Annotated in this window: 49 protein-coding genes, 3 pseudogenes and 1 riboswitch (2 of these 53 cut by a window edge); of the genes and pseudogenes, 39 read left to right on the plus strand and 13 right to left on the minus strand. The window is 72.8% G+C overall.

Annotated elements, in window-relative coordinates; all coding sequences use genetic code 11:
- A protein-coding gene (locus tag QQG74_RS07750; RefSeq protein WP_341719609.1) for a ferritin-like domain-containing protein crosses the window boundary here: on the minus strand, positions 1-421 show its 5' portion. It extends 23 nt beyond the left edge of the window; the window shows 421 of its 444 coding nt (coding positions 1-421); its start codon is at positions 419-421; the stop codon falls past the left edge of the window.
- Positions 418-860: pseudogene (locus tag QQG74_RS07755) on the minus strand (hypothetical protein). Before QQG74_RS07755 ends, QQG74_RS07750 begins: the two are co-directional and overlap by 4 nt.
- A gap of 222 nt (positions 861-1,082) precedes the next feature.
- Between QQG74_RS07755 and rimP the strand changes: the two are divergent.
- The 10 genes and pseudogenes from rimP (at position 1,083) to QQG74_RS07805 (ending at position 10,999) form a co-directional block, all read left to right on the plus strand.
- Positions 1,083-1,751 (plus strand): ribosome maturation factor RimP, encoded by a 669-nt coding sequence (gene rimP, locus QQG74_RS07760; RefSeq protein WP_341719610.1) that lies wholly within the window; start codon positions 1,083-1,085, stop codon positions 1,749-1,751.
- Positions 1,748-2,791, plus strand: coding sequence for a transcription termination factor NusA (nusA, locus tag QQG74_RS07765; protein WP_341719611.1), 1,044 nt, complete (start codon positions 1,748-1,750; stop codon positions 2,789-2,791). Before rimP ends, nusA begins: the two co-directional genes overlap by 4 nt.
- A gap of 16 nt (positions 2,792-2,807) precedes the next feature.
- A pseudogene (locus tag QQG74_RS07770) lies at positions 2,808-3,139 on the plus strand (YlxR family protein).
- A gap of 93 nt (positions 3,140-3,232) precedes the next feature.
- Complete coding sequence (gene infB / locus QQG74_RS07775; RefSeq protein WP_341719612.1) at positions 3,233-6,214, plus strand: translation initiation factor IF-2; 2,982 nt, start codon at positions 3,233-3,235, stop codon at positions 6,212-6,214.
- 91 nt (positions 6,215-6,305) lie between these two features.
- Positions 6,306-6,599: a DUF503 domain-containing protein gene (locus QQG74_RS07780; RefSeq protein ID WP_341719613.1), complete on the plus strand. Its 294-nt coding sequence runs from the start codon at positions 6,306-6,308 to the stop codon at positions 6,597-6,599.
- A gap of 168 nt (positions 6,600-6,767) precedes the next feature.
- The gene (rbfA, locus tag QQG74_RS07785) at positions 6,768-7,277 is read left to right on the plus strand and encodes a 30S ribosome-binding factor RbfA (protein WP_341719614.1); all 510 of its coding nucleotides are present in this window, start codon (positions 6,768-6,770) and stop codon (positions 7,275-7,277) included.
- 44 nt (positions 7,278-7,321) lie between these two features.
- A complete protein-coding gene (locus QQG74_RS07790) occupies positions 7,322-8,404 on the plus strand; it encodes a bifunctional oligoribonuclease/PAP phosphatase NrnA (protein WP_341721164.1) in 1,083 nt (360 codons plus the stop codon).
- Between the two features lie 64 nt (positions 8,405-8,468).
- On the plus strand, positions 8,469-8,876 hold the full coding sequence (locus QQG74_RS07795) for a hypothetical protein (RefSeq protein ID WP_341721165.1): 408 nt from the start codon (positions 8,469-8,471) through the stop codon (positions 8,874-8,876).
- Positions 8,876-9,085: a DUF6186 family protein gene (locus QQG74_RS07800; RefSeq protein WP_341721166.1), complete on the plus strand. Its 210-nt coding sequence runs from the start codon at positions 8,876-8,878 to the stop codon at positions 9,083-9,085. Before QQG74_RS07795 ends, QQG74_RS07800 begins: the two co-directional genes overlap by 1 nt.
- Before the next feature lie 561 nt (positions 9,086-9,646).
- The gene (locus QQG74_RS07805) at positions 9,647-10,999 is read left to right on the plus strand and encodes an MATE family efflux transporter (protein WP_341719615.1); all 1,353 of its coding nucleotides are present in this window, start codon (positions 9,647-9,649) and stop codon (positions 10,997-10,999) included.
- Here QQG74_RS07805 and QQG74_RS07810 read toward each other — a convergent pair whose 3' ends face one another.
- Complete coding sequence (locus tag QQG74_RS07810) at positions 11,000-11,374, minus strand: hypothetical protein (protein WP_341719616.1); 375 nt, start codon at positions 11,372-11,374, stop codon at positions 11,000-11,002. It abuts the gene before it with no gap.
- Positions 11,375-11,465: 91 nt separating this feature from the next.
- Here QQG74_RS07810 and truB point away from each other — a divergent pair, with 91 nt between their 5' ends.
- The 6 genes from truB (at position 11,466) to dapB (ending at position 18,657) form a co-directional block, all read left to right on the plus strand.
- Positions 11,466-12,350 carry a tRNA pseudouridine(55) synthase TruB gene (truB, locus tag QQG74_RS07815; RefSeq protein WP_341719617.1) on the plus strand — a complete coding sequence of 295 codons (885 nt, stop codon included), beginning with the start codon at positions 11,466-11,468 and terminating at the stop codon, positions 12,348-12,350.
- Between the two features lie 57 nt (positions 12,351-12,407).
- Positions 12,408-13,337, plus strand: a complete 930-nt coding sequence (locus QQG74_RS07820; protein WP_341719618.1) for a bifunctional riboflavin kinase/FAD synthetase — start codon at positions 12,408-12,410, stop codon at positions 13,335-13,337.
- A gap of 172 nt (positions 13,338-13,509) precedes the next feature.
- The gene (gene rpsO / locus QQG74_RS07825; RefSeq protein ID WP_111243763.1) at positions 13,510-13,779 is read left to right on the plus strand and encodes a 30S ribosomal protein S15; all 270 of its coding nucleotides are present in this window, start codon (positions 13,510-13,512) and stop codon (positions 13,777-13,779) included.
- Between the two features lie 221 nt (positions 13,780-14,000).
- A complete protein-coding gene (locus QQG74_RS07830) occupies positions 14,001-16,367 on the plus strand; it encodes a polyribonucleotide nucleotidyltransferase (protein WP_341719619.1) in 2,367 nt (788 codons plus the stop codon).
- 177 nt (positions 16,368-16,544) lie between these two features.
- Entirely contained in the window at positions 16,545-17,873 is a 1,329-nt protein-coding gene (locus QQG74_RS07835) for a pitrilysin family protein (protein WP_341721167.1), read from the plus strand.
- Between the two features lie 19 nt (positions 17,874-17,892).
- Positions 17,893-18,657: a 4-hydroxy-tetrahydrodipicolinate reductase gene (gene dapB, locus QQG74_RS07840; RefSeq protein WP_341719620.1), complete on the plus strand. Its 765-nt coding sequence runs from the start codon at positions 17,893-17,895 to the stop codon at positions 18,655-18,657.
- Between the two features lie 29 nt (positions 18,658-18,686).
- Here dapB and QQG74_RS07845 read toward each other — a convergent pair whose 3' ends face one another.
- Positions 18,687-19,268 (minus strand): GNAT family N-acetyltransferase, encoded by a 582-nt coding sequence (locus tag QQG74_RS07845; protein ID WP_341719621.1) that lies wholly within the window; start codon positions 19,266-19,268, stop codon positions 18,687-18,689.
- Positions 19,269-19,303: 35 nt separating this feature from the next.
- On the opposite strand from QQG74_RS07845, the gene QQG74_RS07850 reads away from it, so the two are divergent.
- From QQG74_RS07850 to QQG74_RS07880, 7 genes are all read left to right on the plus strand, one after another.
- Complete coding sequence (locus tag QQG74_RS07850; protein WP_341719622.1) at positions 19,304-20,587, plus strand: glycosyltransferase family 87 protein; 1,284 nt, start codon at positions 19,304-19,306, stop codon at positions 20,585-20,587.
- 11 nt (positions 20,588-20,598) lie between these two features.
- Positions 20,599-21,828, plus strand: coding sequence for a crosslink repair DNA glycosylase YcaQ family protein (locus tag QQG74_RS07855; protein WP_341719623.1), 1,230 nt, complete (start codon positions 20,599-20,601; stop codon positions 21,826-21,828).
- Between the two features lie 5 nt (positions 21,829-21,833).
- A complete protein-coding gene (locus tag QQG74_RS07860) occupies positions 21,834-22,454 on the plus strand; it encodes a DUF2752 domain-containing protein (RefSeq protein WP_341719624.1) in 621 nt (206 codons plus the stop codon).
- Between the two features lie 182 nt (positions 22,455-22,636).
- Positions 22,637-23,377, plus strand: a complete 741-nt coding sequence (thyX, locus tag QQG74_RS07865) for an FAD-dependent thymidylate synthase (RefSeq protein ID WP_341721168.1) — start codon at positions 22,637-22,639, stop codon at positions 23,375-23,377.
- Positions 23,378-23,489: 112 nt separating this feature from the next.
- Positions 23,490-24,416, plus strand: coding sequence for a 4-hydroxy-tetrahydrodipicolinate synthase (gene dapA, locus QQG74_RS07870; RefSeq protein WP_341719625.1), 927 nt, complete (start codon positions 23,490-23,492; stop codon positions 24,414-24,416).
- Positions 24,417-24,468: 52 nt separating this feature from the next.
- Entirely contained in the window at positions 24,469-26,160 is a 1,692-nt protein-coding gene (locus QQG74_RS07875) for a ribonuclease J (protein ID WP_341719626.1), read from the plus strand.
- 184 nt (positions 26,161-26,344) lie between these two features.
- Positions 26,345-27,529 carry a S1 family peptidase gene (locus QQG74_RS07880; RefSeq protein WP_341719627.1) on the plus strand — a complete coding sequence of 395 codons (1,185 nt, stop codon included), beginning with the start codon at positions 26,345-26,347 and terminating at the stop codon, positions 27,527-27,529.
- A gap of 74 nt (positions 27,530-27,603) precedes the next feature.
- Here the strand turns inward: QQG74_RS07880 and QQG74_RS07885 are convergent, their stop codons facing one another.
- Entirely contained in the window at positions 27,604-29,199 is a 1,596-nt protein-coding gene (locus QQG74_RS07885) for a YbjN domain-containing protein (protein WP_341721169.1), read from the minus strand.
- A 101-nt stretch (positions 29,200-29,300) separates the two neighbouring features.
- The gene (locus QQG74_RS07890; protein WP_341719628.1) at positions 29,301-29,777 is read right to left on the minus strand and encodes a YbjN domain-containing protein; all 477 of its coding nucleotides are present in this window, start codon (positions 29,775-29,777) and stop codon (positions 29,301-29,303) included.
- A 112-nt stretch (positions 29,778-29,889) separates the two neighbouring features.
- Here QQG74_RS07890 and QQG74_RS07895 point away from each other — a divergent pair, with 112 nt between their 5' ends.
- A complete protein-coding gene (locus tag QQG74_RS07895) occupies positions 29,890-32,316 on the plus strand; it encodes a DNA translocase FtsK (protein WP_341719629.1) in 2,427 nt (808 codons plus the stop codon).
- Positions 32,313-32,693: a VOC family protein gene (locus tag QQG74_RS07900; RefSeq protein ID WP_341719630.1), complete on the plus strand. Its 381-nt coding sequence runs from the start codon at positions 32,313-32,315 to the stop codon at positions 32,691-32,693. The genes QQG74_RS07895 and QQG74_RS07900 overlap by 4 nt, the downstream gene beginning before the upstream one ends.
- A gap of 77 nt (positions 32,694-32,770) precedes the next feature.
- On the opposite strand, the gene QQG74_RS07905 is transcribed toward QQG74_RS07900, so the two are convergent.
- Both QQG74_RS07905 and QQG74_RS07910 read right to left on the minus strand, forming a co-directional pair.
- Positions 32,771-33,010: a hypothetical protein gene (locus tag QQG74_RS07905; RefSeq protein WP_341719631.1), complete on the minus strand. Its 240-nt coding sequence runs from the start codon at positions 33,008-33,010 to the stop codon at positions 32,771-32,773.
- Between the two features lie 112 nt (positions 33,011-33,122).
- Entirely contained in the window at positions 33,123-33,437 is a 315-nt protein-coding gene (locus QQG74_RS07910) for an SMR family transporter (RefSeq protein ID WP_341719632.1), read from the minus strand.
- 57 nt (positions 33,438-33,494) lie between these two features.
- Positions 33,495-33,562, minus strand: a riboswitch (guanidine-III (ykkC-III) riboswitch).
- Between the two features lie 92 nt (positions 33,563-33,654).
- Here QQG74_RS07910 and QQG74_RS07915 point away from each other — a divergent pair.
- The 8 genes from QQG74_RS07915 (at position 33,655) to QQG74_RS07950 (ending at position 40,237) form a co-directional block, all read left to right on the plus strand.
- The gene (locus tag QQG74_RS07915) at positions 33,655-34,584 is read left to right on the plus strand and encodes an ornithine cyclodeaminase family protein (protein WP_341719633.1); all 930 of its coding nucleotides are present in this window, start codon (positions 33,655-33,657) and stop codon (positions 34,582-34,584) included.
- A gap of 50 nt (positions 34,585-34,634) precedes the next feature.
- Entirely contained in the window at positions 34,635-36,158 is a 1,524-nt protein-coding gene (rimO, locus tag QQG74_RS07920; RefSeq protein WP_341719634.1) for a 30S ribosomal protein S12 methylthiotransferase RimO, read from the plus strand.
- 56 nt (positions 36,159-36,214) lie between these two features.
- On the plus strand, positions 36,215-36,808 hold the full coding sequence (gene pgsA / locus QQG74_RS07925) for a CDP-diacylglycerol--glycerol-3-phosphate 3-phosphatidyltransferase (protein ID WP_341719635.1): 594 nt from the start codon (positions 36,215-36,217) through the stop codon (positions 36,806-36,808).
- A gap of 94 nt (positions 36,809-36,902) precedes the next feature.
- Positions 36,903-37,442 carry a CinA family protein gene (locus tag QQG74_RS07930; protein WP_341719636.1) on the plus strand — a complete coding sequence of 180 codons (540 nt, stop codon included), beginning with the start codon at positions 36,903-36,905 and terminating at the stop codon, positions 37,440-37,442.
- Between the two features lie 216 nt (positions 37,443-37,658).
- On the plus strand, positions 37,659-38,117 hold the full coding sequence (locus tag QQG74_RS07935; protein WP_341719637.1) for a helix-turn-helix transcriptional regulator: 459 nt from the start codon (positions 37,659-37,661) through the stop codon (positions 38,115-38,117).
- A 183-nt stretch (positions 38,118-38,300) separates the two neighbouring features.
- Complete coding sequence (locus QQG74_RS07940; RefSeq protein WP_341719638.1) at positions 38,301-39,167, plus strand: PspA/IM30 family protein; 867 nt, start codon at positions 38,301-38,303, stop codon at positions 39,165-39,167.
- A gap of 23 nt (positions 39,168-39,190) precedes the next feature.
- Complete coding sequence (locus QQG74_RS07945) at positions 39,191-39,964, plus strand: hypothetical protein (protein ID WP_341719639.1); 774 nt, start codon at positions 39,191-39,193, stop codon at positions 39,962-39,964.
- Between the two features lie 36 nt (positions 39,965-40,000).
- Positions 40,001-40,237 (plus strand): hypothetical protein, encoded by a 237-nt coding sequence (locus QQG74_RS07950; protein WP_341719640.1) that lies wholly within the window; start codon positions 40,001-40,003, stop codon positions 40,235-40,237.
- A 20-nt stretch (positions 40,238-40,257) separates the two neighbouring features.
- Here QQG74_RS07950 and QQG74_RS07955 read toward each other — a convergent pair whose 3' ends face one another.
- On the minus strand, positions 40,258-43,923 hold the full coding sequence (locus QQG74_RS07955) for a hypothetical protein (protein WP_341719641.1): 3,666 nt from the start codon (positions 43,921-43,923) through the stop codon (positions 40,258-40,260).
- A gap of 201 nt (positions 43,924-44,124) precedes the next feature.
- Positions 44,125-44,913, minus strand: a complete 789-nt coding sequence (locus QQG74_RS07960) for a zinc finger domain-containing protein (RefSeq protein WP_341719642.1) — start codon at positions 44,911-44,913, stop codon at positions 44,125-44,127.
- A gap of 202 nt (positions 44,914-45,115) precedes the next feature.
- Here QQG74_RS07960 and QQG74_RS07965 point away from each other — a divergent pair.
- Positions 45,116-45,817 (plus strand): annotated as a pseudogene (locus tag QQG74_RS07965) (hypothetical protein); the annotation flags it as partial.
- A 69-nt stretch (positions 45,818-45,886) separates the two neighbouring features.
- Here QQG74_RS07965 and QQG74_RS07970 read toward each other — a convergent pair.
- The 3 genes from QQG74_RS07970 to QQG74_RS07980 all read right to left on the minus strand — a co-directional run bounded on the left by QQG74_RS07970 (position 45,887) and on the right by QQG74_RS07980 (position 51,689).
- Positions 45,887-46,129 (minus strand): CPCC family cysteine-rich protein, encoded by a 243-nt coding sequence (locus QQG74_RS07970; RefSeq protein ID WP_341719643.1) that lies wholly within the window; start codon positions 46,127-46,129, stop codon positions 45,887-45,889.
- 26 nt (positions 46,130-46,155) lie between these two features.
- Positions 46,156-47,019: an SAM-dependent chlorinase/fluorinase gene (locus QQG74_RS07975; protein WP_341719644.1), complete on the minus strand. Its 864-nt coding sequence runs from the start codon at positions 47,017-47,019 to the stop codon at positions 46,156-46,158.
- A 74-nt stretch (positions 47,020-47,093) separates the two neighbouring features.
- The gene (locus QQG74_RS07980) at positions 47,094-51,689 is read right to left on the minus strand and encodes an ATP-dependent helicase (RefSeq protein WP_341719645.1); all 4,596 of its coding nucleotides are present in this window, start codon (positions 51,687-51,689) and stop codon (positions 47,094-47,096) included.
- Between the two features lie 176 nt (positions 51,690-51,865).
- Between QQG74_RS07980 and QQG74_RS07985 the strand changes: the two genes are divergently transcribed.
- The 5 genes from QQG74_RS07985 to QQG74_RS08005 all read left to right on the plus strand — a co-directional run.
- Positions 51,866-52,258 (plus strand): hypothetical protein, encoded by a 393-nt coding sequence (locus tag QQG74_RS07985; RefSeq protein WP_341719646.1) that lies wholly within the window; start codon positions 51,866-51,868, stop codon positions 52,256-52,258.
- Positions 52,259-52,413: 155 nt separating this feature from the next.
- A complete protein-coding gene (locus tag QQG74_RS07990) occupies positions 52,414-55,245 on the plus strand; it encodes a Na+/H+ antiporter subunit A (protein WP_341719647.1) in 2,832 nt (943 codons plus the stop codon).
- Complete coding sequence (locus tag QQG74_RS07995; protein ID WP_341721170.1) at positions 55,245-55,733, plus strand: Na(+)/H(+) antiporter subunit C; 489 nt, start codon at positions 55,245-55,247, stop codon at positions 55,731-55,733. Before QQG74_RS07990 ends, QQG74_RS07995 begins: the two co-directional genes overlap by 1 nt.
- On the plus strand, positions 55,730-57,232 hold the full coding sequence (locus tag QQG74_RS08000) for a Na+/H+ antiporter subunit D (RefSeq protein WP_341719648.1): 1,503 nt from the start codon (positions 55,730-55,732) through the stop codon (positions 57,230-57,232). The genes QQG74_RS07995 and QQG74_RS08000 overlap by 4 nt, the downstream gene beginning before the upstream one ends.
- Positions 57,229-57,671: the 5' portion of a Na+/H+ antiporter subunit E gene (locus tag QQG74_RS08005; RefSeq protein ID WP_341719649.1), read on the plus strand. It continues 175 nt past the right edge of the window; only the first 443 of its 618 coding nucleotides appear in the window; the start codon lies at positions 57,229-57,231; its stop codon lies off the right edge, out of view. The genes QQG74_RS08000 and QQG74_RS08005 overlap by 4 nt, the downstream gene beginning before the upstream one ends.

Consider the following 57,671-nt stretch of genomic DNA (forward strand, 5'->3'; position numbering starts at 1 on the left):
CCACGGTGAGCGGGGCGATCCCGGCGCTGCGCCGCCAGCGGGTGGCCCGCACCGCGTACTCGACCAGAGCGGCCAGGGCCCGGTCGCGCTCGGCGCCGGTGCTGGTCGGCAGCACCGCCCGCCAGAACGCCGCCGCGCGCTCCTCCACCTGCACGGCGAGCCGCAGCGCACTGGCCCGGTCGGTCACCGGGAAGGGCAGCGCGTAACCGGCCCGGTCCGGCGGGACGCTGCCACCACCTGTGCTCAACTGCACCACCAGGGCGTCCCGCCGGCTCCGGTGCGCCGCCTCCGCCGCGACCGCGGCCTTACGGTCGGCGCCGGAGAGGCGTACCCCGATCGGGCCGTAGGCCCAGATGGCGGCGTACTCGGCGGTCAGCGCCCCGGCGAGCGCCTCGCCGGCTTCGGTCGGTGCGGTCCTCACTTGAGCGCCTCCAGGTGGCTGGCGCGTGCGGCGGTGATCGAGCCGAGCAGTGCGGCCCGCTCGGCGGGCGCCTCGGCGCAGGCCTTCGACGCCGACTCCCGGCCGGCCCGTTCGGCCTGCCGCAGCGCGGTGAGCGTGGCGGTCGGATCGGTGGCGGGCGAGCTGCCGGGGCGGCCGGCCCGGACGGCGGCGCGGTGCCGGTCACCCGGGCGAGTTCCGCGGCGTGCGCCTCGTGCGCCTCGGCCAGTGGGGTGAACCGGCCGGCCAGGTCGGGGTGGGCCGCGGCGGCCGCCCGCAGCCCGGCCGCGAGCCGCAACGCCTCGTCGATCATCGGCGCGAGCGGGTCGGGTCTCGGGGGTTCCTCGCGGTCGAGGAGACCGCAGCCGGTCAGCGGCGCGGTGGCGCCCCCGAGCGCCAGCAGCGCACCGGCCCCCAGCACCACGCGTCGGGAAAGCTCCGTTGTCCCGTTCCGGCGAGTCGTTCTGCCCATCACCACCGGACAAGTCAACACCATCGCCACGGCCCGTGTCCGGCGGTGGCGTCGGTGCGCCGCCGGGGCCGTCCCCGGGCGGGCGCGTTACGCTCTGCGCAGCCACCGGCGCGCCCGCACCGGTGGCGTGCCGGCATGGCGGCCGGCGACCAGCGGAAGGGTCTGACGGAGATGACGCAGCGTGGCCGTGTCACCAGAACGACGGGGCGATCCCGCGGCGGCCCGGCTCCGCGAGGTCAGGTTTCCGGTGGCCAGGCGCCGCGCGGTGAGCTCAACGCCCGTCGCGAGCGGCTGCGCGCGGTGATCACCCCGGTGGTGGACGGCGCCGGTTACGACCTGGAGGACTTCTCCGTGTCCCGTGCCGGTCGCCGGCACGTGGTACGCGTGATCGTCGATGCCGACGGCGGGATCAACCTGGACGCGGTGGCCGAGGTCTCGCGGGCGGTGTCGGCGGCGCTGGACGCCGCCGAGGCCAGCGGCGGCGACATCGTCGCGGGGGAGTACCAGTTGGAGGTCAGCTCCCCGGGGGTGGACCGGCCGCTGACCCTGCCCCGACACTGGCGCCGCAACGTCGGCCGACTGGTCCGGGTGACGGTTCGTGGTGCGGGCGCACCGGCCGGGGGACAGGATGCGCGACCGGCGGGCGACCGGCAGGTCACCGGGCGGGTGGTCGCCGCCGATGACGAGCGCGTGGTGTTGGAGACCGATGCCGAGCGTACGGAGCTGAGCTACGCGGATCTCGGTCCGGGTCGGGTGCAGGTCGAATTCAGCCGCCTCGACGAACTGCCCGATTCAGAAGACGTCGACGACGATGACGATGTGGAGGACGAGGAGAGGTGAACATCGACCTCGCGGCGCTGCGCGCACTGGAGCGCGAGCGGGAGATCCCGTTCGACACGATCCTCGCGGCGATCGAGACCGCGCTGCTGACCGCGTACCGGCACACCGAGGGTGCCCAGCCGCACGCCCGGGTGGAGATCGACCGCAAGACCGGCGGGGCGCTGGTCTACGCCCAGGAGGTGGATGCCGAAGGCACCGTCGTGCGGGAGTGGGACGACACTCCGCACGACTTCGGCCGGATCGCGGCCATGACCGCCAAGCAGGTGATCCTCCAGCGGTTGCGGGAGGCCACCGACGAGGTGCACTTCGGTGAGTACGTCGGCCGCGACGGCGACCTGGTGACCGGGGTGGTCCAGGCGCACGAGGCGCGGGCGGAGAAGGGCATCGTCACCGTCGACCTCGGCAAGCTGGAGGGTGTGCTGCCGCAGTCCGAGCAGGTGCCCGGCGAGCGGTACAACCACGGTGAGCGGATCCGCTGCGTGGTGGTGCACGTGGCCAAGGGAATGCGCGGTCCGCAGATCACGTTGTCCCGGACGCATCCCAACCTGGTGAAGAAGCTTTTCGCCCTGGAGGTGCCGGAGATCGCCGACGGCACGGTCGAGATCAGTGCGATCGCGCGTGAGGCAGGTCACCGTACGAAGATCGCGGTGCGTTCCGCCGCACCCGGCGTCAACGCAAAGGGTGCCTGTATCGGTCCCATGGGACAGCGGGTCCGGGCGGTGATGAGCGAGTTGCACGGGGAGAAAATCGACATCATCGACTGGTCGGACGATCCGGCGACCTTCGTCGGAAACGCCCTCTCGCCAGCCAAGGCGCTGCGGGTGGAGGTGGTCGACCTGGCCGCTCGGGCGGCTCGGGTGACGGTCCCGGATTTCCAGTTGTCGCTGGCAATCGGGCGGGAAGGGCAGAATGCTCGGCTTGCCGCCCGACTGACCGGTTGGCGGATCGACATCCGGTCGGATGCGGAACAGTCCGCCCCCGCCACCCGGTCGGGACCTGATCAAGTCCGGGAACCGGGCGGCGCGGTGTCGGGCACCTAGGGGTAGACTTCCACCAGTGGCACGACGCGCGCGGCCGGAGCGCACCTGTGTGGGTTGCCGACTGCGTGCGCCGGCCAGTGAACTACTGCGGATCGTCGCGGTCGAGGACGAGGCTGGCTTCAGCCTCCGACCCGATCCGACCCGCAGACTGCCGGGTCGGGGAGCGAACATGCACCCGGATCCGGCCTGCTTCGCGCAGGCGGTGCGGCGTCGTGCCTTCGGGCGCGCGTTGCGCCTCGCCGGAGCTCCGGATGACGGGGTTCTCGCGGAATACCTGACGCGCCAACCAACCACCTCCGGTCAACCGACCGGGTGTGGGTCGCTAGCAAGGTAGGACGACCGACATGAGCACACGATGAAGTCCCAGAAATGACCAGGCTTCAAGTGCACGAGTGAGGTCGCTGCGGGTGCTGCCCGCACGACCTCGGAGTGAGGAGTGCAGTGGCAGGCAAGGCCCGCGTACACGAGCTTGCGAAAGAGCTCGGGGTCGAAAGCAAGACCGTTCTCGCCAAGCTGAAGGAAATGGGCGAGTTCGTGAAGTCCGCGTCGAGCACCGTCGAGGCGCCGGTCGCCCGGCGGCTGCGCAGCGCGTTCGTCGCCTCCGGCGGCTCGGGTGCACCGTCGGCTGCGCCGTCGGCCGCGCCGGCTCCGTCGGCAGTGTCGACCCCACCGCCGACCCCGGGCGAGCCCCGGGTCACCGCCAAGCCGACGCCGCCCCGGCGTCCGGCGGTGCCCGGACCGAAACCAAAGGCCCCGGTGCCCGGTCCGCCGCCCTCGGCGGCCCCGGTCGCCAAGCCGGCGAGTGCCCACGACATCGAGGTGGCCGCCGCCGAGGCGCGTGCCGCCGCGCTGAAGGCTGAGCAGGAGGCCGCGGTCAAGGCCGCCCAGGCCGCCCGCCAGCAGCAGCGCGAGAACGTCCGCCGGGAGCCGCCGGCCGAGGGTGGTGCCCGTCCGGGTCCCCGCCCGGGGCCCGGCACCATGCCGCCCCGCCCGGGTTCCCCGGCCGCGGGTCGGTCCGGCGGACCCAACCCCGGTCCGGGTGGCCGGCAGGGCCGTCCGCCGGCGCGGGGCGCCGGTAACAACCCGTTCGGCATCCAGGGCAGCCAGCAGCAGCGACCGCCGGCCGCCGGTGCCGGCGGTCCCCGACCGAGCCCGGCCTCGATGCCGCCTCGGCCCAGTCCCGCCTCGATGCCGCCGCGGCCGAGCCCGGCTTCGATGCCGAGCCAGCGGCCCGGCCGCCCCGGTGGTCCGGGTGCCGGTCGTCCCGGTGGCGGCGCCGGTCGTCCCGGTGGCGGTGGCGGTGGCGGCGGTTACCGTGGCGGCCCCGGTGGTGGCGGCGGTGGCGGTGGCTACCGTGGCGGCCCCGGTGGTGGCGGCGGTGGCGGTGGCTACCGTGGCGGCCCCGGTGGCGGCGGCGGTGGCGGCGGTTTCCGTCCGGGTGCGCCGGCCGGTGGCGGTGGGCGTCCGGGTGGCGGCGGCCGTGGCCGTGGCGGCGGTGCCGCCGGTGCCTTCGGGCGTCCGGGTGGCAAGCCGACCCGTGGTCGCAAGTCCAAGAAGCAGCGCAGACAGGAGTTCGACAACCTGTCGGCCCCGACCATGAGCTCGGGTGCCCCCCGGGGTCAGGGGCAGACGGTCCGGCTCTCCCGGGGCGCCTCGCTGTCGGACTTCGCCGACAAGATCAACGCCAACCCGGGTTCGCTGGTCCAGGAGATGTTCAACCTGGGCGAGATGGTCACCGCGACCCAGTCCTGCTCCGACGACACCCTGCTGCTGCTGGGTGAGCACCTTGGCTTCAACGTGCAGATCGTCAGCCCGGAGGACGAGGACCGCGAGCTGCTCGCGCAGTTCAACATCGACCTCGACGCCGAGGTGGCCGAGGACCGCCTGGTCAGCCGGGCACCGGTGGTGACCGTGATGGGTCACGTCGACCACGGTAAGACCAAGCTGCTCGACGCGATCCGCAAGGCGAACGTCGTGGCCGGCGAGGCCGGCGGCATCACCCAGCACATCGGTGCCTACCAGGTCCACGTCCCGCACGAGGGCGAGGACCGGGCGGTGACCTTCATCGACACCCCGGGTCACGAGGCGTTCACCGCCATGCGTGCCCGTGGTGCCCAGGTCACCGACATCGTGATCCTGGTGGTGGCGGCCGACGACGGCGTGATGCCGCAGACCATCGAGGCGCTCAACCACGCCAAGGCGGCGGAAGTGCCGATCGTGGTGGCGGTCAACAAGGTCGACAAGCCGGAGGCCAACCCGGACAAGGTCCGCCAGCAGCTGACCGAGTACGGCCTGGTCGCCGAGGAGTACGGCGGCGACACCATGTTCGTCAACGTGGCCGCGAAGCCCGGCATCGGCATCGAGGATCTCCTCGAAGCGGTGCTGCTCACCGCCGACGCGTCGCTGGAGCTGACCGCTCCGATCGACGGGCCGGCGCAGGGTGTGGCCATCGAGGCGCACCTGGACAAGGGCCGTGGTGCGGTGGCGACCGTGCTGGTGCAGAAGGGCACCCTGCGGGCGGGCGACTCGATCGTCGCCGGTGGGGCGCACGGCCGGGTCCGGGCGATGCTCGACGAGAACGGCAACCAGGTCACCGAGGCCGGTCCGGCGCGTCCGGTCATGGTTCTCGGTCTGACCGCGGTGCCGGGTGCGGGTGACACCTTCCTGGCTGCGGCGGACGACCGCACGGTGCGGCAGATCGCCGAGCAGCGCCAGGCGCGGCGGCGGGCGGCGGCATTCGCCAACTCCCGTGGCCGGGCCACCCTTGAGACGCTCATGGAGCAGCTCAAGGAGGGCGAGAAGACGTCGCTCAACCTCATCCTCAAGGGCGATGTCTCCGGTTCGGTGGAGGCCCTGGAGGACGCGCTGTTCAACCTCGACATTCCCGAGGAGGTCCAGCTCAAGGTCCTCGACCGGGGCGTGGGCGCGATCACCGAGAGCAACGTCATGCTCGCCAGCGCCTCGTCCGAGCCGGTCACGATCATCGGCTTCAACGTGCGGGCCTCGAACAAGGTCCGCGAGATGGCCGACCGCGAGGGCGTGGAGATCCGGTACTACACGGTCATCTACCAGGCCATCGAGGAGATCGAGGCGGCGCTCAAGGGCCTGCTCAAGCCGGAGTACGAAGAGGTCGAGCTGGGCAGCGCGGAGGTCCGCGAGGTCTTCCGTTCGTCCAAGATCGGCAACATCTCCGGTTGCATCGTCCGGTCGGGCATCATCCGGCGCAACGCGAAGGCGCGCCTGCTGCGCGACGGCACGGTCGTGGCGGACAACCTCACGATCAGCTCGCTCAAGCGGTTCAAGGACGACGCGACGGAGGTCCGGGAGGGCTTCGAGTGTGGTCTGACCCTGGGTGGTTACAACAACGTCCAGGTCGGCGACATCATCGAGACCTTCGAGATGCGGGAGAAGGTTCGCGCCTGATCCGGTGCTGAAGTAGGTGATCAAGGGGTTTACGCCGACCGGCGTAAACCCCTTGATCGCCTGGGGCGGGTTGCGGGTAGTGTCCGCAGCGATGTACACCGCAACCGCAGTATTCGACCTGCTGCTGCCGGGCGACTCCCGGTCGCTGAAGGCCAAGAGATCATATGTTCGGCCGATCGTGGCGGCACTGCGCCGCTTCGAGGTTTCGGCCGCCGAGGTGGGCGCGCTCGACCTGCACGGGCGGGCGGAGCTGGGCGTGGCCGTGGTGGCCGCCGAGGCGGCGCACGCCCGCGAGGTGCTCGACTCGTGCGAGCGTCTGGTGGCCGGGCGGCCGGAGATCGAACTGCTCTCGGTGCGTCGCCGGCTGTACGGCGGGGACGACTGATCGCGACCACGTCGGCACTGTGCGGTCGGGGCCTGCGGGTGCACCGGCCGCCCGCGCGCGGCGAGGTCCGGCGCGGGTAGGGTTCGAGGTGTTGGGGCCCGGCCGGCTCCGGTGACGTCGCCGTCGCCGGTCCCGGCGGGTGGCGGGACGCCCGTGGAGGTGACGGAGATGACGGATCCGGCCAAGGTACGCCGGCACGCGGAGCGGGTGCGGGAACTGGTGGCCTCGGTGGTGCGTAGCCAGATCAAGGATCCTCGGCTCGGCATGATCACCATCACCGACGCCCGGATCACCGCCGACCTGCGCGACGCCACGGTGTTCTACACCGTGCTCGGCGACGCGGCGGCCCAGGCGAGCACGGCCGCCGCGCTGGACAGCGCCAAGGGCATGCTGCGCAGCACCGTCGGCAAGGCCCTCGGCCTACGTCACTCGCCGACCCTGACCTTCGTCCTGGACGACGTGCAGGATCAGGTCAAGCACATCGACGACCTGCTCGCCGCAGCCCGCACGGCCGACGCCGAGGTGCAGCGACTCGCCGCCAAGGCCGAGTACGCCGGGGAGGCCCAGCCGTACCGGCTGGAGGAGGAGGGCGACGAGGCGGCGGAGGGCGACGAGGCAGTGGACGCTGGCCGGGCAGATGCCGATGCCGAGGATGGCCGGGGCGGGGAGCGGCGGTGACCGCCTCCTCCGGCGGTGCCCTGACCGAGGCTGATTCGACCGCGATGCTGCCCGGCCCGACCAGGGGCGGCGCCCCTGGCCCGGCGGGCCCGATCACGAGTGGGCCCAGCGAGGACGACTGGGCCGCCGCGGTGGCGGCCGTGCGCCGGCTGCCGCCCGACGGCCGGGTGCTGCTGATCTGCCACATCAACCCCGACGGGGACGCGCTTGGCAGCATGCTCGGCTTCGGGCTCGGGCTGCGCCGGCTCGGCGTACGCCAACTCCAGGCGACCTTCCCCGGCCCACCGGAGGTACCCGAGCCGTTCCGTGGCCTGCCCGGTCTGGAGTTGCTGGTGCCGGCGGCCGAGGCCGACCCGGCGCCGGACCTGGTCATCTGCTTCGACGCGGCGAGTGATTCGCGGCTCGGTGAGTTGGCCGACCGGCTGACCGGCCCCGGGGCCGCGCTGGTGCTTGACCATCACGCTTCCAACACCGGCTTCGGCGACGTCCACCTGGTCGATCCGGCTGCGGCGGCGACCTCGGTGGTGGCCGAGGAGCTGCTGGCCCGGCTCGGGGTGACGCTTGACGCCGGCATCGCCGAATGCCTGTACGTGGCCCTGAGCACGGACACCGGCTCGTTCCGGTTCGACGCGACCACCCCGGCGGTGCACGAGATGGCGGCTCGCCTGCTGGCCACCGGGATCCGCCCGGGTGACATCTCCCGGCGGGTCTTCGACAGCCGCCCGTTCGGGGCGGTCCGCCTCTTCGGCGAGGTGCTCGGCCGGGCCCGGTTGGAGCCCGAGGCCGCTGGCGGGCAGGGCCTGGTGTGGACGTACGCGACGCTTGACGACCTGGCCCGGCACGAGCAGCGGCCGTACGTGCTGGAGGCCCTGATCGACCCGGTGCGGTGCACCGCGGAGGCCGATGTGAGCTGTGTCGTCAAGCAGACCGGGCCGCAGGAGTGGGCGGTTTCCCTGCGCAGCAAGGGTGCGACGGACGTCAGCCGGGTGGCCGTCGCGTTGGGTGGTGGCGGGCATCGACTCGCCGCCGGATTCACCGGTCGGGGCAGCGTCGAGGAGGTCGTCGAGCGGATCCGGGCCGAGTTGGCGGTATTCGCGTCGGAGGGCGGCACCGATCGACCGGGCTGATTTCAGGGTCGGCTCCGGGCATGTTGGCATTTCAGTGCCGGGACAGGACAGGGACAATCGGATGATGGAGCAGCCCCACGACCTTGCCGTCGAGGCACCCCGCACCTGGGAGCGTCCGGTTGTCTGCGTACCGATTCTCGTCGCCCTGTCCCTGGTCGGCGGACGCTTTTCGTCTTTCTCCACCGAGGCGAATCTCTACGTCTTCGGCGCCGGTGGGGTGCTGATCTGGCTCGGCCTGAGCAATCGGGTGCCGCGCCGCCCGGCACCCAGACGGCTGAGTTCGGGTGCGGTGTGGTGGACGGTGCCGGTGCTGGTCTTCGGGATCTTCGAGGGGGCCACCTTCATGGCGGCGGCCGGTGACGACTTCCCCACCTTCTCGCGGCTGGCTGACCCGTTGCTGGAGGACCGGCTGGTCCGCTCTGCCGCCTGGCTGGTGTGGCTGTCGGCGTTCTGGGGGCTGGTGCGGCGATGATGCGGGCACTGGCGATCGGCGGTTTTCTGGTCGGGCTGGCGCTGTTCGGTGTGGTCGAGTGGCTGGCCCGGCGGGAGGGGTCGCGGATTCCGACCCTCGGCGAGGTCTGCGCCTACGTGATGCGGTACGAGGTGGGCCCGGTGCCGGTCGGGCGGATCGGCCTGTTCGGCTTCTGGTGGTGGGTCGGCTGGCACTTCCTGGCCCGGTGACCGCTATCTGACCCTCCGGCGACCGGTACCCGAGTTGTCCAGATGGCGGGAACAGCGCGCACCATGTGGACCTGAACGATAACTTGGGAATCGGCCGGCGTTGCTTTGACGCAGGTCAGAGGTGGCGGAGCCATACCCGGCGCCGCCTCTCTCCAGGGTCGACCGACCCCGGGCCACCACGCCGCCCAGCCATCGCTCCGGTGACCCCAGAGCAGGTTCCGGGTGTCTGTCGAAACACCGCCGTGACGCAGCAGCGCGCCCTGGAAAGGGGTCCACCATGCCCGCCAAGCCCAAGCCAGAGACCACTGACGAAGCCCGGGAGCAGGCCCGCCGCGCCCTCCAGACCTCCATGGACACCCGTCAGTGACCGCACTCGACCGGCGGTGACGCCGAGCCGTCGAAGTGCGTACGGCGTCACTGCCGGTTCGCACCGGTCGTCCGAACCACCGGTCCGCGCCGCCGGCCCGTGTTTCCGTCCCCCGAGCGAGCGACGGAAGCCCGTTTAGGTAAGTAGCGCACAAGCTTGCCCCCCTTACGGCTCACATGCCACGATCGGCGACGATGAGCCAGTCCACCCGTGCCGCCGACCGGGTCGCCGCACCCCGTCGGATCGCCGCGCTCGCCCTGCCGGCCCTCGTGGTCCTCGCCGCCGAGCCGCTCTACGTCCTGGTCGACACCGCGGTCGTCGGTCATCTGGGTCGGGTCCCGCTGGCCGCCGTGGCCGTCGGCGGCACGGTGATGACCCTGACCGCCTGGCTGGGCACGGTGGTGGCGTACGGCACGACCGGGCGCGCGGCCCGCCGCTTCGGCGCGGGCGACCGCGCCGCCGCCGTGGCCGAGGGCGTCCAGTCGTCCTGGCTGGCCCTTGCCGCCGGTCTGCTGGTCGTGGTCGGCATGCAGTTCGGCGGCGGTGCCCTGGCCAGTGCCCTGGCCGGAGGTGGCGAGGTCGGCGTCGCCGCCGGCGAGTGGCTGCGGATCGCCTCGTTCGGCGCTCCCGGGCTGCTGCTCGCCGCCGCCGGGAACGGCTGGCTGCGCGGGGTGCAGGACACCCGCCGTCCGCTGCTCTTCGTGGTCGGCCCGAACCTGCTCTCCGCGGTGTTGTGCCCGGTGCTGGTCTATCCGGTGGGGATGGGGCTGATCGGCTCCGCGGTGGCGAACGTCATCGCGCAGACCCTCTGCGGAGCGCTGTTCGTGGCCGCGCTGGTGTCCGAACGGGTGTCGTTGCGTCCCCGTCCCCGGATCATCGGTCAGCAACTGGTGCTCGGCCGGGACCTGCTGATCCGGGGCCTGGCCTTCCAGGCCAGTTTCCTCTCCGCCACGGCGGTGGCCGCGCGCTTCGGTGCGGCGGTGGTCGGCGCCCACCAGATCGCCGTGCAACTCTGGTTCTTCGCGGCGCTGGTGCTCGACGCGCTGGCGATCGCCGCGCAGGCACTTGTCGGTGCCGCGCTCGGCGCCGGGGACGCCGCGGTGGCCCGGGCGCTGGCCCGGCGGATCGCGTGGTTCGGCGCGGTCTGCGGTACGGCGTTCGCCGGGTTGGCGTTGGCCGGTGCGGGTGTGGTGCCGACCTGGTTCACCTCGGAGCGGGCCGTGCACGAGCAGGCGCTGGTGGCCTGGCCCTGGTTCGTCGCGATGCTGCCGCTTGCCGGTGTGGTGTTCGCTCTCGACGGGGTGCTCATCGGTGCGGGCGACATTCGCTATCTGCGCAATCTGACCGTGGCCGGGGCGATGGGCGGATTCCTGCCGGCGATCTGGCTCGCCTACGCCTTCGACCTGGGCCTGGGCGGCATCTGGGCCGGGCTGATGCTGTTCGTGGTGATTCGTCTGATCGGTCTGCTGCTGCGGCTGCGTACCGGCGCCTGGGCGGTGACCGGGGCGGTCCGCAGCGAGCCCCGGTCGGACCCGGCACCCGCCTGATCAGGACCGACCGTAGAGGGCGTGGACGGACAGCACCAGGAGCAGGATCACGGTCCAGGAGACCACCATGGCGACGATCTTGACGGTGTTGGGGTGCCGCTGGTAGAGCCGCTCCCGTCGCTGCCAGGCCCACCAGCGCCGCCGTAGCCGCGCGGCGCCGGGCAGCGCGGCGACCCGCTCCTTGAACCGGACGCCGAGGGTGCGCCGCGGCGGAGGCGGGTCGAGCATCCAGTCGGGCAACGTGGTCGAGCGGGTCGGCGTACGCAGGCGGATCGGATCCGCGCTGTCCTGCCGGTCCCCGCCGGTCGTGCGGTCCATGGACATGGTGACCTCCCCGTTGGCCATCGGCGCATCCGCCCACGCCAATGCCCTCATCGTGACAGCAGAGGGCGAGCAGCGGCATCCCGTTTTGCCTCGACCGTGGCGGTGCTCGGCCGCCCGGAAGGGTCTGGCAGGCTTGCACGTCGTGAGCGCAGACGGTCTGATCGTGGTGGACAAGCCAGGCGGCATGACGTCGCACGACGTGGTGGCGCGGATCCGTCGGCTCGCGCGTACCCGCCGTGTCGGGCACGGCGGCACCCTCGATCCGATGGCGACTGGGGTGCTGGTGATCGGGGTGGGCCGGGCCACCCGGCTGCTGACGTACGTGATCGGCGCGGGCAAGAGCTACACCGCCACCATCCGGCTCGGTCAGGCCACCGTCACCGACGACGCCGAGGGCGACGTGATCGCCACCACGCCCGCCGGCCGGCTCACCGACGAGGCGGTCCGGTCGGCGCTGGCCGCGTTGACCGGTGAGATCGACCAGGTGCCGAGCGCGGTGAGCGCGATCAAGATCAATGGACAGCGGGCGTACAAGCGGGTCCGGGAGGGGGAGGACGTCGCCCTGCCGGCCCGCCGGGTCACCATCTCCCGGCTGGAGGTGCTGGCGATCCGGCGCGCTGCGCCCGACGTGGTGGACGTCGACGTCGAGGTGACCTGTTCCACCGGCACGTACATCCGGGCCATCGCCCGGGACGCGGGCCTGGCGCTGGGCGTGGGCGGGCATCTGACCGCGTTGCGGCGTACCGCGGTGGGTGGCTTCCACCTGGCGGAGGCCGCCACCCTCGACGAGTTGGAGCGGCGGGCGCCCGACGTGGTCGACCTGCCCCTGGCGGTCGCGGCGCAACGGTTCTTCCCGCGCCGGGACGCCAGCGCGGAGGAGGCGAAGGTGCTGTCCCACGGCGGGCCACTGGAGGCGGTCGGCCGCACCGGGCCGTACGCGGTCTTCGACCCCGCCGGTGGGCTGATCGCTATCGTCAGCGAGCGGGCCGGCCGGGCCCGCGCGGAGATCGTGCTGGCCCCGGCCTGACGGCGGATCCCCGACCCGGTGCGCCGACGGCCGGCGGGAGGACAGGAGAGGAAGAGCATGCAGCGGTGGCGGGGGTACGACGCGGCGCCCGGCGGTTGGGGGAGGTCGGTCGTCACCATCGGCGTCTTCGACGGCGTGCACAAGGGGCACCAGGCCACCATCGGGCACACCGTGGCCCGCGCCCGCGAACTGGGCGTTCAGTCGGTGGTGGTCACCTTCGACCCGCACCCGGCCGAGGTGGTCCGGCCCGGTTCGCATCCGACGGTGCTCACCGAACCGGCCCGCAAGGCTGAGTTGATCGAGGCCCTCGGGGTGGACGTGCTCTGCGTGGTGCCGTTCACCGCCGAGTTCTCCCGGCTGCCCGCCGAGGCGTTCGTGCACGACGTCCTGGTCGAGCACCTGCACGCCACGCTCGTGGTGGTGGGCGACAACTTCCGGTTCGGGCACCGGGCGGCCGGCGACGTGGCGCTGTTGGCGCGGCTGGGGCGCACGTTCGGCTTCACCGTCGAGGGCGCCCCGCTGGTGGCCGAGGCCGGCACCGTCTTCTCCTCCACCTACATCCGCTCCTGCGTCGACGCCGGTGACGTGACGGCGGCGGCTGCCGCGCTGGGCCGCCCGCACCGGCTGGAGGGGGTGGTCGTCCGGGGTGACCAGCGCGGCCGTGAGCTGGGCTTCCCAACCGCCAACCTGCTCTGTCACCGGTACGCGGCGGTCCCCGCCGACGGCATCTACGCCGCCCGGATGGTCCGCCGGGGGCAGCGGCAGACCCTCGCCGCCGCCGTCTCGATCGGCACCAACCCGACCTTCTCCGGCCGGGAGCGCCGGGTCGAGGCGTACGCCCTGGACTTCGACGGCGACCTGTACGGCGAGCGGCTCGCCCTGGATTTCGTGGCGCACCTGCGCGGCCAGATCCGGTTCGACGCGATCGAGCCGCTGGTGGCGCAGATCACCGAGGACGTGGAGCGGACCCGCGAAGCGCTGGCCTGACCGGCCTTGACCGGAAGATCCGCCCGAGGTGGTGTACGGTGGAGAGGACGTCGGCTGACCGACGTAGGGCCTCGCATGCCTGCTCGACGCCGCGGGTGCGAGGACCGTTCGTCGCCGGTGCCCGAGCCCGGCCCGACGGACAGCATCGACAACCCACTGAAACAGGGAGAACATGGCGCTCGACCAGCAGTCCAAGGCCAAGATCCGCGAGGAGTACGCGACCGTCGAGGGCGACACCGGTTCGCCCGAGGTGCAGGTTGCGGTCCTCACCAAGCGGATCGCCGACCTCACCGAGCACCTGAAGGTGCACAAGCACGACCACCACAGCCGCCGTGGGCTGCTGCTGCTGGTCGGCCGTCGCCGTCGGTTGCTCAACTACGTCCAGAAGAAGGACATCAACCGCTACCGGTCGCTCATCGAGCGGCTCGGCCTGCGCCGGTGACTCGGACGGGGGAGTGGCCCAACCTGGCCGCTCCCCCGTCGGCGTCCCCACCCGAGACACGGGCCGCGACCCCCAAGAGGAGCCGTCGGCGTACCGGTCTCCGGTAGTGGCCTCCGGGCATCGCGGCATCCCGCCGGCGGTCCCGGGCGCTTCGATCGAAGACCGGCCGTCCGCACAGCTCCCGCGTCGTGGCCCCCGATGCGAAGGAGCACGACAACACCATGACCGAGACCAGACTCGGCACCGAATCCCGCACCGCCGTGATCGACAACGGGTCGTTCGGCACCCGTGAGATCACCTTCTCCACCGGCCGGCTGGCCCGCCAGGCCGCCGGCTCCGTCATCGCCCAGCTGGCCGAGACGGTCGTCCTCTCCGCCACCACCGTCGGCAAGCAGCCGAAGGAGCAGTTCGACTTCTTCCCGCTGACCGTCGACGTCGAGGAGCGGATGTACGCCGCCGGGCGCATCCCCGGCTCGTTCTTCCGTCGCGAGGGCCGGCCCAGCGAGGACGCCATCCTCACCTGCCGCCTGATCGACCGGCCGCTGCGCCCGTCGTTCGTCAAGGGCCTGCGCAACGAGGTCCAGGTCGTCGAGACCATCCTCTCGCTGGACCCGCAGCACCCGTACGACGTGGTCGCGATCAACGCCGCCTCGATGTCGACCAAGCTCTCCGGCCTGCCGTTCTCCGGCCCGATCGGGGCCACCCGGATGGCCCACGTCGACGGCCAGTGGGTCGCCTTCCCGACCCACGAGGAGCTGGCGCGGGCCACCTTCGACATGGTCGTGGCCGGCCGCGCCCTGGCCGACGGCGACGTCGCGATCATGATGGTCGAGGCGGAGGCCACCGAGCACACCGTCAAGCTGGTCGCCGGCGGTGCCGCCGCGCCGACCGAGGAGATCGTGGCCAGCGGCCTGGAGGCCGCCAAGCCGGCCATCCGCGAGCTGTGCCGGGCGCAGAGCGAGCTGGCCGAGGTGGCCGCCAAGCCGGTCGCGGAGTTCCCGGTCTTCCTCGATTACCAGGACGACGTGTACGACGCGGTCGCCGACCTGGCCCGCGCCGACGTCGCCGAGGCGCTCCAGATCGCCGGCAAGGCGGACCGCGAGGGCGCCCTGGACGCGATCAAGGCTCGCCTGCTGGAGGAGCTGGGTCCGCGCTTCGAGGGCCGGGAGAAGGAGCTCTCCGCCGCCTTCCGCTCGCTTACCAAGTCCGAGGTACGCAGCCGGGTGCTGCGCGAGCAGGTCCGCATCGACGGTCGGGGGCCGCGCGAGATCCGGCCGCTGAGCGCCGAGGTCGGCGTGCTGCCCCGGGTGCACGGATCGGCGCTGTTCGAGCGTGGCGAGACCCAGATCCTCGGCGTCACCACGCTCAACATGCTGCGCATGGAGCAGGCGCTGGACACCCTCTCCCCGGAGAAGTCCAAGCGTTACATGCACAACTACAACTTCCCGCCGTACTCCACCGGTGAGACCGGCCGGGTCGGCTCGCCGAAGCGTCGCGAGATCGGGCACGGCGCCCTCGCGGAGCGGGCGCTGATCCCGGTGCTGCCCTCGCGCGAGGAGTTCCCGTACGCGATCCGGCAGGTCTCCGAGGCGCTCAGCTCCAACGGCTCCACCTCGATGGGCTCGGTCTGCGCCTCGACGCTGGGCCTGCTGTCGGCAGGTGTGCCGCTGAAGGCACCGGTGGCCGGCATCGCCATGGGCCTGATCTCCGACGAGGTCGACGGCAAGACCCAGTACGTGACGCTCACCGACATCCTCGGCGCGGAGGACGCCTTCGGCGACATGGACTTCAAGGTCGCCGGCACCCGGGACTTCGTCACCGCGCTTCAGCTCGACACCAAGCTCGACGGCATCCCGTCCGACGTGCTGGCCGCCGCGCTCCAGCAGGCCCACGAGGCCCGGCAGACCATCCTCGACGTGATGCAGCGGGCGATCGAAGCGCCGGCCGAGATGTCCGACTACGCGCCCCGGGTCACCACCGTGAAGATCCCGGTCGACAAGATCGGCATGGTGATCGGCCCGAAGGGCCAGACCATCAACGCCATCCAGGACGAGACCGGCGCCGAGATCTCCATCGAGGACGACGGCACGATCTACGTCGGTGCCACAAACGGCCCGTCGGCGCAGGCCGCGGTCGAGCGGATCAACGCGATCGCCAACCCGACCCTGCCCAAGACCGGCGACCGCTTCCTCGGCACCGTGGTCAAGACCGCGCCGTTCGGTGCGTTCATCTCGCTGCTGCCGGGCCGCGACGGCCTGCTGCACATCTCCAAGGTGGGCGACGGCAAGCGGGTCGAGAAGGTCGAGGACTTCCTCAACGTCGGCGACCGGGTCGAGGTCGAGATCGCGGACATCGACCAGCGCGGCAAGATCTACCTGGACAAGGTCCGCCCGGAGGGTGCCGAGGCGCCGGCTCCGGCCGAGGCCGGCGACGAGCGTCCGGCCAGCCGGGACCGGGGTGACCGGGCCCCGCGCGACCGGGGCGACCGGGAGCGCGGTGGCGACCGTGGCGGCCGTGGTCCGGAGCGGGGCGAGGGCGGCGAGGGCGGCGGCGAGTCCCGCCCGCGGCGTCGCACCCGGCACAGCTGATCTCCGAGCAGCCGTACTGATCCGCTGACCGGCCGGGCGACGATGTCGCCCGGCCGGTTCGTGACCCACCACTCTTCGTCGCACTGGAAGCAGGTTGCCGTGAGTCGCACCCGGCGTTCGTCCCGTCCCGTGGCCGTACCGGGGGTGTCGCCGCCCGGCACCGATCGACACGCCACCGTGACCGGTCGGGCCGTCGGTGCTCCCACCCGAGCGGTGACCAGGACGCTCAGCGACGACCCCCTGGGCGGTACGGTGCGGCGCACGGTGCTGCCCAGCGGGCTGCGCGTACTCACCGAGGCGATCCCGGCGATGCGCAGCGTCTCCTTCGGCATCTGGGTGGCGGTCGGCTCACGGGACGAGACCGGACCGCAGGCCGGTGCCGCGCACTTCCTGGAGCACCTGCTCTTCAAGGGCACCCACAAGCGGGGCGCGCTGGAGATCTCCTCGTCGATCGAGGCGGTCGGCGGGGAGACCAACGCCTTCACCACGAAGGAATACACCTGCTACTACGCCCGGGTGCTGGACGAGGACCTGCCGCTGGCCATCGACGTGATGTGCGACCTGGTCGCCGACTCGGTGCTGGAACCGGCCGACGTCGAGACCGAGCGCGGCGTGATCCTCGAAGAGATCGCCATGCACGACGACGAGCCCGGCGACGAGGTGCACGACCTGTTCGCGCGGGCCGTTTACGGTGACCACCCGCTGGGCCGGTTGATCTCCGGCACCGCGGAGACGGTCACCCCGATGACCCGCCGGCAGATCCAGGGCTTCTACCGCCGCCGCTACGTGGCGCCGCAGATCGTCATCGCCGCGGCCGGCAACCTCGACCACACGACAGTGGTCCGGCTGGTCCGCCAGGCGTTGCAGGGCAGCCCGCTGGACTCCGACCCGGCCGCACCGGCACCGTACCGGCCCACCAGCCCGGCGGTACGCACCCGGGCCGCCAGCACGGTGGTGGAGGCGAAGGAGACCGAGCAGGCGCACGTGGTGCTCGGCTGCCCCGGCATCGACCGGCTCGACGAGCGCCGCTTCGCCCTCGGCGTGCTGAACAACGTGCTCGGCGGCGGGATGTCGAGCCGACTGTTCCAGGAGATCCGCGAGCGCCGTGGGCTGGCCTACTCGGTCTACTCCTACGCCAGCCAGTACGCCGACAGCGGCCTGTTCGGCGTCTACGCCGGCTGCGCGCCGACCCGGGTCAACGAGGTGCTCGACCTGACCCGAGCCGAGCTGGCCCGGACCGCCGAACACGGCATCACCGAGGGCGAACTCGCCCGGGGCAAGGGGATGAGCAAGGGCTCGTTCGTGCTCGGTCTGGAGGACACCGGCTCGCGGATGAGCCGGTTGGCCAAGGGTGAGCTGCTCTACGGCGACCTGATGCCGGTGAACGAGCTGCTCGACCGGGTCGACGCGGTAAGTCTCGACGAGGTCAACACGCTCGCCGCCGACCTGCTCGCCCGGCCGATGTCCCTGGCGGTGGTCGGTCCGTTCGGCGAGTCCGACTTCTGATTGGGATAGGTTGTGCCCCGTGACTGAGGAGCAGGAGCAGGGCGCGATCCGGGTGGCTGTGCTGGGTGCCCGTGGCCGGATGGGTGCCGAGGTGTGCCGGGCCGTCGACGGCGCCACCGACATGAAGCTGGTGGCCGCGGTGGATCAGGACGACGATCTGGCCGCCGTCGCGGACGCCGGTGCGCAGGTGGTCGTCGACTTCACCACCCCCGGTGTGGTCATGGACAACCTGCGCTGGTGCATCGAGCAGGGCATCCACGCGGTGGTCGGCACCACCGGCTTCACCGAGCAGCGCCTCGACCAGGTCCGCGACTGGGTGACCGGCAGACCCGGCGTGGGTGTGGTGATCGCCCCCAACTTCGGCATCGGTGCCGTACTGATGATGCAGTTCGCCGCCCGCGCCGCCCGGCACTTCGAGTCCGTCGAGATCATCGAGCAGCACCACCCGCGCAAGCTCGACGCGCCCAGCGGCACCGCCACCCACACCGCCCGCCTGATCGCGGCGGCCCGCGCCGAGGCCGGGCTCGACCCGGCACCCGACGCCACCAAGGACGAGGTCGCGGGCGCCCGGGGTGCCGACATCGACGGGGTACGCGTGCACGCGGTACGGGCCACCGGGCTGGTCGCCCACCAGGAGGTGCTCTTCGGCACCACCGGTGAGACGCTCACCATCCGGCACGACTCGTACGACCGGGTCTCGTTCATGCCCGGCGTGCTGGTCGCGGTCCGCGCGGTCGGGGACCGTCCGGGCCTCACCGTCGGCCTGGATCCGCTGCTCGACTGAACGCACCCCGCCGAGCGGGCCGGGCCCGGTCAGCTGGACTCGGCCGGCTCGCCGGGTACCGCGACGTGCAGGCGGATCTGGGGTACCAGCATGTCGTCCACGTCCAGCGCCCGGCCCGCCCCGTCGGGCTGCCAGCCGGCGGCGGTGAGGAACTTGCGGGACGCCTGGTCGCCCTCGAAGACCCAGGCCACCGCCGTGTCGAAGCCGGACTCGCGCCACAGGTCGACGCTTGCGGCGAGCAGCCGGCTGCCGTGTCCACGCCGGCCCCAGCGCGGTTCGACCAACAGGTCGGTCACCGCGACCACGCCCGCGCCGAGCGCGTCGGCGGGCTCGTTGGGGGCGAGCGCCTCGGCGTCGACCGGACCGGAAGCGGCGAAACCCACCAGATACGATTGCTCGGCCTGCTCGACGGCGACCAGCACCCGGTGGGTGTCACCTGGTGGTTGGCGCACCGCGGCGTCCCAGCGTGTGGCGAGCCACGCCTCGTCGAGGTTCTCCAGCACGTGCCGGGGTAGCAGCCGCCGGTAGGCGGCCCGCCAGGTGGCGAGCTGGATGCGGGCGATCTCGGCGACGTCCTCCGGACGCGCCGGGCGGACAAACCCGAGAGCCATGGGACAACAGCCTACGCAGGGCGAGGGAGACGACGTTGGCGCAGGGTGCCAGGCGGACGCTCGGGCAGGTCGTCGCGGTGGTGCTGCTCGCCGTCGCGGTGGCCGCTTTCCTGTCCGTGGCGGCGGTCCGGCACGGCTTCTTCGACCTTCAGGTCTATCGGGGCGCGCTGGTCTGGTGGGTGCACGACGGCGGGGAGATCTACGACTACCTGCGGCCCGGCACCCAGTACGGCTTCACCTATCCGCCCTTCGCGGCGCTGTTGATGCTGCCGATGGCGTACCTGTCGTGGCATCTGGCGATCGTGGTGAGCGTCGCGGCCGGGGTGGTCTCCAGCGCGGTGCTGATCTGGTGGCTGCTGGATCCGGTGTCGCGGCGAGCCGGGTGGACCCGCTGGTTCGCCTTCGCGGTGGCGCTCTGCCTCGCCGCGGCCTTCGAGCCGATGCGCGAGACCATCAACTTCGGCCAGGTCAACACGCTGCTGCTGTTCCTGGTCGCGGTGGACCTGCTGCGGTTGCTGCCGGGCGGCAGCCGGTGGGCCGGGATCGGCATCGGTCTGGCCACCGCGATCAAGCTCACCCCGGGCATCTTCATCGTCTACCTGCTGGTCACCGGGCGGATTCGGGCGGCGGTCACCGCGATCGGTGCCGCCGCTGGCGCGACACTGCTCGCGGCCGGGCTGTTTCCGGACGCCTCGCGGGAGTTCTGGACCACCGCGCTGTGGAACACCGGCCGGGTCGGTGAACTCGCCTTCGTCTCGAACCAGTCGCTGCGCGGCGTGGTGGCTCGGCTCGACCCGACCAGTCCCAGCACGGTGGCCTGGCTGGCGCTGGTCGCCGCGACGGTGGCGCTCTGGGTGTGGCGGTCCCGCGCCGCCGCTGCCGCCGGTGACGAGGCCACCGGCCTGGCGCTGACCGGCACGGTGATGTGCCTGGTCAGCCCGGTCACCTGGGTGCACCACCTGGTCTGGCTGCTGCCCGGGTTGATCCTGCTTGTCGACAACGGCATGGCCGCGCCGTCGCGCAGCCGCCGGCGCCGCGTCCTGCTGGTCGCCGCGACCGTCGGGTACGCCTTCCTGATCAGCCGGATCGTCTGGGCGTGGGAGAAGGACTTCAGCGGGGTGGACGGTTTCCTGTTCAGCAACACGTACGTCTGGATCAGTCTGGCCTTGTTGGCCTTCCTCCCGGTGCGGCAGCCGCCCCGGCCCACCCGGCCGCCCGCCGCACCCGTCCAGCCGGCCACCGCCTCTGCCCAGCCGGGGGACGTGGCGCGAGCCGACCAGCCCGGCCGGCAGCCCACCGATGTCGTACCGCTGACGTAGCCTGCCGGGCCATGGTCGCACCGGAATCGCTCTCGCTCAGCCAGGCCAGGCGGATCGCGCTTGCCGCACAGGGGTTCGCGGATCCCGCGCCGACCGGTGCACCCACCCGTCGACACCTGCGCCGGGTGCTCGACCGGGTCGGCCTGATCCAGATGGATTCGGTGAACGTGCTGCAACGCGCGCACTACCTGCCGCTCTACAGCCGGCTCGGGCCCTATCCGACCGGGCTGCTCGACTCGGCCGCCTACCGCCGCCCCCGCGAGCTGTTCGAATACTGGGGCCACGAGGCGTCGCTGGTGCCGGTGCGCCTGCATCCGATGCTGCGCTGGCGGATGGCCCGGGCACACACCGATGCCTGGGGCGGCATGCGTCGCATCGTGCAGGAGCAGCCCAAGCTGGTGGCCTGGGTGCGCGACGAGGTGGCCGCCCGTGGCCCGCTGACGGTGGCCGAGATCGAGCACGACGCACCCCGGCAGACCGGCAACTGGGGGTGGAACTGGTCGGCGGTGAAACAGGCGCTGGAATATCTCTTCTGGGCCGGCGAGGTGTGCGCTGCGGAGCGCACCACCTCGTTCGCCCGCCGCTACGACCTGCCCGAGCGGGTGCTGCCGGCCACGGTGCTGGACGCGCCCACGCCCACCGACGCCGAGGCGTACCGCACCCTGGTCGGCATCGCCGCGCGGTCGCTCGGGGTGGCCGCGGAGCCGGAGCTGCGCGACTACTTCCGGCTGCCGGTGGCCGGAGCCCGGCAGGCCATCGCCGAGCTGGTCGAGGCGGGGGAGTTGCGACCGGTGACGGTGCCGGGCTGGCGGCAGCCGACCTGGCTGCACGGGCTGGCCCGGCTGCCCCGCTGGGTCCGGGGCAACACGCTGGTCAGCCCCTTCGACCCGCTGGTCTGGGAACGGGGACGCACCGAGCGGCTGTTCGGCTTCAGCTACCGGATCGAGATCTACGTGCCCGCTCCGAAGCGGGTCTACGGCTACTACGTGCTGCCCTTCCGGCAGGGCGAGCGGTTCACCGCCCGGGTCGACCTGAAGGCCGACCGCAAGGCCGGCGTGCTGCTGGTGCCGGCCGCCTGGGTGGAGCCGGGCGCCGACCCGGGCGAGACCGCGGTGGCGCTCGCCGCCGAGCTGTACCGGCTGGCCGGCTGGCTCGGCCTGGAGGCGGTGGCACCGCCGCTCGCCGGTGACCTCGCGGCCCCGCTGGCCGCCGCGCTGACCGGCGTGGCCGGTGTACGGTGAGCGTCGTGAGCAGCGTTGACCGATCGCCCGCCCAGCCGCAGTCGCCCACTGGGGAGCCGGCCGGCGCGGCGGTCGCGCCCGAGGGGTGGCCGGCGGCACCCGTCGAAGGCCCTGGCTTCCCGGCGCATCACCCCGGCGGTCAGCCGGGCGGCTATCCGGTCGGTTATCAGGTGGCCGAGCCGGACCGGCTCACCCGGCTCGTGACGCGGCTGCACGCGCGTACGCCGCGCTGGGTGGTTCCGCTTGCCGCGCTGGGCTGTGTCGCCGCCGGCATCGGCTACACGCTGCTCAGTGACCCGACCCGCTCGGCGCCGGACGCACTGCCGTCCTGCCTGCTCAAGCTCACCACCGGGCTGGACTGTCCGGGCTGCGGCGGCACCCGTGCCCTCTGGTACGTGCTGCACGCCGACCTGCCGGCCGCCGCCCGGCACCACTTCCTCTTCGTCTTCGCGCTGCCCTTCCTGGCCTACTTCTTCGTCGCCTGGGCCGGTCGGCAGGCGTTCGGCTGGCGGCTGCCCGAGCTTCGGGTCAGCCCCAAGCTGATCGGCGGCTTCCTGGCCGCCTGGCTGGCCTTCTCCGTGGTCCGCAACCTCCCCTGGCCGCCCTTCACCGCCCTCTACGTCTGACCCCACCGCCACCCAGCGCCCCCGATGTCGGCGCCGATCTTGCACTTCCTGTCCCGGCAAAACGGGCCAAGGGTGTGTTTCGCCGACCAAAGGTGCAAGATCGGCGAGTCGGGTGCGGGGGGTGCGGGGGGGTGCGGGGCGGGGTGGGGGAGCCGGGTGGTTAGAGTCGCGGCATGGCGGAGATGGTGCAGCCCCAGGTGAGGTTGATCGCGTGGACCCAGTTCGATCCGCCGGAGGACGTGGCCTGGTCGACTGATGCGGAGGGCGGTCAGGCGCTCGCCGAGTTCGCCGGTCGGGCCTGCTACCAGAGCTGGAAGAAGCCGAACCCGGCCACCGCGACCAACGCGGGTTACCTGGCGCACATCCTGGAGGTCGGGCACCTCTCCGTGCTTGAGCACGGCTCGGTGAGCTTCTACTTCACCGGGGTGTCCCGCTCGTTCACCCACGAGCTGATCCGGCACCGGCACTTCTCCTACTCCCAGCTCTCCCAGCGCTACGTCCCGGAGCGGGACGCGGCAATGGTCGAGCCGCGGGTCATCGCCGAGGACCCGGAGCTGCACAAGCGGTTCGTCGAGGCGGCCGAGGCGAGCGTGCGGGCGTACAACGAGTTGCTTGAGGGCCTGGAACGGCGGTTCGCCGACGAACCCAACCCGACCCTGCGCCGCAAGCAGGCCCGTCAGGCGGCCCGTGCGGTGCTGCCGAACGCGACCGAGACCCGGATCGTGGTGACCGGCAACTACCGGGCCTGGCGGCACTTCATCGCGATGCGGGCCACCGAGCACGCCGACGTGGAGATCCGCGAGCTGGCGGTGGAGTGCCTGCGGCAGTTGCAGCGGGTCGCGCCGAACGTCTTCGCCGACTTCGTGATCTCGACCCGGCCGGACGGCACCGAGGTCGCGGCCAGCCCGCACGCCCCGTCCTGACCGAGGCGGGAGTCGGCACGTCCGATGCCGATCGGGCGGGAGCCCGTACGCCCCTTCGGGTCCTGAGCCCTTCCCCGGCGGGCCTCCGCCGGCAGTCCGCTAGGTTGTCTTCATGACGCACGACCACCTTGACACCCCGGTCCGGGCCGCGTCCCGCCCCTTTGGTCGGGTGCTCACCGCCATGGTGACCCCGTTCACCGCTGACGGCGCGCTCGACCTCGACGGTGCCACGCGCCTGGCCGACCACCTGGTCACGGCGCAGGGCAACGACGCGCTGGTGGTCAACGGCACCACCGGTGAGTCGCCGACCACCACCGGCGCGGAGAAGGAACGCCTGATCCGGGCCGTGGTGGAGGCGGTCGGCGACCGGGCCCGGGTGGTGGCCGGCGTCGGCACCAACGACACCCGGCACACCATCGAACTGGCCGCGGCGGCGGAGAAGGCCGGCGCGCACGGGCTGCTGGTGGTCACCCCGTACTACAACAAGCCGCCGCAGGCCGGGCTGTTGCGGCACTTCACCGCCGTGGCCGACGCGACCGGCCTGCCGGTGATGCTCTACGACATTCCGCACCGATCCGGCGTGCCGATCGAGACCGAGACGCTGGTCCGGCTCGCCGAACACGGCCGCATCGTCGCGGTCAAGGACGCCAAGGGCGACCTGACCGCCACCAGTTGGGTGACCAGCCGCACCGAGTTGGCGTACTACAGCGGCGAGGACTCGCTCACCCTGCCCGCGCTTGCCGTCGGCGCGGTCGGCGTGGTCGGCACCTCGACCCATTTCACCGGCGCGGACACCAAGCGGATGATCGAGGCGTACGACGCCGGTGACGCGGCGACCGCGCTCGCCCTGCATCGCCGGCTGCTACCGCTGTATACCGGGATCTTCCGTACCCAGGGCACGATCCTGGTCAAGGCCGGCCTGACCGCGCAGGGGCTGCCGGCCGGCCCGGTCCGGTCTCCGCTTGTGGACGCCACCGAAGACCAGCTGGCCCAGCTGCGCGCCGACTGCGCGGCAGCGGGCCTGCCGCTCCCCGAATGATCGAACGACACGACGGACGCCGGGTGACGGCGTCACAGAATGAGGTGAAAGCGTGACCGCGGCGCACAACGAGGAGGCTCCACTTCCACCGCCGTTGCCGGAGGGCGGGCTGCGGATCATCCCGCTCGGCGGGCTTGGTGCCATCGGTCGGAACATGACCGTCTTCGAGTACGACGGAAAGCTGCTGGTCGTCGACTGCGGCGTGCTCTTCCCGGACGTGGAGCAGCCCGGCGTCGACCTGATCCTGCCCGACTTCGGCCCGATCCTGGACCGGCTCAGCGACATCCAGGCGATCGTGCTGACCCACGGTCACGAGGACCACATCGGCGCGGTGCCCTACCTGCTCGCCCACAAGCCCGACATCCCGCTTGTCGGCTCGCAGTTCACCCTGGCGCTTGTCGAGGCGAAGCTGGCCGAGCGGCGGATCCAGCCGTACACGCTGACCGTGCGGGAGGGTGGCCGGGAACGGCTCGGCCCGTTCGAGTGCGAGTTCTTCGCCGTCAACCACTCGATCCCGGACGCCCTCGCGGTGGCCATCCGCACCCCGGCCGGGCTGGTGCTGCACACCGGCGACTTCAAGATGGACCAGCTTCCGCTGGACGGTCGGATCACCGACCTGGCGGGTTTCGCGCGCCTCGGTGCCGAGGGCGTGGACCTGCTGCTGTCGGACTCCACGAACGCGGAGATCCCCGGCTTCGTCACCCCGGAGCGGGAGATCGGCCCGGTCCTCGACTCGATCTTCGCGAAGGCGCGTGGCCGGATCATCGTGGCCTCCTTCGCCTCGCACGTGCACCGGGTGCAGCAGGTCTTCGACTCGGCCCTGGAGCACGGCCGCAAGGTCGCGCTGATCGGCCGGTCCATGGTCCGCAACATGGGCATCGCCCGTGACCTGGGGCTGCTGAACATCCCGGCCGGGCTGGTCGTCGGGCTGGACGAGGCGACGTCGATGCCGCCGGAGCAGATCGTGCTGATGTCCACCGGTTCGCAGGGTGAGCCGATGAGCGCCCTGGGCCGGATGGCCAGCGGAGACCACCGGCACATCACCATCGCCCCCGGCGACACCGTGGTGCTGGCCTCCTCGCTGGTGCCCGGCAACGAGACCTCGGTCTACCGCGTGATCAACCGGTTGGCCCGGGCCGGCGCGGTGGTGGTGCACAAGGACGTGGCAAAGGTGCACGTCTCCGGGCACGCGCCCGCCGGCGAACTGCTCTACCTGCTCAACGTCGTACGGCCCAGCAACCTGATGCCGGTGCACGGCGAGTGGCGGCACCTGCGCGCACACGCCCGGCTCGGCATCGAGTCCGGGGTGGCACCGGACCGGGTGGTGCTCTGCGAGGACGGCGACGTGGTCGACCTCGTGGAGGGGCGGGCCAGCCTGGTCGGCCACGTCAAGAGCCGGTACGTCTACGTCGACGGTCTGGCCGTCGGTGACGTCAGCGAGTCGCTGCTCACCGAGCGACGCATCCTCGGCGACGGCGGCTTCATCGCCACGACCGTGGTGGTCGACTCGGTCACCGGCAAGGTGGTGGCCGGCCCGACGGTCTCCGCCAAGGGCTTCTCCGAGGATCCGGCGGCATTCAACGCGGTGATACCGCTTGTCACCGAGGCGCTGAACCGGGCGGCGACGGACGGCATCACCGATCCGCACCAGCTCCAGCAGATCGTCCGGCGGACCGTGGGCCGGTGGGTCAACGACGCCTACCGCCGCCGTCCGATGATCGTCCCCACGGTCGTCGAGGTCTGACCCGTCCGGTGCGGTCCGGCGGCGGCCCAGGCCGACTGGGTGCCGACGGACCGCCCGAGCGCCGCGCAGCGCACATCGGCGGGTACGGATCGAAACCGATCGCCGGTTTGTTCAACCGTTCGGCCCTTTTGCCCGTACTCCGGTCCGGCAGGCGTACCCACGCCGGCCGGGAGGAGCATGGCGGATGGACCGGAGACGATTGACAGCCATCGGTGTCGTGGTGGCGGCGGTGGGCGCGGCGGCGGCGGTGACCCTACCGTCGTTCGCCGGCGACGGCGGCGCGCCGAGCACCGCGCCGACCAGTCAGGCGGTGGCGGGAGTCGACCCGGAGGTGGTCGAGGCGATGCGCCGCGACCTGGGGCTGAACCAGTCGCAGGTGGCCGCTCGGCTGAAGACCGAACGCTGGGCGACCGGCGTGGTCGACCAGCTCCGGACGGAACTCGGCGCGGCCTACGGCGGCAGCTGGCTCAGCGCCGACGGCAGCCAGCTCAACGTGGCCGTCGCCGACCAGGCGCAGGCGCGGCGGGTCCAGGCCGCCGGTGCGGTGCCGAAGGTGGTCGAGCGCGGGGTCGGTCAGCTCGACGCGCTCAAGACCCGGATGGACCGTACGGCCGCCGCCGCCCGACAGGTCTCCGGCTGGTACGTCGACGTGGCGTCGAACACCGTCGTGGTGCTCGCCCAGCCGGGCGCGGAAGAGGCCGGCTGGCGCTTCGTGGCCCGCGCCGGGGTGCCCCGCCAGGCGGTCCGGATGGCCACCGAGGAGCAGCCCCGCCTCTTCGCCGACCTGCGTGGTGGCGAGGCGTTCCTGAACGGCCCCGGACGCTGTTCGGTCGGTTTCGCGGTGGTCGGCGGCTTCGTCACGGCCGGGCACTGTGGTCAGGTCGGTGATCCGGTGCGCAACTTCGACGGTTCCTCGCTGGGTGCCTTCCGGGCCTCCTCCTTCCCCGGCGACGACTGGGCCTTCGTCCAGATCAGCGGCAACAACACGGTGCTGCCCGAGGTGACCGACTTCCGCGGCGGCGTCGCCCGGGTCGCCGGCTCGCAGGAGGTGCCGGCCGGCGCGTCGATCTGCCGTTCCGGCTCCACCACCGGGGTGCGCTGCGGCACCGTCCAGGCGCGCAACGCCACCGTGCGCTACCCGGAGGGGCTGGTCGGCGGGCTGGTCCGGACCAACGTCTGCGCCGAACCGGGCGACTCGGGCGGCTCGTGGATCTCAGGCAACCAGGCCCAGGGCGTCACCTCCGGCGGCTCGGGTGACTGCCGGGTCGGCGGCACCACGTTCTACCAGCCGGTCAACGAGATCCTCCAGCGCAACAACCTGACCCTGATCACCACTCAGAACTTCCGCGCGCTTGGCGGCCGGCGCTGACCTTGCCGGGCCCGGCCGAGCGGATCACCCGCCTCGGCCGGGCCCACGGCTTTCCGGCCACGCGGCCCCGGGCGTCAGGGCAGGGCGGCGACCGCCTGCGCGTACGCGACGCCGGTGCGTACCGCCGCGTCCACAAGCACGTTGACCTGGGCCGGGGCCACTCCGTACGCCAGGTCGGTGGTGACCTCGCCGGCCAGCACGAGTGCACCGTCACCGGGATCGTGCACGTACGCCTTGGGCAGCAACCGGTCGCGGTTCCAACCGTTGCAGAACGCGTACGCCTCGGCCCGCCGGTCCGCCGGTAGTCGACGATCGGCGACCACCCGGGCGTGCAGGATCTCGCCGCGTTCGCCGGCCCGCCGGAACTGGATCATCGCGTCGCCCCACCGGGCCAGCACGGTGCCGGCGGCATCCAGGGCATATCCGTCGCCGCGCCGATCCAGCGCGGCCGTGATCATCCGTACCGTCAACGCCGCCAGTTCGTCCGCGCGCGGTCCCTCGTCCGATCCGTCACCGGCCACCGGCTCGTCGGGCTCGCCCGGATCGTCGTCCGGCTCGTCGGCGGGCAGCGGTACCGGCTCGGCCAGCGATGCCGGCTCGGCCAGCGACATCGGCCCGACCAGCGGACGCTCGGCCAACCAGGCGCCCATCCGGCCGGACTGGTGCCCGGTGCCGTTGCGGGCGTCGAAGCTGCCGGCCAGCCCGGTGGCGACGGCGAGCAGTTCGGCGCCGAGCGCCGCCACCGTGACCTCGGCGGCCGGCCGCCCACGGTACGCCGGTCGGCGTACCGTCCGCTGACCTGACTCCTGCGCGGCCAGCGTGCAGACCAGCGCGCCCGCGGCGGCAATCTCCATCACGGACAGGTCGTCGTGTGGCTCGTCGAGCCGGGGCAGCTGCTCGACGAGGATCTCCAGACCCCGGTCGAGGTACCCGCCGAGCGCGCAGAAGCGCAGGTGCGTGGCGAGGTACCCGAAGCCGTCCGGTGCCACCCGGTGCCGGCGGTACGCCCGCACGTGCGCCCCGGCGGCCCGCCGGGCCTGCCCCGTCCGCAGCCAGGGCAACAGCGCCCCGACCAGGGCCGCCTCGGGCTGCGCGGTGCAGTGGACCGACGGCTGGGCGCTGCGGTGGGCCGAGCCGTCGAGCACGGACTCCACGGTGGCCAGCGCCTCGGCCTGGTCGCCCCAGCCGGCGAGCAACTCGGCCTGCCGCACCGGTAGGCAGTCCGGACAGCCGGCGGCCGGGTCACCGGCAGCGGCCCGCCACCGGTCCAGCCAACGCCGGGCGGCGGGTTCGTCGCCGACGTGGTCGGCGATCCGGCAGTGCAGCTGGGCGCTGAGCGCCTCGTCGCCGCAGGCCCCGCCGGTGAGCCCGTCCAGCAGGCTACGAGCCTGGTCGAGGCCGATGCGTGGGGTGCCGAGCAGCGCCTCGACGGCGTACCGCCGGTAGCGGCGCAACGTCACCTGGTCAGGCTCACCCGCCGGCGCGACGGGCCGCTCGGCCGCGTCCAGGCAGCGACGGACAGGCTCGAAGAGCCGCCACCGTTCGCCCCCGCGCAGGTGCATCTCGACCAGCTCGGACCAGGCGTCGAGCGCGGACCGCCGGTCGCCGCCCGCCTCGGCGAGGGCGGCGACCCGTTCCAGAGCTGCGACGCGCGCCTCGCCGTCGGGCAGGTCCCGGGCGTCGGCGAGCGCGTCGGCGGGCCGCGACTCGACCCGCCCACCGCCGCCGGTGTTCGCCCGTGGGCGCCGCCGGCCGCCGGGGCCCCAGCCGGTCACGGACGTGCTCCCGCGAGCCGGCCGACCTCGGCGGCCAACCGGCAGCCGGTCGTGATGCCCCGGTCGAGCAACCGGTCCAGCTGGTGTGGTGTGACCCCCCGTTCCAGGTCGGTGATGACCTCGCCGCAGATCCGGGCCCGGCCGGCGTCGTCGACGTGCACGAACGCCTTGGGCCAGAACCGGTCCCGGTTCCAGGTGTTGCAGAACTCGTGCAGCAGCGGCACCAGATCGACCGGGAAGGTGTCGGCGGCCACCGTACGCACCTGGAGCAGTTCCCCGGCGCTGCCCGAGCGCAGGAACCAGATGTGGCCACCGGCCCAGCGTCCGACCAGGTCACCACCGGCGTCGGTGGTGACCGGATGCCCCCGCTGCGCCAGTACCGCGGCGAGCAGGTCGTGCGTCAACGGCCGCAGCGTCGAGGGATGCCCGGCCAGTGCAGGGTCCGGATCGTCCTCGAACTCCGGCGACGCCATCGGCACTCCTTCGCCAGGCGAATATCACGACAGCCGGCGGGGACCGCGTTGCGACACGCGGACGCCACCAGGAAGACCGGCGGATCGTGGGGGCCGCCGTTACGGTGATGCTATGGCGGGCCGTACCTCTCAGGCGAGCCGCCGACGCGGCGCGTCGCCGCGCGGTGGAACGAACAGTCGTGCCCGCCAGCCGGCCAAGAAGACAAGCGCGTCGGCGCGACGCCGCACCACCACGCGCGGACCCGGCCCCGCCGCGTACGTCGGTCGGGGGATCCGGGCACTGTGGATGGGCCTGGCGCACGGGGTCGGGTGGGCGGTGCGGGCCGCCTCGGGTCGAGACCTCGACCCGGAGCACCGGCGGGACGGCGCCGGTCTGTTGGTGATCGGCCTGGCCCTGCTCAGCGCCGGGGCGATCTGGTTCTCGGCGGCCGGACCGGTGGGTGCCCAGCTGGCCGACACGGTCCGGCTCTTCCTTGGGGCGATCTCCATCGTGGTGCCGGTGCTGCTCGGCATCGGTGCCTGGCGGCTGATGCGCCAGCCCGGCGATCCCGAGCACCGCGGCCGGGGCCTGGTCGGCTGGGGCTCCATGTTGGTCGCCACCGCCGCGATGCTGCACATCGGCCAGCAACCGGCCGGCCCGGGCGAGCGGGACTTCGCCGGCGGCCTGATCGGTGCCGGCATCGGCAGCCTGCTGGAACGCGCGGTCACCGCCTGGGTCGCGGTGCCGCTGCTGATCCTGCTGCTCGTCTTCGGGCTCCTCGTGGTCACCGCGACACCGATCAACAAGGTCCCCGAGCGGCTCGGCCTGCTCGCCGGGTCCGTGCTCGGCCAGACCGAGGCGGAGCCGGAGCCGGCCGCCCCGACGCGCCGCCGGCCGGCCAAGCGGGTGCCGCCGCCGGTCGACCCGGACGAGTTCGACGACCTCGACGGCGCGGACCTCCAGGAGACCATGGTCCTGCCGCGCAAGCCGCCGTCGCGGGTGCCGGCGAGCCGCAAGCCGGCCGAACCGCCCGAGCACTCACCCGCACCGACCCGGGCCGAACAGCTCGCCCTGACCGGGCTGGCCGGCGACTACACCCTGCCACCGGCGAACCTGCTCAGCACCGGCGCCGCGCCGAAGACCCGCAGCAAGGCCAACGACGAGGTGATCGCCGCGCTGCGTGGGGTCTTCGAACAGTTCGGTGTGGACGCCGACGTCACCGGCTTCACCCGGGGGCCCACGGTGACCCGCTACGAGGTCGAGCTGGGCCACGGGGTCAAGGTCGAGCGGATCACCCAGCTCTCCCGCAACATCGCGTACGCGGTGAAGTCGCCCGACGTGCGTATCCTCAGCCCGATCCCGGGCAAGAGCGCGGTGGGCGTGGAGATCCCGAACACCGACCCGGAGAACGTGGCCCTCGGCGACGTGCTGCGTTCGCGGGTCGCCACCAGCGACCACCATCCGATGGTGGTGGCGCTCGGCAAGGACATCGAGGGTGGCTACGTGATCGCCAACCTCGCGAAGATGCCGCACATCCTGATCGCGGGCGCCACGGGTGCCGGCAAGTCGAGCTGCCTCAACACTCTGCTCGTCTCCATCCTGACCCGGGCGACACCGGACGAGGTGCGGCTGCTGCTGATCGATCCGAAGCGGGTCGAGATGACCAGCTACGAGGGCATCCCGCACCTGGTCACCCCGATCGTGACGAACGCCAAGAAGGCGGCCGACTCGCTGGAATGGGTCGTCCGCGAGATGGACATGCGGTACGACGACCTGGCCGCGAACGGGGTCCGGCACATCGACGACTTCAACCGCAAGGTGCGCAACGGGGAGATCAAGGCCCCGCCGGGCAGTGAGCGGGAGATCCGGCCGTACCCCTACCTGCTGGTGATCGTGGACGAGCTGGCCGACCTGATGATGGTGGCGCCCCGGGACGTGGAGGACTCCGTGGTCCGGATCACGCAGCTCGCCCGCGCCGCCGGCATCCACCTGGTCCTGGCCACCCAACGCCCCTCGGTCGACGTGGTGACCGGCCTGATCAAGGCCAACGTGCCGTCCCGGCTGGCCTTCGCCACCTCCTCGCTGGCCGACTCGCGGGTCATCCTGGACCAGCCCGGCGCGGAGAAGCTGCTCGGTCGCGGCGACGGGCTGTTCCTGCCGATGGGCGCGTCGAAGCCGATCCGCATCCAGGGCGCCTGGGTCACCGAGCGCGAGATCGCCGACGTGGTCAAGTTCTGCAAGGACCAGCGGGAGCCGGAGTTCCGCTCGGACGTGCTGACCGTCGCGCAGGAGAGCAAGAAGAAGATCGACGAGGACATCGGCGACGACCTGGACCTGCTGGTGCAGGCGATCGAGCTGGTGGTCACCTCGCAGTTCGGCTCGACCTCGATGCTCCAGCGCAAGCTGCGGGTCGGCTTCGCCAAGGCGGGCCGGCTGATGGACCTGATGGAGACCCGGGGCGTGGTCGGCCCGTCCGAGGGCTCCAAGGCGCGCGACGTGCTGGTCAAGCCGGACGAGTTGGCGGAGGTCCTGGCCGGCCTCCAGGGGGACGAGCAGTGACCGACACCGGCGCGGCCGGGCAGGAGATCTTCCCGATCCTGACCACCGCCGACCTGACGACGGCCCTGGTCTTCTACCGGGATCTGCTCGGCGGCACGCAGGACTACCAGTTCCCGGAAACAGGTGAGCCGACCTTCGTCACGGTCCGCTTTGCCGCCGGCCAGGTGGGCCTCGGCCGTCAGGAAGAGCCAGGTGCGCTGACGAACGACCGGATCACCCTCTGGCTGTACGTGGCGGACTGCGACGCCGCGCTCGACCGGCTCCGGTCGGCTGGGACCGTACCGGTATTGGCGGAGCCGGCGGACCAGCCATGGGGAGAGCGCATGGCCATCGTCGCCGACCCCGACGGCAACCGCGTGATCGTCGCCTCCCGGTAGTCGATACGACGAACCGCAGCGGCCCGCCGGGGGAGAGTCCGGCGGGCCGCTGCGGTGTCTGTCGACTTGGCGCGGGCTCAGGTGAGCGCGGCGGCGAGCACCAGGTTGAGCAGGATGGCGGCCACGCCCGCGCCTGCGGCGTACCAGCCGAGCGGCTTGTCGCCCTGCACCGCACCGGCGACCCCGAGACCCACGGCGATCAGGCCGAACAGCAGTGGGAACAGGAAGAGGGCAAGGGCGGCGAAGACGAAGCCGAGGATCGTGCAGATGCGGGCGGCGTTGGTGCGCGGGCGGCTGCCGGCGTACGGGTTGGCCATGATCTCCTCCGGTTGTCAACTCTTCGGTTGATCGCGGAGTACCCAGGTCTGGTCACGGTCCAAACAGCATCGCCGATTCGCCCGTCCGGGGCGCTCGCGTACGGCAGGTCGATCAGTGGAAGAGCTTGAGGCCGACCACCCCGGCGACCACGAGCAGCAGGCTGAGCAGCCGGGGCAGGTTTGCCGGTTCACCGAGGGCCAGCATGCCGACCAGGGCGGTGCCGACCGCGCCGATACCGACCCAGACCGCGTATCCGGTGCCGACCGGGATCTCGCGCAGCGCGTACCCGAGGCCGGCCATGCTCAGCACCAACGTGATCCCGAACACCACAGTTGGTGCCAGCCGGGTGAAGCCCGCGCTGCGGTCCAGGGCGACCGCCCACGCGGTTTCCAGTAGTCCAGAGATCACCAGGACGATCCAGGCCATCGAGTCACCTCTTCGCCGTCGCCCGGGCACCGGGCGCCGGGCGGAGTCGATTCCACGTGCGGGGCGTCTTGGCCTGACCGGGTACGCCCACGACTCGTCCGGGACGGCCACCTCGGGCCGTCGCCACCGACCGTAGCACCGGCCGGGCCGGGGCGGCATGGGTGACGCGGATCACCCGAGTGGACCTCAACCTTGCTTCACCTAGCACGATGGAGCCATGACCGTGCTCATCTCCGACGCGGAGGTCGCCGCCGCACTCGACGCAAAGACCACAGTGGACGCGATGCGCGCGGCCCTGCTGGCCGGGTACGAGGGTCGGCTGGTGGCTCCGCCCAGAGCCGCCGTGCCGCTGGGCGGCGGCCGGATGGTGCTGACCGCCGGACACCTGGTGGGCCAGTGGTACGGGTATCGGGCGTACGACACCTTCGGGCACCCCGAGACCGAACAGCTGGTGGTGCTGCACGACGGGCGTACCGGCGCGGTGCGGGCGGTCGCGGTGGGGGAGGAACTGGGCTCCCGGCGTACCGGCGGGCTGGGCGGGGTGGCGGTGGACGCGCTGGCCCGTCCGGACGCGGCCACGCTCGGGGTGATCGGCTCCGGCGGCCAGGCGTGGACCCAGGTCTGGGCCGCCGCCGCGGTGCGTTCGCTGCGCGAGGTGACGGTGCACAGCCGCTCGGCCGCGCGGCGGGAGGCGTTCGCTGCCCGGGTCCGGGCCGAACTCGACATCCCGGCCCGCGCGGTGGACACCGCCCGGGCGGCGGTACGTGACCGGGACGTGGTGGTGCTGGCCACCACCAGCCCCACGCCGGTGCTGGCCGCCGCCGACCTGGCCCCGGGCAGCCACGTCAACGCGGTCGGGTTCAAGCAACGCGATCGCGCCGAGTTCGCCGCCGACCTGCTGGACCGGGCCGCCGTGCTGGTAAGCGACTCCCCGGCGCAGGCCACGTCGTACGCTCCGCCGATGCTCGCCGCCGAGCCGCCGTACGGGTCGCGGCTGGGTGATCTGGGCGCGGTGCTGGCCGGTGCCGCACCCGGCCGCACCGGCGCGGACCAGATCTCGGTCTTCTGCTCGGTCGGTCTCGCCGGCACCGAGGTGTTCCTGCTCGACCGCCTGGTCCGGCTGCTCGCGACGACCGCGTCCGGCTGACCGGTGCCGGCCGCCCCGCTGGATCGGACGGAGCGGCCCGGTACCCTCGGATGGTGTCTGCCACCTCCCCTGATGACCAGCCCGGCTCGGCGCGTGCGGCGGAGTCGTCCGCCGACGACGGCCGCCGGGTCGCCCTGCTGACCCTGGGCTGTGCCAGAAACGAGGTCGACTCGGAGGAACTGGCCGCCCGCCTGCACGCCGACGGCTGGCAGGTGACCACCGACGGCGAGGGCGCCGACGTGGTGGTCGTCAACACCTGCGGGTTCGTGGAGAAGGCCAAGCAGGACTCCATCCAGACGCTGCTGGCCGCCGCCGACACCGGGGCGAAGGTGGTTGCCGCCGGTTGCATGGCCGAGCGGTACGGCCGGGAGTTGGCCGACAGCCTGCCCGAGGCTCGGGCGGTACTCAGCTTCGACGACTACCCGGAGATCTCCGCCCGGCTGGACGCGGTGGTGGCCGGCCGCGAGTTCGCCGCGCACACCCCCCGGGACCGGCGTGAACTGCTGCCGCTGACCCCGGTCGCCCGCCGCGACAGCGCGGTCTCGTTGCCTGGCCACGGCAACGCCGCCGACGTCGACGAGCACACCCCGGCGCACCTGCGGCCGGTGCTGCGCCGCCGGCTGGACGCCGGTCCGGTGGCCTCGCTCAAGCTGGCCAGCGGCTGCGACCGGCGCTGCGCGTTCTGTGCCATCCCCGCCTTCCGGGGCGCCTTCGTCTCGCGTACCCCGGACGAGTTGCTCGCCGAAGCCGAGTGGCTGGCCAAGAGCGGCGTACGCGAGCTGGTGCTGGTAAGCGAGAACTCGACCTCGTACGGCAAGGACCTGGGCGACCCGCGCGCACTGGAGAAGCTGCTGCCGCAGCTGGCGGTGATCGACGGCATCGTCCGGGTCCGGGTCAGCTATCTCCAGCCGGCCGAGACCCGGCCCGGCCTGGTCGAGGCGATCGCCACCACCCCGGGCGTGGCGCCCTACTTCGACCTGTCGTTCCAGCACTCAAGTGAGCCCGTGCTGCGCCGGATGCGCCGTTTCGGCTCCACCGACCGGTTCCTGGAGCTGCTGGCCGGCGCGCGGGCACTGGCACCGGAGGCCGGGGCGCGGAGCAACTTCATCGTCGGGTTCCCCGGCGAGACCCGGGCCGACGTCGACGAGTTGGTCCGCTTCCTGACCGAGGCCCGGCTCGACGCGATCGGGGTCTTCGACTACAGCGACGAGGACGGCACCGAGGCCGCCGGGCTGCCCGGTAAGGTCTCCGCCGCCACCCTCAAGCGCCGGTACGACAAGCTCAGCGCGCTCGCCGACGAGTTGTGCTCGCAGCGCGCCGAGGACCGCCTCGGCTCGACCGTGGAGGTGCTTGTCGACTCCGTGGACGGCGACGTCGTCGAGGGGCGGGCCGCGCATCAGGCACCCGAGGTGGACGGCTCGACCACGCTCGTCGCACCGGAGACCGGCGGGGTCGACCTGGCCGCGCTGCGCCCGGGTGACCTGGTCCGGGCCACCGTGACCGGCACCGAGGGCGTCGACCTGGTGGCGGTACCGGATGAGATGATCTCGGCGGCGCCCGGCGCGGCGCGGTGACGGTGGGCCGGGACGAGGCGGGGGAGCGACGAGGTGTGGTGCCCGACGGTGGGCCGATGACCGGCGCGACGGAGTCCGCCCCGCTGCCGGTGGTGGCCCGGGTGCCGGTGGTCAACGCGGCAAACGCGCTGACCGCGCTCCGGCTGGCGTTGGTGCCGGTCTTCGTCGCCGCCGCGATCGTCTCGGGCATGACGCACACCGGCTGGCAGGTCGTCGCCTCGCTGATCTTCGCCGTCGCCTCGCTCACCGACTTCGTGGACGGCTGGATCGCCCGTCGGTTCGAGCTGGTGACCGCGTTCGGCAAGGTGGCCGACCCGATCGCCGACAAGGCGCTCACCGGTGCCGCCCTGCTGCTGCTGTCGGCCTACGACCGGCTGCCGTGGTGGGTGACGATCGTCATCCTCGCCCGGGAACTGGGCATCACCGTCCTGCGGTTCTGGGTGATCCGACGCGGTGTGATCGCCGCGAGCCGGGGCGGCAAGGTCAAGACCGGCCTACAGATCCTGGCCATCGCCTGGTACCTGTGGCCGATGCCCGCCGCCCTGGCCCTGATCGGTCCGTGGATCATGGGCGCGGCGGTCGCCGTGACCGTGCTCACCGGCTTCGACTACCTCGCCCAGGCCCTACGGCTGCGCCGCAGCACCCGCTGACCGGCACTGCGCGAGGTCGCTGGCCGGTGCCGGCGCACCGACTGATCGGCGGTGCGGCGAGTAGACCACCGCCAGGTCGGGAAGGATGCGACAAATGGGCATCAGAGAAGCCGAAGGATCCATGGGCAGCGCGGCGGCCGGTGTGGTGCACCGCCTCACCGAACGGCGGCAGACGGTGGCCACCGTCGAGTCGCTCACCGGTGGCCTGCTGGCCGCCACGATCGTCGAGATCGCCGGGGCGAGCGTCGCCTACCGGGGCGGGCTGGTGGTCTACGCCACCGAGCTGAAGGGGCGGCTGGCCGGCGTACCGGCGCAGCTGCTGGCCGAACGCGGCCCGGTCGACCCCGATGTGGCCGCGGCGCTCGCCGAGGGCGGACGACGCCGCTGTGAAGCCGACTGGGCGTTGGCCACCACCGGGGTGGCCGGCCCGGAGCCCCAGGACGGCAAGCCGGTCGGGCTGGTCTATGTCGCGGTCGCCGGGCCGGACGGCACCGAGGTGCGCAAACTCGACCTCGACGGCGGGCGCGACCGGATCCGGGCGGGTGCGGTGACCGGGGCGCTGCGGCTGCTCGCCGAGCACATCCAAGTTCCGGACACCGCCGACCAGCCGAGCACCGCGGTCGGTCGCGACTGAGAGCGGCGGCTGCCTGCGGAAACAGGCCGATGTCGGGCGGTACCGGGGAAGCTCATCGGCGGCGGTCGGAAGGTGACGCCGTGGGGTACCCGGGCGGGGTGGGATGTCGCGGCGGCGGGTAACGGGTACGGTTGCCTGAAGGCTCCGACGATCGGGGCCGGTGCCGCTGCCGGTCCTCGCGAGGTCGGGTGAACTGTGTCCCTCAGGGGAGGTGCGATGGTCCTGCTACGCCGGGTGATCGGTGACGCACTGCGGGCGCGCCGGCAGGGGCAGCACCGCACGCTGCGCGAGGTGTCTTCCGCCGCAAACGTCAGCCTGGGGTACCTGTCCGAGATCGAACGTGGCCAGAAGGAACCCTCAAGCGAACTGCTCGCCGCGATCTGTGACGCGCTGGGCGCCCGCCTGTCCGAGCTGCTTCGCGAGGTGAGCGACACGGTCGCGCTCGCCGAGCAGATGCCGGGCGTGCTCGTTCCGGTGCAGGACGGGCCGGCCGAGTCGACGCCGGTCGCCGCGGCGTCGGTGGCCAGGAGTGCCGGTCGGGGCGTGCACCAGGTCAGCTCGGACGGCACCGTGGCCGTCTCCGTGCGCCAGGACTCCCCGCTCAAGGCCACGCTGCGCAGCGCCCGGGTCCGCCCGGCCGACCGCACCGATCGGGACGTGGTCTGCGCCGCCTGAATGTGCGGCCGATGGTCGCGGTTGCCCGCGCCGCGTAGGGTTGATCGTGCTCGTCCCCCCGCTGGCCGGTACGGATGCCGTGCTGGCCGTCGGCTGGGACGATGGATTCACCAGCGCCGGTGGCCGCCCTGGCCCACAGGCGTGGGGCAGGGGCAGCGACGTTACTGAGGGGATACCGCGGAGATGGCGAACCCGTTCGTCAAGGGTTGGAAGTACCTGATGGCGCTTTTCGGCGCCCGAATCGACGAGCACGCCGATCCCAAGGTGCAGCTCCAGCAGGCCATCGACGAGGCGCACCGGCAGCACCAGGCGCTCGTCCAGCAGGCCGCAGCGGTGATCGGCAACCAGCGACAGCTGGAGATGAAGCTGTCCCGGCAGATGTCCGACGTCGAGCGGTTGCAGTCCAACGCCCGGCAGGCGCTGGTCCTCGCCGACCAGGCCCGGGCCAAGGGTGACGAGGCCGAGGCCGGCCGCTACGAGCAGTCGGCGCAGACCCTGGCCACCCAGTTGGTCTCCGCCGAGCAGTCCGCCGAGGACCTGAAGACCCTGCACGACCAGGCGCTCGCCGCAGCCGGGCAGGCCCGCCGCGCGGTGGAGAACAACTCGATGATCCTCCAGCAGAAGCTGGCCGAGCGCGCCAAGCTGCTCAGCCAGCTGGAGCAGGCCAAGATGCAGGAGAGCGTGGCCGCCTCGCTGGAGTCCATGTCCGCGCTCACCGCGCCGGGCACCACGCCCAGCCTGGACGAGGTCCGCGACCGCATCGAACGCCGCTACGCCAACGCCATGGGCCGCGCCGAGCTGGCCAGCAACTCGACCGAAGGGCGGATGCTGGAGATCCAAAAGGCGACCCTGGACACCGCGGGCTCGGCCCGGCTGGACCAGATCCGGGCCAGCATGGCCGGTGAGCAGCTCGGTGCCGGCACCGGACAGGGTGCCGTGGGTAGCCAGCCGGCGGCGGCGAGCAACGATCCGGCGGTGGCGCGGCTCGACGAGATCCGGGCCAGCATGAGCCGCGACCGCGGCACCGGCGACACCAGCGCCGCCGGCTGAGCGGAGGAGTCGAGGAGGCGACGGTGGCAGACGAGCGCACCCGGTACTTTCGCCGGCTGGGCAAGCTGCGACGCTCCGCCCGGCGGTGGAGCGTACTGGCCGGTGGGCTCGGTGGCGCGACGGTCATCCTGACCCCGTACGCCGGGATCGGGCTGGCCGACGCGGCCTGGGCCGCCGCCGCGGGCGCGGCCACCGCGTTCGCCGGCTGGCGCTGGAGCGACCTGCGCGCGTTGACCGCCCAGCCGGCCCCGCCCGCCCTCGATCCGGCGCAGGCCGCCGCCCGCTCCCGAGCCCGCCTGGTCGCCGCCGTGGAACGCCTGCCCGCCGGTGCCGGTGTCGTGGCCGAGGTACGCCGGGTCCGCAGCCGCAGCGAACTGCGCGGCACCACCGCCGCCGGTCCGTGGGAGCGGCTGGACCGGGCCGCCTCGACCATGGCCGGGATGTCCGGCCGGCTCACCGGCCTGGCCGGGCCGGCGGTGGCGGAGGCGGCAGCGGCCGAGCGGTCCCTGCGCGAGCTGGCCAGCCGGGTGGCCAGCGTGGAACGCGCGGTACGGCTCGCGCCGGCCGATGCCCGGCCGCCCCTGACCGAGGCGCATCAGGCGCTCACCGGGCAGCTGGAGGCGGGCGTGTCCGCGTACGAGCGTCTGGTGGTGGCCGCCGCCGGCTACCTGGCCGAGGAGTACCGTCCGGAGACCGAGCATCCGGCCGCCACCCGCCTGACCGAGGCGACGGATCTCCTCCACGGCTTCGCCTCCGCCCTGTCGGAACTCCGCGGTCGCCCCGCCCCCACCCGCTGATCCGCCCTCCGGCCGTCCCCTGTTGGTCAAGAGGTTGTGGTCGGATCCCACGTCAAGCCGGACGGCAGCTGGCAGACCTACCTCTACGACTCGAGCGGCCAGCTGATCCCCGGCAACTGGCGGCTGCGGGCCAGCAGCGGTGGCTGGACCGGCGAGATCACCGCGACGATCAAGCCGACCGCCCGGAACTTCGGCGCCAGCAACATGATCGCGTTCACCCTGGGCAAGCCGAGCGGGGCCATCGGCTACGGCGCGATGCCGCCGTTCCCCTGACCCATCGCGGTGACGTCGGCCTAGTCCGGGGTGGTGACCGGGATGGGGCCGGTGAAGAGGGAGGCGCCCACCAGGTTGACCGAGCGGATCCGGTAGTAGTAGGTGACGCCCCGGGCCAGGCCGGTGTTGGTGAAGCCCCGACCGGTGACCGTGAAGGTCGCCAGTTCCTGGCGGAAGAGCGGATCGCGGGCCCGTTCCACCACGAATCCCGAACCCTGGCCGGTGGGGGTGCTGGCCGCCCAACCGAGCACCACTGTCGCGGTGTCCGGCCCGGGGGCGCTGGTGGCCACGCTCACCGCGTTCGGGGTGCCCGGCACCGGTGGGGTGGTCACCCTGGCCACGATCGACCACGGTGAGGCCGCACCCAGGTAGGTGGTCCGCACCCGGTAGTAGTAGGTGGTGTCCGCAGCGACCGCCGGGTCCAGGTGGTGGTTGCCGACACCGATCGCGGTGGTGCCCGGCCCGCTGGTGAAGGTGGGGTTGGTGGCCCGCTGCACGTCGACACCGGTGGCGAAGGAGCGGTTGGTCCAGCGCAACGCGACCCGCAGCGGAGCGGCCGGCGGCAGCGTCGCGGTCAGCCCGGTCGGCGCGGCGAGCCCGACCGAGGCCGGGGCACCGTTCGACCAGGCGGAGCAGCCGGCCGCGTTCTCCGCCCGGATCCGGTAGTGGTACGTCACCCCGGGAGTGACCGTGGCGTCGGTGTACCGGGTGGCGGTGGCCGCCACGGTGATCTCGGTCAGCCCGACGGTGAAGGCCGCGTCGGTGGCCCGGTGCAGCAGGTGGCTGGTGGCGGCCGGGAGGCTGCCGTTGCCGGTCCAGGCCAGGGCGATCGCCGGCAGCGCGGTCGCCGAGCCGGGGGCGGCGATGGCGGTCAGCCCGGTCGGCGGCCGGGGCGAGACGCGTACCACGAGGGGTCGGCTCATGCCCTGGTCGCGGTGCCCGCCCGCGGCGCTCGACCAGTGGTACTCCCAACCGAGGTTGACGGCCTGGTTGACCACCGCCGCCCGCTGCCCGTCGACCGGACTGGTCGTGGTGGAGCCGGCGGGTACGCCGGTCGGCCGGGCCGGGTCGAGCAGCCGTACGCTGTCGCCGATCTTGAACGGCAGGGGTGGTGCCGCCGGCCGGAGCGCCAGCACCACGTCCTCGCCCGGGTCGACCCGGACCACCTGCTTCCAGCCGAGCTCGCCGGGCTGCGGCGGCCGGATCCGGCCGTCGTCGCCGACCCGGCCGACCACCTGCACATCCAGCCCCTCGAACCGCACCGGATGGCTCTGCCGGCCGGTGCCGCGAATCCGCCAGAGCTGGCTGCCGTCGCCGGGCGCGCCGACCAGGATCGCCGGGTCGCCGACGTGCAGCAGTTCGGTCGCCGGATCGGTCGGCCCGAGCGGCAGGGCGGCTGCGACAAGCGGCCCGGCGTCGGGATGCGCCACGCCGAGACGGCCGGTGAGCCGACCGTGATCGGGCTCGAAGACCTGCCGGACCGCCTTGACCACAAGCGGCAGGGTCACCGGGGCGGCACCGCCGGCCGGGATGAACTCGACCCCGGTGGCGTGCACCGGCAACCGGACCGGGCCGGCCGTGGCGGTGCCGTAGCAGGGATCGTAGGCCGGCTGCGGCACGACCGGCGGACGCTGGCTGGCCGCGTACGCGCCGGGCAGCCGGTCCCGCAGCCGGTCGAGGTCGTACGCCGGTGCGGGCTGACCGACCACCCGCAGCTGCAACAGGGTCCGGGTGTTCGGGCCGTACCCGGGGTGGGTCGGTGGCGCGCCGCCCTCGGCCGTCCGGTCCGGCCCGCCGGTGTGCAGGTCGTAGCGGGGATCGAAGCAGGGCAGCGGGACGGGGCAGTCGTTGTAGAGGATCAGCGTGCTGCCCGGTGCGACCGGGGCCAGGTCCACCAGCACGTCGGCCCGCTCACCGGGGGCGAGCAGCAGCGCGTGACCGGCCACGTTGAGCACTGTCGGATCGCGCCGGTCGTACCGGAAGCCGATCGGCCGATTGGCTATCACCTCGGGCATCGGCAGCAGGCCGCACTCGTTGCCGATCCGGATCAGCTCGGGCCCGGCGGCGCGCGGGTCCGGCACGCCGCCGGGCCGACCGTCGATGGGCCAGCCCGCCGGCCGGTCGGCGGCGGGAACGGCATCGACAATCGGCACCTCGCCGGCAGCCGGCTCGACCAGCTTCCCCTCCGGAGTCCACATCGGCGCGTCGGAGCCGGCCCGGTACAGCTGAAGGTTCAGCCAGCGGTCGGTGCAGGCGTTGAGGATCCGCCACCGGTGCAGCCGGGGCTCGACCTCCAGGTACGGGTACGCGACGCCGTTGACCAGCACGGTGTCCCCGTACGCCGCCGGCACCGCGCTCGGGTGCGGTACGCCGGGCAGGTCCGGTGGCTCGTCCGGGTCGGTGACCGGATCGTGGCGCGGGTTGGGCACGGTCGCGGCGGGCGTGTCGGGGCCGGTCGGTGCGGCGGTACGCGACCACGGGCCGTAGTCCCACCGACCGGTCGGGTTGATCCCGTCCGGCCGGTACGGGTGCTGCCGGGGTTGGTAGACGTGCGGATGCCAGAGGTCACCCCGGGTGCCCCAGCGGTCCCGGTCCCAGGTCGGGTCCTGGTTGGCGAGTTGGGCGTCGTCCGGTACGAAGGTCTTGTCCTCGAAGACCAGGGGCAGTTGCTCGGCGGGCAGCAGCCCGTCGGCGATCAGTGCCTCCTGCGCGTCGTCGGTGAGCAGGTAGAGCGCGACCTGCCCGGAATAGCCGGTGAGCCGGGACAGCCCGACCGTGTTGTCGTGGAACCAGAGCAGCCGGCCGCTCTGTTCGTTCGGGTAGTAGAGCGTGGTGGCACCGCGACCGGGGTGGGCCATGTCGGGGACGTGGGTCAGGCCGGTGCCGGTCGGATACGGGGTGATCTCACCCGCCGGAGTGATCCACTGCCACGGGTTGCCGGCGCTGATCCAGCCGGTCGACGCGCCGCAGAGGTGCAACACCGCCCGGTTCTGCGGGTACGGTGCCGGCCCGGCGAGCGGACCCGCCCCGGCACCGGGCACCGTCGGGTCGACCGGTAGGAACAGGTCACCGGCCGGGCCGGTGGGCAGTTGGTTGATGAACTTGAGCCGTACCGGTCGTCCACGGCGGGCGAGCAGGACCGGGCCGAGGTGCCAGGGCCGCTGCGGCGGGGCGACGGTGTTGTGCCCGTCGCCGTCGGTGCCCAGGTTGAGCTGCCGGTAGCCGCGCAGCCGGGTGGCCGGCAGGTCCCGGTGCAGGCGTTGGGCGTACTCCTGAAGACCGATCTCGTAGTAGTCACAGCCCGGATAGCTGATCGTGTCGGGCACCGCCACCGGCAGGTATCCGCCGAGCGGTGCGGCCTCCGGCGTGCCCAGGCGGGGCAGCGGGTCGACGAACTTGCGGATCCCGGTGCCGGCCACCACCTGACCGGCCTCGTCGAGAACCGGCAACGGACTGTACGCGTGGTTCGGTACCGCACCGAGGCAACGCGGCACGGCGGCCGGATCCAGACTGGCCGACGCCCCGGGCGGCGTCGGCGCGCTCTGCTCGGCGGTGTCCTGGCCGGCCCGCGCGCCGGGCACCGCCGTGGCGGCACGTCGCAGGTCAGCGCGGTTGGCCTGCTCGGTGTGGTCAGCGCGGTCGGCGCGGATCATCCAGGTCGAGCGGAGTCTGCGGAAGACGGCCATGGCTCTCCCGGGGATCGGGCGCGACGGCTGCCACGACGGCGGGGCAGGCGCGGTCGCGCGGTGTTGACGATCCGTGAGCACCCAACCGCAGCATGCGACGTGAACGGCCGGTTAGGAAGTCCCCAATCGTGCCAATCTGCCGCGCTCCCGGCGTGTCCCTCCCGCCACTCCGGCTCGCCGGCCCGAACAGCGGTGCCTCGATCAGGGGGTGGGCTGACAGTTGGGGCACCAGTAGGTGACCCGTTCGCCCAACTCCTCCTTGCGGATGGCGGTGCCGCAGCGGCGGCACGGTTGGGCCCGCCGCCCGTAGACATAGCTGGTCTGGCCGCGCCGAACCGAACCTGTGGTGCTCTGCGTCCACCGGCCCCGGTTCGCGGCGAGCAACTTCTGGGCCAGGACGACCAGAGCGGCCAGGTCGGATACCTCGCGCACCCGCGTCCAGGGATGGACTCCGCGCAGGAACAACGCCTCGCACTTGTAGAGGTTGCCGATTCCGGCCAGGTTGCGCTGGTCCAGCAGCGCCACGCCGATGCTCTCCTCGGGCTGGGCGGCGAGTCGGCGTACCGCCTCGGCCGGATCCCAGTCCGCGCCGAGCAGGTCGGGGCCGAGGTGGCCGACGAGGCGGTCCTCCTCGGCGGCCGGCAGCAGGGCCAGGTCGTGCAGGTGGTAGCCGACGGCGGTGGTGGTCGGCGCGCGTAGCACCGCCCGGATCAGGTGCGCCGGCCTTGCCGCCCAGCGTTCCCCGGGCGCGTACGTCCGCCAGGTGCCGTCCATCCGCAGGTGCGAGTGCAGCGTCCACCGGGCGTCATCGGGGGCGGCCAGCCGCAGCAGCAGGTGCTTGCCCCGGCTGACACACCCGAGCACCGCCCAGCCGGTGAGGTCGGTGGTGGCCAGTCGAGGCACCCGGAAGTCACTGCCGGTCAGCTGGGCCCCGGCCAACGCGCGGTCCAGGACGCGGGCGGTGTTCCAGACGGTGTCTCCCTCGGGCACCGCACCATCCTCCCTCGGCTCGAACGCGATTCATGTATATCGCTATTTGTAGCGCACATTACTTTCGATCATCAAATATGCGCACTATCAGGGAGTTGTTAGGAGAAATTCGGTGAAAAAATCCCACGCTGGTGCTCTGCTGCTGATCGCCGTTTTCGCGCTCGACCCGTTTCCCGTTCCCGCCTCGGCCGCGCCGGTCGCCACCGCCGTCACGGTCGGTCCGACCTATCGCGTGTACGCGACCCGGATCGGCCTGGTCGGCGAGGTGACCGCGAACGGACACACGATTGTGGCGCGGGACCACTTCGTGGCCCTGCCGTCACGACGAGGACTCTCCCCACGCGGCACCGGCGACCGTACCGTCCGGGTGTGCACCACCGGCGGCAGCCGGTGTGAGTACGCCCCGGTCTGGGATGTCGGCCCGTGGAACACCCGTGACGACTACTGGAACCCCGCCGCCGTACGCGAGGACTGGAAGGGTCTGCCGCAGGGGCTACCGCAGGCGCAGGCCGCGTACCAGTACGGCTACCACGATGGGCGGGACCAGTTCGGCCGGGTGGTGCTGAACCCGGCTGGTATCGACCTCGCCGACGGCACCTTCTGGGACGGACTGCGGCTCAGCACGAACAGCTGGGTCGACGTGGCGTACCTGTGGACGGGTACCGGGTCCCGAGGCGTGGTCGGCGACGGTCCGCTGAACGTCCGGGCCGGACCGGGCACCAGCTACGGCAGCCGCGGCCTCGCCGCTACCTACGCCCACGTGCCGATCCAGTGCTACGTGGCCGGTCAGACCGTCACCGGCCCCTACCGCACCACAAACCGATGGAACCGCCTGGCCAGCCGGCAGTACGTCAGCCACGCGTTCATCGCGACGGTCCGGGGGCCGGCGATATCGCGTTGCTGAGCCGCCCGGCCGGGCACCGTCCGCCGATCTGCCCGGCCCTGCGCTCAGCCGATCTGCCCTGCGCTGCGCTCAGGGCAGTTCCTCCGGGCGTGGCGAACGCACCAGGTCCTGGTAGCGGGGGTGGCAGGCACCGTAGATGGCGAAGTTGAGCCGGGCCAGGGAGAGGCTCATGTCGCCATTGGCTCCCCCGCGTACGACGTCGGCGTCGGCGTCACCCTGGCCGTCGTCGGTCCAGAAGCAGACGGGACAGGTGCCCCCACCGGTCCGGGACGCGCAGCAGGGGCAGGCAGCGGGTACCCAGCGATCATCCACACCGACAGCTTTCCACAATGGACGTTTCAGGCGGGTGGCACGGGGGCCGCGCCAGCACCCGCGGATCGGTCGACCCGCAGCAGCGTACCGGGGCGGACGGCCAGGAGGTCAGCGGCGCGGCCACCGTTGACCGAAAGGGCAACCAGGTCGGCCGAATCGGCGTGGGCCACCAGGGCGCCCACCGGTGCGTCCCCGAAGGTACGCCCGTGCACGGCCTCGATCGCGGCACGGTCGCCGGCCGGGCTCACCCGCACCCGTGCCGGCAACGGCGCCAGGAGAGCGGCGGGAGCGGCCAGTTGCACGTTGCCGAAATGGTCCACCGTCAGCACCTCGGCGGTGAACCCGTCCGGCCGCTGCTCGACGACCGGCTCGGGCAACCGGACCAGGGTCGCCGGATCGACCGCCGGACCGGCCCCGGCCAGCCGCGCGCCGGCCGCCAGCCGTGCCGCCACCGGCGCGAACACGTCCCGACCGTGGAAGGTGGCCGACACCCGAGGGGCCAGCCACTCCGGACTTGTCAACTCCACCACGGCGGTCACCCCGCCGAGCGCGTCGGCGGCGTCGAGCAGCAGGCCGTTGTCCGGCCCCACCAGGAACCCGCCGGGCGCGGCCAGCGCGAGCCCTCGGCGGGCCGTGCCGACGCCCGGATCGACCACCGCCACGTGCACCCCGATCGGCAGGTGCGGCACGGTCTGGGCCAGCACCGCAGCGCCCCGGCGTACGTCACCGGGCGGCACCAGGTGGGTCACGTCGAGCACCCGGACGGCCGGCGCGATCCGGGCGATCACCCCGTGGCAGGCCGCCACGAAACCGTCGGCCAGGCCGTAGTCGGTGGTCAGCGAGACGAACCCGGTCGATGCCGGTGCCTCGTCGCCGGTTCCACTTGTCACAGCACCGCATGTTACGACCGGTCCGGCGACGGCGGCGAGGCTGCGGGCAGAGTCGTCAGCCGCGCGAGCCGCGGTCAGCTGCGCAGGCGCAGGCCGCGAGGGGTGGGGCGGAAACCGGCGGCGGTGAGGGCGTCGTGCAGCGGTGAGGAGCGGACCGGCTCGCCATCGGCGCGTTCGACCGAGATCGGACCCAACGCGCCGATGTGGACCGTGTCGGCCAGGGCCTTGCCGGCTGCGGTCAGCGCGTCGGTGTCGGCGCTGAAGGAGAGGATGGTCCGCCCGCCACGTTCCACATAGAGCACCAGCTCACCGGCGACCAGCACGACAAGTGCGCCCGCCTTGCGGCCGGCCCGGTGGCCGGTGGCCGGTGGTGCCGTCGCATCGCCGGAGTCGACCACCCGCTCCGGCCAGGGCAGTGCGGCACCGTACGGGTTCGCCGGGTCGGTGGCCGCCAGCACCACCGCCGGACCGCCGGCCCCCGCCGGGCCGGTGCGGAGCCGTCCGCCCTCCAGCGGCTCGGCCAGGGCCCGGATCCGGTCCACCGCGCCGGGCACCGCGAACTGCGCCGCGCCCAACCCGTCGACAAAATAGCCCCGCCGGGCCGCGCCGCGCTCCTCCAGCGCGCAGAGCACCGGGTAGACCGCCGCGAAGCCGCCGGAAACCTGCTCGGCCATGACCGCGCCCCGGGTCAGCACCCCGTGCCGCTCCAGCAGCACGTCGGCCAGGGCCGCGGCTCGCCGGGTCGGGTCGAGGTCGCGTTCCGGCAGCCGGGACCAGCGGCCCGCCACCGTCGGCGGGCCACCCCGGCTGGGCAGGGCCACCCGCCCGGGGCGCCGGTAGCGGCTCCGCGCGGCGGTCGGCCGGGAGCGGTGCGCCCCGCCGCCACCGAGCAGTACCCGAAGTGGCGCGAGGGTGTCGTTTGTGAGGTGGCCGGCCCAGACCAGGTCCCAGACGACGGTGGTCAGCTCGGCGTCGTCGGTGGCGCCGACCCGGTCGGCAAGCGGCCGGAAGAACAACGCCTGCCCCTCCCCGAGGGCGTCCAGCACCGCGTCGTGCAGCGGCGTACGGGCGAGCGCCTCGTCCGGCGGTGGGAGCAGCAGCGGCGCGGTGTCGGCGTACGCCAGGGTGACCCAGCCGTCCCCACCGGAGATCGCCCCGGCACCGGCCCACAGCACCTCCCCGCTGGCGCACAACTCGTCGAGCAGCGCGGGGGAGTAGTCGGCGACCCGGGCCGGCAGCACCAGCCGTTCCAGCGCCGACGCGGGCACGACGGCGCCCTGCAACTGCTCCACCGTCGCGGCCACCGCCTCCACTCCACGGGTCGCGGAACCGACCTGCTGCCACCGGGGCAGGAAGGAGGCCAACGCCCGGGGCGGCACCGGTTCGATCTCCCGGCGTAACGCCGCCAGCGACCGGCGGCGCAGCAGCCGCAGCACCTCCGCGTCGCACCACTGGGTGCCGGCCGTCTGCGGGGTGAACTCGCCGGAGACCACCCGCCCGGTGGCGGCCAGCCGGCGCAGCGCCTGCTCCACCACGAAGACGCCCAGCCCGAACCGGGCCGCGCAGCTGGCCGCGCTGAACGGGGCGTGGGTGCGGGCGTACCGGGCGACGAGATCGCCGAGCGGGTCGGTGACCGGTTCGAGGTACGCCTCGGCGATGCCCACCGGCAGGGCCACGCCGAGGGCGTCGCGCAGCCGGCCGGCGTCCTCCACGACCACCCAGCGCTCCTGCCCGGCGATGCGTACCCGCACCAGCCGGCGGGCCGCAACCAGGTCGGTCAGCCAGTCGACCGGCACCCCGCGCTCGGCCAACTCGTCGTCGCTCAGGTCGCCGAGCTGGCGCAGCAACTCGACCACGTCCTCCGCGTCCCGGGGCCGGCGTTGCGGTGTCAGCCAGCGCAGCTGCCGCTCGGTCTCGGCGAGCACCGCCGGGTCGAGCAGTTCACGCAGGTCGACCCGGCCGAGCAGCTCACCGAGCAGGGCCGAATCCAGCGCCAACGCCGCGGCCCGGCGCTCGGCGAGCGGGGCGTCGCCCTCGTAGAGGAAAGCGCCGACGTAACCGAAGAGCAGCGACCGGGCGAACGGCGACGGCCGGGGCGTCTCCACCTCCACCAGCCGCACCCGACGGCCCGCCAGGTCACGCATCACCTGGGTCAGGGCGGGCAGGTCGAAGACATCCTGGAGGCATTCCCGGGCGGCCTCCAGGGTGACCGGGAAATCGGCGTACTCGCGGGCGACGTCGAGCAGTTGGGCGGCGCGCTGCCGCTGCTGCCAGAGCGGCTGGCGGCGGCGCGGGTCGCGGCGGGGCAGCAGCAGCGACCGCGCGGCGCACTCCCGGAACCGGGCGGCGAAGAGCGCCGAGGTGCCGACCGACTCCTCCACCAACTGGGCGATCTCCTCCGCGTCGAAGGCCACCACGTCGGCGCCGGGTGGGCTGTCGGCGGTGTCCGGCAGGCGTACGACGATCCCGTCGTCGGCGGGCATCACCTGGGCGTCCACGCCGTGGCGTTCGGCGAGTCGGCGGCCGATGGCCAGGGCCCAGGGTGCGTTCACCCGGGCGCCGAGGACGCTGTGCACGGCGAGCCGCCAGTCGCCCAGCTCGTCCCGGAACCGCTCGACCACCACCGTCCGGTCGTCCGGCAACGCGCGGGTCGCGGCCTGCTGCTCGCGCAGGTACGCCACCAGGTTGCCGGCGGCCCAGTCGTCCAACCCGGCGGTACGCAGCGCGGCCAGCGCCGCGTCGTCGGTCTGCCGTAGCAGGCCCCGGATCCGGGCCCCGATCGCCCTTCCCAACTCCACCGGACGGCCGGGCTGGTCGCCCTTCCAGAACGGCATCTTGGCCGCCTGACCGGGGGCGGGGGAAACCAGCACCCGGTCCGGAGTGATCTCCTCGATCCGCCAGGAGGAGGAGCCGAGCAGGAAGACGTCGCCGACCCGGGACTCGTAGACCATCTCCTCGTCCAGCTCGCCGACCCGGGCGGCGCGCTCCGCGCCGGCCAGGAAGACGCCGAACAGGCCCCGGTCCGGGATGGTGCCGCCACTGGTGACCGCGAGCCGCTGCGCCCCCGGCCGGCCGGTCAGCACGTCGGCGGTGCGATCCCAGACCAGCCGGGGACGCAGTTCGGCGAAGGCGGTCGACGGGTAGCGCCCGGAGAGCATGTCCAGCACGGCGTGCAGGGCCGAGTCGGGCAGTTCGGCGAAGGGTGCCGCGCGGCGGACCACCGCGGCCAGGTCGCCGACCCGCCACTGGTCCAGGGCGACCATCGCGACGATCTGCTGGGCGAGCACGTCCAGCGGGTTGCGGGGATGGTGCAACTCCTCGATCGCGGCGTCGCCCATCCGCTCGGCGACCACGGTGCAGGAGAGCAGGTCACCGCGGTGCTTGGGCAACACCACCCCCCGGGAGACGGCGCCGACCTGGTGCCCGGCCCGGCCCACGCGTTGCAGGCCGGCGGCCACGCTCGGTGGCGCCTCGATCTGCACCACCAGGTCTACCGCGCCCATGTCGATGCCGAGTTCGAGGCTGGAGGTGGCGACCACGGCGGGCAGTTGCCCCGCCTTGAGCGACTCCTCGATGTGCCGCCGCTCCTCCCGGGAGACGCTGCCGTGATGTGCCCGGGCGAGCACCGGCGGCGCGCCGGAGACCGAGCCGGCCTGGGCCATCATCTCCGCCGGCGGCCGGGCGGGTTGGTGGGCCGCGTTCGGGGTGGCTCCGGCGCTCTCCTCGGCGGCGAGTTCGTTGAGCCGGGCGCAGAGCCGCTCGGCGCTGCGTCGGGAGTTGGTGAAGACGATCGTGGACCGGTGCGCCCGGATCAGGGCATAGACCCGTTCCTCCACGGCCGGCCAGATCGAGGCGGTGCGCGGGCCGCCGAGGTCGTCCTGCGCTGCGTCCTGCTCGTCGAGCCGGGTCATGTTCTCCACCGGCACCTGGACGCTGACCTCGATCGTCTTGGCGCTCGCCGGCGCGACCACGTCCACCGGCCGGGCACCGGCGAGGAACCGGGCGCACTCGTCGAGTGGTCGGACCGTCGCGGAGAGCCCGATCCGCTGGGCCGGGGCGGGCAGCAACTCGTCCAGCCGTTCCAGGGAGAGCGCCAGGTGGGCACCGCGTTTGGTGCCGGCCACCGCGTGCACCTCATCGATGATCACCGTCTCGACGCCGCGCAGCGAGTCCCGCGCGGCCGAGGTGAGCAGCAGGAACAGCGACTCCGGCGTGGTGATCAGGATGTCCGGTGGGGTGCGGGCGAACGCTCGGCGCTCGTCGGCGGGGGTGTCGCCGGTGCGCATGCCGACGGTGATCTCGGGTGGCGGCAGCGCGAGTCGGGTGGCGGCCTGCCGGATGCCCGCGAGCGGGGCGCGCAGGTTGCGTTCGACGTCGACCGCGAGGGCCTTGAGCGGACTGACGTAGAGCACCCGGCAGCGGTGCCGGGCGTCGGTCGGTGCCGGCTCGCGGGCCAGCCGGTCGAGCGACCAGAGGAAGGCCGCGAGGGTCTTGCCGGAGCCGGTCGGTGCCACGACGAGGGCATGGCGCCCGGCGGCGACCGCCGTCCAGGCGCCGACCTGTGCCGCCGTCGGCGCGGCGAAGGCCGCGTCGAACCACTCCCGGGTCGCCGGGCCGAACCGGGAGAGCGCCGCCTCGGCCGGCGAGGCTGCCAGGGAATCCGCCACCACCCCATCCTGCCCCCGCCCACCGACAACCAGCCCGGGACGGCGGGAGGGGTATGCCTGGTTAAGCCATTACAGGTGAGTTGACCGTAGATTCCGTTAAGTCTTACTTAACTGCTTGCTAGTGGCCAACAACATAAAGTAACTTCACTCGCGATGCGGTAAGTGGTGGAGGGAAGCGTATGGCCGTCGAGGAGCGGAGCCCCGGGTCCGGCACCGACGTCCTGATTCGCAAGGTCGACAGTCGCCTCGTCGCCCTCCGGGCCGGGCTGCACGGCCCCGATCTCGAACTGGCCGAACGGCTCGCCGGTTGCCTGCGCGAGCTGGTCCATTCCACCGCCCAGGCCAGCGCGGTCGACCGGGCGCAGGTGCGCGTCGCCGTGCACTACTTCGTGCTGCGCCGGGAGAGCCGTGGTCGGTTGCTCTCGGTGCGCTCGCTTACCGCCACCCAGCGGCTTGTCGACCGGGCGGCGCTCCGGCTCGGCCGGCCCGACCTGACCGTCGAGGGGCGAAACGGGCGCGCCGTCGAGGGCACGACGATTGAGGGCCGGGCCCGGCACGCCGGTCGACAGTGACCGGCCGGCCGGCTCCCGCGCCGTCCGCCCGATCGCTGCGGAACTGTGGCGATTTCGGGAAAACGGCCCATAACGTACGCGAATTATCGTCTGATCGCTCCTAGGCGCCGTGCACCCGGGAGGGGCGCCCCTGCCCACCTCGACCGGGAGCGCGCGTGCTCGTACTGCTGATCCTGCATCTCGTGGCGGCCCTCGTGGCACCGCTACTGGTGCGTTGGTGGGGCCCGCGCGCCTGCTACCTCCTGGCACTGGTGCCGGCCGTGGCGTTCGGCTGGGCGCTGGTGCGCACCCCCACCGTCGCCGACGGCGGCGCGGTGACCGAGACGTACGGGTGGATTCCCCGGCTGGGCCTGAACCTGGACCTGCGGATGACCACCCTGTCCTGGCTGATGGTGCTGCTGGTCGGCGGAGTCGGCGCGCTGGTGCTGCTCTACAGCGGTCGGTACTTCCCGCCCGGCGCGGTCGGCACCGCCCGGTACGCCGGGGTGATGGTGGCCTTCGCCGGCGCCATGCTCGGCCTCGTCCTCGCCGACGACCTGCTGCTGCTCTACGTCTGCTGGGAACTCACCACGGTCTTCTCGTACCTGCTGATCGGGCACAGCACCGAGCGGCGTTCCAGCCGCTGGGCGGCGGTCCAGGCGCTGACCGTGACCACGCTCGGCGGGCTGGCCATGCTTGTCGGGTTCATCATGCTCGGCCACCACGCCGGCACCTACCGCTTGTCGGAGCTGGCCGGTCGCCCGCTGCCCGGCGGCGCGTACCTGGTCACCGCCGTGCTGCTGATCCTGCTCGGGGCGTTGTCCAAGTCGGCGGTACTGCCGTTCACCTCGTGGCTGCCGGTGGCGATGGCGGCACCGACACCGGTGAGCGCGTACCTGCACGCGGCGGCGATGGTGAAGGCCGGCGTCTACCTGCTCGGCCTGCTCGCCCCGGTGCTCGCCCTGGCCGGCCCGTGGCGGCCGGTCGTCCTGGTCGCCGGGCTCGCCACAATGGTGTTGGGCGGCTGGGCCGCGCTCCGGCAGACCGATCTGAAGCTGCTGCTGGCGTACGGCACGGTGAGCCAGTTGGGCCTGTTGACAGCGGTCGTCGGGCTGGGCACCGCCGACGCCGCCCTGGCCGGGGTCGCGATGCTGCTCGCCCACGCCCTGTTCAAGGCGGCGCTGTTCCTCGTCGTCGGCGCGATCGATCACGGTGCCGGCACCCGGGACCTGCGCGAGCTGTCCGGGCTGTGGCGAAGCGCGCCGGTCCTGGCCGGGGTGGCGCTGCTCGCCGCCGCGTCGATGGCGGGCATGCCACCGCTGGTCGGCTTCGTCGCCAAGGAAGCCATCTTCGCCGCGTTCACCGACCGCCCGCTGGTGCTGGCGGTGCTTGTCGCCGGCACCGCACTCACCGTCGCGTACAGCATCAGGTTCCTCTGGGGCGCGTTCGCCACCCGCCGCACGGCCGCCCCCACCGAGCTGGGCCGGGTGGCCGTGCCGATGCTGGTGCCGCCGGCGCTGCTGGCGGTGGCCGGGCTGGTCGCGGGGCTGGCGGCCGGTGGGCTGGACCAGCTGCTGCGCCCGTACGCCGAACTCCTCGGCCCGCCCCACGCGCACCTGGCGCTCTGGCCCGGCCTGAACCTGGCTCTGGGCCTGTCCGCGCTGACCCTGGTGACCGGCGTGGTGCTGTTCGCGCTGCGCGGCCCGCTGGCTCCGGTGCTGTCCCGGCTGCGCTCGCCGGTCACCGGTCAACAAGGCTACGAGTGGATCATCCATCGCTTCGACCGGGCGGCGGTGGACATCACAAGCGTCACCCAGCGTGGCTCCCTGCCGCAGTACCTCGGCCTGATCCTGATCGTGCTGGCCGCCGTGCCAGGCGGCACGTTGCTGCTGCTGAAGCCCTGGGAGCAGCCAATCGCGACGTGGTCCAGCCCAGTGCAGCCGGTGGTGCTGCTGGTGATCAGCATCGCCGCCCTGCTCGCCGTGGGCGCCACCCGTCGGCTGACCGCGATGCTGCTGGTCGGGATGACCGGCTACGGCACCGCGATGCTCTTCGTGCTGTACGGCGCCCCCGATCTGGCGTTGACCCAGTTCCTGGTGGAAACCGTGACCATCGCGGTCTTCGTGCTGGTGCTGCGGCGGTTGCCGGCGCGGTTCTCGGTGCGGCCGTTGCGCCGCAGTCGCTGGGTGCGCCAGGTGATCGGCCTGACGGTCGGTGCGACGGTCGCCGGGCTCGCGGTGGCCGCCACAAGTGCCCGCCGGGCGCCCTCCATCTCCGAGCAGTTTCCCGACCTGGCCGTCGAGCAGGGCCACGGCCGCAACGTGGTGAACGTGACGCTTGTCGACATCCGGGCCTGGGACACCCTGGGCGAGCTGACGGTGCTGGTGGCGGCGGCGACCGGAGTGGCCAGCCTGGTCTTCCTGCGGTCCCGGACCGGGCCCCGTCCCCGTCGGTTGGCGGCGGAACAGGAGCGGCCGGCCGGCCGGCCGATCTGGCTACGCGGCGGCGCCACGCTGCACGAGCGGCACCGCTCGATCGTGCTGGAGGTGATCACCCGGCTGATCTTCCACACCGCCGTACTCTTCTCCTTCTACCTGCTCTTCTCCGGGCACAACGCGCCCGGCGGCGGCTTCGCCGGCGGCCTGGTGGCCAGCCTGGCGCTGACCATGCGCTACCTCGCCGGCGGTCGCCAGGAACTGGCCGAGGCCGCCCCGATCGGCGCCGGCACCGTGCTCGGCATCGGGCTGGCGGTCGCGGCCGGTGGCGGCGCGCTCGCACTGCTGACCAGTGGTGCGGTTCTGGGTAGCACGAAGGTCGATCTCTGGCTGCCGCTGATCGGAAACTTCTACCTGGTCACCTCGCTCTTCTTCGACATCGGTGTCTACCTGGTGGTGATCGGGCTGGCGCTGGACGTGCTGCGCAGCCTCGGCGCCGAGGTGGACCGGCACATCGAGGCGGGCCGGGCCAACGGGGACTTCACCCCCGACCCGCAGGGGGAGAGCTCGTGATGGTCTCCGGTGCCAACCTGGTGTCCTTCCTCGCGATCGGCGTGCTCGTCGGCTGCGGGGTGGCCCTGCTGTTGGAGCGCAGCCTGACCCGCGTCCTGCTCGGCATCATCCTGATCGGCAACGGGGTCAACCTGCTGATCATCTTTGGCGGTCGAGCCGGTCGGGCACCGGTGGTCGGGGTCTCCGAGCCCGAGCAGATGAGCGACGCCCTGCCGCAGGCCATGGTGCTCACCGCCATCGTGATCACGTTCGGGTTCACCGCCTTCCTGCTGGCGATCAGTTATCGCAGCTGGTATCTGACCGGCGACGACGAGGTGCCGGACGACATCGAGGACCGGCAGATCGTGCGCCGCGCCGCGCACAAGGAGGTCTCCACCGCCGACCTGAGCGACGACAGCGCGGCGACCGACCCGGAACAGATCGACGCCCCGGCACCCCGCCGGCCGCGTGGTGAGGACCTGCCCGGCAACGGGGAGGGGCCGGCATGAACGCCCTCGTGTCGCTGCCGGTGCTGCTGCCGATCCTTGGTGCGGCGCTGACCCTGCTGCTGGCGACGCGGGCCCGGTCGCAACGGGTGGTAAGCGTGACCTGCCTGGTCGCCACCCTGGCGGTGTCGGCGGTGCTGCTGGTGCGGACCTACCGGGACGGGCCGCTGGTGGTCGAGATCGGCGGCTGGCCCGCGCCGGTCGGCATCGTCCTGGTCGCCGACCAACTGGCGGCGCTGATGCTCGTGGTCTCCTCGGCGGTCACCCTGTGCGTGCTGCTCTACTCCATCGGCCAGGGGCAGGCGGAGATCGGCGAGACCTCCTCGGTGGCCATCTTCCACCCGACCTACCTGGTGCTGACCGCCGGCGTGACGAACGCCTTCCTCGCCGGTGACCTGTTCAACCTCTTCGTCGGGTTCGAGATGCTGCTCGCCGCGAGCTTCGTCCTGATCACGCTGAACGGCACCGCGCTGCGCATCCGCACCGGCTCGACGTACGTGGTGGTCAACATCCTGGCCTCGATGATCTTCCTGATCGCGGTGGGTCTGGTCTACGCGGCCACCGGCACGCTCAACCTGGCCCACCTCGCCGGCCGGCTCGACGCGCTACCCGACGGGGTGCGGCTGAGCCTGCAACTGATGCTGCTGCTGGCCTTCGGCATCAAGGCGGCGGTCTTCCCGCTGTCGGCCTGGCTGCCCGACAGCTACCCCACCGCGCCCGCCCCGGTCACCGCCGTCTTCGCCGGCCTGCTGACCAAGGTCGGGGTGTACGCGATCATCCGTACCCAGACCCTGCTCTTTCCCGGGCCACGCGCCGCCCAACTGCTGATGGTGGTGGCCGGGCTGACCATGGTGGTCGGCATCCTCGGCGCGGTGGCCCAGTCGGACATGAAGCGGCTGCTCTCGTTCACCCTGGTCAGCCACATCGGCTACATGATCTTCGGGATCGGGCTGAGCACGGTCGCCGGCCTGGTCGGGGCGATCTTCTACGTGGTCCACCACATCACCATCCAGACCACCCTGTTCCTCATCGCCGGCCTGGTCGAACAGCGGGCCGGCAGCACCGACCTGCGCCGGCTGAGCGGCCTGGCCCGGATCGCGCCGCTGCTCGGCGTGCTCTTCTTCGTCTCGGCCATGAACCTCGCCGGCATCCCGCCGTTCTCCGGCTTCCTCGGCAAGCTCGGCCTGCTTCAGGCCGGCGTGGCGGCCGGCGGTGCGCTGCCCTGGACCCTGGTCGCCGTCGGCACGGCGACCAGCCTGCTCACCCTCTACGTGGCCAGCCGGGTATGGAACATCGCGTTCTGGCGTACGCCCTGCCAGACCGTCACATCGACCGCTCCGCTGCCCACGTTGATGGTCGGCGCCACCGTGGTCCTGGTGGCGCTCGGGGTGGGGCTGACCGTGGTGGCCGGCCCGCTGTTCGAGGTGACCACCGGCGCGGCGGTCGATCTGCGCGAGCGCACCCCGTACATCCACGCCGTACTGCCCGGCGGGCCGCCATGACCGGACCGGAGCCGGCGGGGGCGGCTGGGCCCGAGCGGGCCGGGGCGGGGCGGGGCCGGCCGACCCGGGCCCGTCGCTGGCGCGACCAGGGACTCGCGGTCGGCGGGCTGGTGCTGGTCTGGATCCTGCTCTGGGGCGACCTCAGCTGGGGAAATCTGCTGGGCGGACTGCTGGTGGGCGTGGCGGTGCTGGTGTTCTTCCCGCTTCCCGCGGTGAGCTTCGGCGGCCGGTTGCGGCTGCGCGGGCTGCTGGTGTTCGCCGGGCGTTTCGTGGTCGAACTGGTCGTGGCGAGCCTGCACGTGGCCCGGATCGCGGTGCAACCCGGCTACACGCCACGCTCGGCCATCCTCGCGGTGCGGCTGCTGGTGCCCACCGACTTCAACCTGGCCCTCACCGCCGAAGCGATCTCACTGGTGCCGGGCACCTTGATCGTGGAGGT

The organism is Micromonospora sp. FIMYZ51 (assembly GCF_038246755.1).
Lineage (GTDB): Bacteria > Actinomycetota > Actinomycetes > Mycobacteriales > Micromonosporaceae > Micromonospora.

Bases quoted from the DNA above. Each gene is read 5' to 3' on its own strand.
- rpsO (WP_111243763.1), top strand. From the start codon at position 13,510: ATGGCGCTCGACCAGCAGTCCAAGGCCAAGATCCGCGAGGAGTACGCG.
- QQG74_RS07910 (WP_341719632.1), bottom strand. From the start codon at position 33,437: ATGGCCTGGATCGTCCTGGTGATCTCTGGACTACTGGAAACCGCGTGG.
- QQG74_RS07845 (WP_341719621.1), bottom strand. From the start codon at position 19,268: ATGGCTCTCGGGTTTGTCCGCCCGGCGCGTCCGGAGGACGTCGCCGAG.
- QQG74_RS07895 (WP_341719629.1), top strand. From the start codon at position 29,890: ATGGCGGGCCGTACCTCTCAGGCGAGCCGCCGACGCGGCGCGTCGCCG.
- QQG74_RS07810 (WP_341719616.1), bottom strand. From the start codon at position 11,374: ATGAGGGCATTGGCGTGGGCGGATGCGCCGATGGCCAACGGGGAGGTC.
- QQG74_RS07935 (WP_341719637.1), top strand. From the start codon at position 37,659: ATGGTCCTGCTACGCCGGGTGATCGGTGACGCACTGCGGGCGCGCCGG.
- dapA (WP_341719625.1), top strand. From the start codon at position 23,490: ATGACGCACGACCACCTTGACACCCCGGTCCGGGCCGCGTCCCGCCCC.
- pgsA (WP_341719635.1), top strand. From the start codon at position 36,215: ATGACCGGCGCGACGGAGTCCGCCCCGCTGCCGGTGGTGGCCCGGGTG.
- QQG74_RS07790 (WP_341721164.1), top strand. From the start codon at position 7,322: ATGCTGCCCGGCCCGACCAGGGGCGGCGCCCCTGGCCCGGCGGGCCCG.
- QQG74_RS07800 (WP_341721166.1), top strand. From the start codon at position 8,876: ATGCGGGCACTGGCGATCGGCGGTTTTCTGGTCGGGCTGGCGCTGTTC.
- QQG74_RS07985 (WP_341719646.1), top strand. From the start codon at position 51,866: ATGGCCGTCGAGGAGCGGAGCCCCGGGTCCGGCACCGACGTCCTGATT.
- rimO (WP_341719634.1), top strand. From the start codon at position 34,635: ATGGTGTCTGCCACCTCCCCTGATGACCAGCCCGGCTCGGCGCGTGCG.
- QQG74_RS07820 (WP_341719618.1), top strand. From the start codon at position 12,408: ATGCAGCGGTGGCGGGGGTACGACGCGGCGCCCGGCGGTTGGGGGAGG.
- QQG74_RS07780 (WP_341719613.1), top strand. From the start codon at position 6,306: ATGTACACCGCAACCGCAGTATTCGACCTGCTGCTGCCGGGCGACTCC.
- QQG74_RS07940 (WP_341719638.1), top strand. From the start codon at position 38,301: ATGGCGAACCCGTTCGTCAAGGGTTGGAAGTACCTGATGGCGCTTTTC.
- QQG74_RS07995 (WP_341721170.1), top strand. From the start codon at position 55,245: ATGGTCTCCGGTGCCAACCTGGTGTCCTTCCTCGCGATCGGCGTGCTC.
- QQG74_RS07905 (WP_341719631.1), bottom strand. From the start codon at position 33,010: ATGGCCAACCCGTACGCCGGCAGCCGCCCGCGCACCAACGCCGCCCGC.
- QQG74_RS07955 (WP_341719641.1), bottom strand. From the start codon at position 43,923: ATGGCCGTCTTCCGCAGACTCCGCTCGACCTGGATGATCCGCGCCGAC.
- thyX (WP_341721168.1), top strand. From the start codon at position 22,637: ATGGTGCAGCCCCAGGTGAGGTTGATCGCGTGGACCCAGTTCGATCCG.
- QQG74_RS08000 (WP_341719648.1), top strand. From the start codon at position 55,730: ATGAACGCCCTCGTGTCGCTGCCGGTGCTGCTGCCGATCCTTGGTGCG.
- QQG74_RS07930 (WP_341719636.1), top strand. From the start codon at position 36,903: ATGGGCATCAGAGAAGCCGAAGGATCCATGGGCAGCGCGGCGGCCGGT.
- rimP (WP_341719610.1), top strand. From the start codon at position 1,083: ATGACGCAGCGTGGCCGTGTCACCAGAACGACGGGGCGATCCCGCGGC.
- QQG74_RS07880 (WP_341719627.1), top strand. From the start codon at position 26,345: ATGGACCGGAGACGATTGACAGCCATCGGTGTCGTGGTGGCGGCGGTG.
- QQG74_RS07890 (WP_341719628.1), bottom strand. From the start codon at position 29,777: ATGGCGTCGCCGGAGTTCGAGGACGATCCGGACCCTGCACTGGCCGGG.
- QQG74_RS07915 (WP_341719633.1), top strand. From the start codon at position 33,655: ATGACCGTGCTCATCTCCGACGCGGAGGTCGCCGCCGCACTCGACGCA.
- QQG74_RS07805 (WP_341719615.1), top strand. From the start codon at position 9,647: ATGAGCCAGTCCACCCGTGCCGCCGACCGGGTCGCCGCACCCCGTCGG.
- rbfA (WP_341719614.1), top strand. From the start codon at position 6,768: ATGACGGATCCGGCCAAGGTACGCCGGCACGCGGAGCGGGTGCGGGAA.
- QQG74_RS07830 (WP_341719619.1), top strand. From the start codon at position 14,001: ATGACCGAGACCAGACTCGGCACCGAATCCCGCACCGCCGTGATCGAC.
- QQG74_RS07795 (WP_341721165.1), top strand. From the start codon at position 8,469: ATGGAGCAGCCCCACGACCTTGCCGTCGAGGCACCCCGCACCTGGGAG.
- QQG74_RS07855 (WP_341719623.1), top strand. From the start codon at position 20,599: ATGGTCGCACCGGAATCGCTCTCGCTCAGCCAGGCCAGGCGGATCGCG.